The sequence below is a fragment of the Acinetobacter sp. 243_ASPC genome (genome assembly GCF_001054715.1).
In the GTDB taxonomy this organism is placed as follows: domain Bacteria; phylum Pseudomonadota; class Gammaproteobacteria; order Pseudomonadales; family Moraxellaceae; genus Acinetobacter; species Acinetobacter soli.
The window spans coordinates 1-50302 of record NZ_JVOR01000005.1 but is presented as its reverse complement, the minus strand read 5'-3'; the positions used below and the strand labels follow the sequence as shown (position 1 = coordinate 50302).

Genomic DNA, 50302 nt, shown 5'->3' with positions numbered 1-50302 from the left:
TTTGATGACCGTCCAAAGCGTAGCTTCGGTGGTGAAGATCGTCCGCGTCGCGAATTTAATTCAGATCGTCCACGCCGTGAAGGTGGCTTCAACGATAAACCGCGTTTCGATTCAAACGATGACAACCGTGGCAATCGCGTAGATTACAAGCCACGTCGTGAAGGCGGTTTTGGTGATCGTCCTAAGCGTGACTTTGGCGACCGTCCTGCACGTCGTGAAGGTGGTTTTGGTGATCGTCCACAGCGCTCTTTTGGTGATGACCGTCCAAAGCGTAGCTTCGGTGGTGAAGATCGTCCAAAACGTAGTTTTGGTGGCGAAGACCGTCCAAATCGTGGTACGAAAGAAGAATTTTTCAATCGTGAATCAGGTGATCGTCGTCGCAAAAACGACCGTTAATTCACAAAAGTAAATAAAAAGCTGGCTTCGGCCAGCTTTTTTATTGTGATAAAACTGTGTAAAATGATCAATATTGAGAATCATATCAAGAAATTTTATATAAATGCGTAATCAAAAACATCACCATAGCTCAGGTTTCATTAAGGCGCTTATGACACGCGCTTGGTGGTTGCCGTGCTTAAGTTTTGTCTTGATGTTATGTAATATTTTCTATTTCTCTTATTATTTTTACCAAGATTAGTACGCGTTTTGTCTGTGCTTTTTCAGCAACATCACCCGGATGAATGAAACGCTGCATTGTCAAAATAATAACAATCCTGAGCAGTTTCAGTGCTATATTATGCAAGCTTAAAAAAATGCAGGAATCTACTCTGCTATGAATAATTTAACGTCATCCTTTTCTGACGCTTTAATTGACGTCCAAAATCTAAGTTTCAATCGCGGCGATCGTATCATTTATGACAACATTAGTTTGTCTATTCGTCGTGGTCAGATTACAGCGATTATGGGGCCGTCAGGAACAGGTAAGACGACTTTGTTGCGTCTGATTGGTGGGCAGCTGAGTCCAGATCAAGGACAAGTTTTACTAGACGGTAAAAATATTGCCACCATGACACGTCACGAACTCTTTGCGGCGCGCGCCCGAATGGGAATGTTATTCCAAAGCGGTGCTTTATTTACCGATATGTCCGTCTATGAAAATGTTGCGTTCCCTATTCGAGCGCACACCAAACTGCCTGAGCATCTGATTGCCGAACTCGTGGGGCTAAAGCTGGAGTCGGTTGGGTTGCGTGGTGCAGAGCATTTGATGCCAACCGAGCTTTCTGGCGGGATGAATCGACGCGTTGCGCTGGCACGTGCAATTGCGCTCGATCCAGATCTGATTATGTACGATGAGCCTTTTGCAGGCCAAGATCCGATTGTCAAAGGTGTGTTAACCCGTTTAATCCGATCTTTGCGTGAAGCACTTGATCTGACCACCATTATTGTTTCGCATGATGTACCTGAAACTTTATCGATTGCAGACTATATTTACGTGGTTGCAGAAGGCAAGATTCAGGGTGAAGGCACACCCGAAGCATTGCAATCGAATGCTTCGGCCTATGTGAGACAGTTCCTGACAGGATCAGCTGAAGGGCCTGTCGAATATCAATTTAGTCAGCGCGCTTATTTAGATAAAGAGGTATCGCCATGAATGCGATCGCTTGGCTGGGCCGGCTTGTGATAGAGCGCGTTCGAGGGATTGGTGTTGCGGCCCTAATGCTATTGCAGATTTTATTTTCCATGCCATCTTCAGGCGGTTTTTCTCGGTTTATTTACCAGATGTACCGCGTTGGGGTTATGTCATTGTTGATCATTACCGTCTCGGGCTTGTTTATTGGCTTGGTTATCGGCTTACAAGGCTACTCAATTTTAGTAAATGTAGGCAGTGAAGCAATGCTGGGCACCATGGTGTCTTTGACCTTGCTGCGTGAACTGGCACCTGTTGTTGCTGCATTACTTTTTGCCGGTCGAGCAGGTTCTGCACTGACCGCGGAAATTGGCTCGATGAAACAGAGCGAGCAATTGGCCAGTATGGAAATGATCGGTGTCGATCCACTTAAGCAAATTGTCTCGCCACGTCTTTGGGCTGGAATTGTGAGTTTGCCGATGCTTACCGTGATTTTTGCTGCCATCGGAATTTTAGGCGGCAAAATGGTGGGGGTCGATTTTCTGGGCGTCGACGAAGGTTCTTTCTGGAGTGGTATGCAAAGCAATGTCCAGTTTGGTCACGATGTCGTCAATGGCATTATTAAAAGTATCGTATTTGCTCTGGTATGTACTTGGATTGCAGTCTATCAAGGCTATGCATGCGATCCAACGCCTGAGGGGATTGCTACCTCAATGACGCGAACGGTGGTGTATTCGTCATTGTGTGTACTGGGTTCAGATTTTGTTTTGACTGCGGTCATGTTCGGAGGTATTTAATGAAATCACGTACAAGTGAGCTGGCCGTCGGAATATTTGTGATTATTTTCGGTGTGGCATTGTTTTTTTTAGCCATGAAAGTGAGTGGCCTTGCTGGGACCAATCTTAGCGATCCGTATAAAATGACCGCACAGTTTGACAATGTCAACGGTTTAAAGCCGCGTGCCAAAGTCACCATGAGCGGCGTGACCATTGGGCGGGTTGAGTCTATTACGCTTGACCCAGTGACCCGCTTAGCTACTGTTTCGTTTGATTTAGATGGCAAACTCACCACATTTAATGCACAGCAACTTAAAACGGTTGAGAAAAATGCACTTGAGGAACTGCGTTACAGCGCAGACTATCAAGCTGCTGCTCCAGCACAACAAAAAACGATGGAACAGCAACTAATTAATAACATGAAATCCATCACCAGTATCGATGAAGATGCTTACATTATGGTATCGACAAATGGGTTATTGGGTGAGAAGTATCTCAAGATCGTGCCGGGTGGTGGTCTGAACTACCTCAAGCGTGGTGAAGCAATTTCAAATACCCAAGGTACAATGGATCTTGAAGATCTAATTAGCAAATTTATTACGGGTGGTGCCGGTAAATCATCAACAAACTCTACGGGCAATACGGTCGAGTCAGCTTCTTCTGAAGCACAGCCGTCATTTACCGAGTAATTATTAGGAAGCACGCACATGAATACATTATTTAAGCAAACGCTCACCGCAAGTGTTTTATCTTCAATGTTGATGGGAACAGCTTTTGCTGCACCCGCTGAAGCACCGCCAGCGTTTATTAAACGTGTTGCAGATGGCCTGATTACACGTTTGAAAACCGATCATGCCAAATTGCAAAACAATCCAGCTGCGGTCAAAGCGATCGTTCGTCAAAACCTTGATCCGTACATTGACTCACAAGCCTTTACCCGTATTGTTATGGGCACTTATGCAACCAATCAATACAGTAATGCGGCTCAGCGTGCGCAGTTTGAAAATAACTTCCGTGAAACACTGATTGAAAATTACGGTACGGCTTTTGCGAAGTACAGCAACCAGTCTTACACCATGCGTCCATACAAAGAAACCGGAAGTAAAAATCCTGTTGTGACGCTAGACTTCAATAACAACGGTGAAAAAATTCCAGTGTCGTTCCAGTTGGCAGACAAAGGGTCACAATGGAAAATTCGTAACATCAATGTTTCTGGTATCGATCTAGGCTTGCAGTTCCGTAACCAGTTTGCAGCAACCGTGAAGCGTAACGGTGGTGATCTTGATAAAGCCATTGCGAACTTCCAGCCAGATGCGGATGCCGCAGTCAAAAAGAAATAATGCAGGTTTAACGTGATTCAGTTTCTAGATCAGCAGTTGGTCGTTTCTGGGCAAATCGACTTTGACAATGCACAGGCCATGTGTGAGCAAGGGCATCAACTGATTGCCCAGCACTCGACTTTTCCTTTGGTGGTGAATCTGAGTCAGTTGAAAAATGGCAATACCTTGGCCTTGGCGGTGCTAATTCAGTGGCTTCGCTCGACACCTCAGGCACAGGGGCTGCATTTTCAAGATGTACCTGCAAAAATGCTCAAGATCATTCAAGCCTCGCATCTGGAAGATGATTTGGTACTGATCTGAGTCAGTTTCAAAAACAGAAAAAGCACTGCCATGGCAGTGCTTTTTTTAAATCCATTTTTTCCAGCGGAAATAAATCATTGGCCCAACAAATGACACCATAATGATCATGGCAACCACTAAAAAGCTCATGGCGCCATGTGCAAAGGGTAATTCTTGTGTATTCATGCCGTAGATACTCGCCACCAGCATCGGTGGCGCTAGCATACTTGGCAAGATCGAGAAGCGACGAATCGTATCGTTCTGTTCGGTGTTAATGAAACCAGACGTGGTGTCGAGTAAGAAACGCACCTTTTGAAACAAGAAGGCATCGTGTTCGACCAGCGAGCGAACATCTTCGCTGAGCTCGCGAATATCGGCATCATAAATATGACTGCCCAGCGCGCGCGGACGTGCTAAAAAGGTTAATACACGGCGTAAATCAATCAGACACAGCTGGGCTTTTCCCAACACGTCTTCTTGTTGAGCCAGACGGGTAATCATGTCGTCGAGATCCAGCATCTGTTCGCGATGATGATTATTCAGGACTTCTGTGGAGTATTTTTCGAGGTCCTTGTGGATATCTTCCAAGATATCCGCAAGCTCGTCTAGTTTGGCTTCGAGCAAACCCAGTAATATCCATGTCGGATCTTTATAATCCATATCATAGTCATTACGCCGCGCACGGGCACGAAAGGCCCGAAACGCCACCAGTTTTTCACCACGCAGAGTAAACAGGCGGTCTTTATGCAAAATAAATGCGACAGTTTGTACCATCGCCAAAATATTGCTGCTGTCTTCTGTATCACCGTCAACTTGATAGTTTTTATTTTTCGTTAAAAAATAAGTACTGATATGCAAAATTCCATCGTCATCGCGGTAGAATCGAGCAGATGAAGAAATGTCTTCGAGAGATTTCAGTGTAGGTAAATTGCGATCATATGCATCGAGTACCCATTGTTGTTCTTCTTGAGAGGGTGCAATGAGGTCAATCCAGACCAATTCTGGATGCAGATCGAATCCACCATTGATGGTGGCATCTTCCAGACTACCGCGCTCTGTGGCATAAAAGGCTTCAAGCATAATGTCTTTTCTCCCTTGCGCAGTACGGGGGTAAATGAATGCGTGTATTTTAGACAAGGATTAGGTCAAAAACACTCGTTGTTGCGTTAATTTTGAAAAAAATCTTTCTAAAGCTTACTTTGTAAGCATGACAACTTCACAACATGGTAAAAAATCTATGAATTCAGTTTGTATTTTTTGTGGTTCTGCTGTTGGTACTGATCCTGTGTTTATTCAAGCGGCGCAAGCGACTGGGCAACTAATTGCCCAGCAAGGCAAAACGCTGGTGTATGGTGGTGGTCGTTCGGGACTTATGGGTGTTGTTGCAGACTCGGCGTTGCAGGCTGGCGGGCGCGTAATTGGCGTGATTCCAACTGCATTGGTCGATCGTGAGTTGGCACATCCGCATTTAACCGAACTACATGTGGTAAAAAATATGCATGAGCGTAAAACCAAAATGGCCGAGCTTTCGGATGGTTTTATCGCTTTACCGGGTGGCGCAGGTACACTCGAAGAAATTTTTGAGCAATGGACATGGGCACAGCTGGGTATTCATCAAAAACCATGTGCCTTTTTAAATGTACGTGGCTTTTACGATGCACTTTTAAACATGATTCAGGGCACCGTCGATAACGGATTCACTCAATCACGTTTTGTCGAGAAGCTGATTGCATCAGATGATATTCAGAGTATTTTAGAACAGTTTGAACACTATCAACCCGCCATGCCAAAATGGGGCGAACATGCCAAGGTTCATCCGTGAGCGATAATCTGACTACGAAAACCATTCGGGTGGCTGCTGCGATTATTTTCAATGATGATCAGCAGCTTTTACTGGTACGAAAACGCAATACCACGTTTTTTATGCAAGTGGGTGGCAAGCTTGAAGCCAACGAATCCAGTGAAGCGGCGATTATACGTGAAACCTTTGAAGAAACCGGATGTCATAGCCACATTGTGCAGAGCTTGGGTCGTTTTGAAACTCAGGCAGCCAATGAGCCAGATCACAGCTTGATTGCAGATGTATACTTATTGCAGCTAGAAGGACAGCCACAGATTCAAGCCGAAATTGCTCAGATGAAGTGGATAAGTGTAGATGACCAGCACACGCCTCTTGCACCGCTAACCCGTGAAATAGTTTTACCGTGGTGTGTGAATTATCTGGCTTCACGTGAAACAGAGGCCGCAGCGACACAGATCGGATAAATGCGTTGGCATCCTAATGTGGTGAGTGCTTGAGACAAGGCGTAAATTGAGCTGCCTGTCGTGACTACATCATCGATAATCATGACCCGCCGAAAGCGAGTGCGCACACGCAAATCGGGTACGAATTGCTGCTCAATACCCGCGATGCGCTCTAATCGGCTTAAGCCCTTTTGTGTGTGTTCAGCCCGACGCAGCACGGGTTGCCATATGGGAAGGTTAAGCTGTTTGGCGACACCTTCAGCAATCAGCATCGCTTGATTATAACCACGTTCACAAAGCCGCGCTGTCGAAATCGGCATTGGCACAATGGCCTGAACCCGCGGTAAGGGAAGTTGCAAAATCAGTTGTGTGAGTAAGCGCTGATGATGCAGTTTTTCATGGTATTTAAATTGCTGCACAATCTGATTGATCGGGTCGGCATATTCACATGCCGCCTGAATGTTCAATTCATGGCGCAGCACCGAATCATTGAGCCACGGCAGATCTTGCCAGCAATCTGTGCAAATGACGTATGGACTGTGTGCGGCAGAATGACCGCACAGCGGACAATGTCGCGTGTGCTGCCAGAGCGTGTGTAATGAATGATACACTGCCTTAAACATAGGCATATCGCGGCGCTTCTGGCAACCAGCGTCTTAGTAGCGCATCAGCCTGTTCCGGATAATCACTGAGCATTTGTCCCGCGACATAATGCGCCTGCGTAAGAAGATGATCATCTCGCTCCAGTTTGGCCACACGAAAATTCATGTCACCGGTTTGTTTGGTGCCGAGAAGTTCTCCCGGACCACGCAGCTCAAGGTCTTTTTCGGCAATCACAAAGCCATCATTGCTTTCACGCAATATAGATAAACGCTCTTGACCATTTTGGGACAGTGGATGCTTATAAAGCAACACACAAAAACTCGCTTGAGCGCCGCGTCCTACTCGGCCACGTAACTGATGCAGCTGCGATAAGCCTAGCCGCTCTGCATTTTCAATCACCATAATGGAGGCATTCGGCACATCGACGCCCACTTCAATTACAGTGGTGGCGATCAGTAATTGCAATTCGTTGGCTTTAAATGCAGCCATGACCGCCTGCTTTTCATCTGCTTTCATTTTGCCATGTACCAATCCCACTTTGAGCTCGGGAAAGCGTGACAAAATTTCCTCATAGGTGGCTTGCGCTGCTTGCGCATCTAGTGTTTCAGATTGCTCTACCAGTGTGCACACCCAATAGGCCTGTTTGCCGTCTTTACAGTTATTGGCAATTCGATTGAGTACTTCTTCGCGTCGATCGAGTGGAATGGTCACGGTCTGAATCGGTGTTCGTCCCGGGGGAAGTTCATCAATCACCGAGGTATCCAGATCTCCATAAGCGCTCATGGCGAGAGTACGTGGAATTGGTGTGGCGGTCATCACTAACTGATGCGGGGTCAGATGATCGACACCTTTATTGCGCAGCGCCAAACGCTGATCGACTCCAAAGCGATGTTGTTCATCGATAATCACCAAGCCAAGTTTGGCAAATTCGACATTGTCTTGAAATAGCGCATGTGTTCCGACCACCAACTGCGCTTGACCAGTTTGAATCAATTGTTCTGCATGTGCGCGGGCTTTGCCCTTTTGTTTGCCAGATAACCATGCCACTTGAATATTTAAGGGTTCAAACCAGCGTTTAAAATTCAGATAATGCTGTTCGGCCAGAATTTCAGTGGGTGCCATCAGCGCAACTTGCCACTCTGCTTCCAGCGCATGGCAAGCAGCCACAGCAGCCACCAAGGTTTTACCTGCACCGACATCACCTTGTACCAGCCGCAGCATCGGCTCGGGGCGCTGCAAATCTTTGGCAATTTCATGAGATACCCGCTTTTGAGCTTGCGTCATATGAAAGGGTAGCTGTGCCAGTAAAGCTTTAGCCAAAACCTGACTGTAGGCAAAGGGTGGGGCGGCAATCTGGCGAATATAGGCACGGCGGGTCAGCAAACTGATTTGATGTGCCACCAGCTCTTCAAAGATCAAACGCTGCTGTGCAGGATGAGATCCTTGAGCTAGCTGTTGCATATTGGCATTGAGTGGTGGTTCATGAATGTAGTGCAATGCTTCTTTTAAAGCATAGCCATTGGTAAATTTCTCTGGCAAAAGCTCAGGCAGCTGGTCGCTAAACTGCGCCAAGGCCTGTTTAATATAGTCTCTTAACTTGGCCTGAGTTAGCCCTTCGGTGCTCGGATAAATGGCAGTCAGTTGAGTTTTCGGGAGCGGGGTATGCTCTCGAATAACTTGTATTTCAGGATGATACAGTTCTAACCCACGTGCACCAACGCGTACTTCACCAAATATTCGTAAGCGATTTCCCGGGGTGAGTTTATCGGTCAAACCTTTATATAGATAATAAAATCGTAAAGTCACTTTACCAAAATCATCTTGGACCAGTGCAGCCACGGACTTTCGTTTTCCTGGTGGAAAGTCAACTGATTTTACCCATCCCTCTAGCAGGTAGGTACGACCGACCACGAGTTGGTTCATCGCAATAACCGTGCTACGATCTTCGTAATCACGAGGCAAATGAAACAACAAATCGTCTGTATTAAACAGATGTAGTTTCTCAAGTAAACTGGCGGCTGCCGCTCCAACGCCTTGCAAATGATGGACTGAAGTCATGTCCCTCCAACTCAGGATGTCCGATGCATATTTTATTTATTGGCTATGGTAAAACATCTCAGCGCGTTGCTAAACAATTATTTATGCGCGGTCATCAAATTAGCGCCGTGAGTCGCCACCCCAAACCAGCGGATTTTGCAGATCATATGACCCAAGATATTCATACACTCGATTTATCGGGCTGTCGCCCTATAGATTGGGTGTATGTTTTACTTTCTCCTGAAAGTAGCGATCCAGCAAATTACCGTCATACTTATCTGGAGAGTGTCCAGCCAATTGCAGATGCCCTCAAATATCATCCAGTTCAGCGTGTGGTCGTGGTTTCCTCAACGCGGGTTTATGGCGCACAGCAATCGGGCGAATGGGTCGACGATCACACCATTCCCGAGCCTGCCGATGAACAGGCCAAGTATTTACTTGCCATGGAGCAGGCGTGGCATCAAGCCTATCCGCAACGTAGTATTGTAGTTCGACCAAGTGGAATTTACGGCAATTCAGTTGCACGGATGCGCAAGCTGGCTCAAAGTACCCAGACTTATCCTGCAGTTCATTATAGCAACCGGATTCATATTGATGATCTGGCTGGCTTTTTGGCTTATCTGACAACACTGGATTCGTTTAAACCCGTGTATCTGGTCAGTGATGGGCGGCCTTATCCATTGCATGAAATTATTCAGTGGTTTCAGTTACAACTTCACTTACCACAGCTCCAGCTTGAGCGTACGTGTCTGACTGGAAAACGAATTATGGCACGTGATTTTATTGCATCGGGCTATGAGTTGCAGTCACCCGACTGCTTTAGCGTGTATCGTGCTCAGCTCGATTCTACAGCACCGACTGCTCAAGATTAATCTGGCTTGACTGTGCTGACTTTTCATCATGTCACTTGGGGCATGGTGTTCAGTGCGCAAACACCGTAAGGTGAATGCTGAAACATATCAATGATTAAAATAAAAAAAGACGATGACATGATGCAATTAAAAGTTTTATTGGGAATTGGGCTTTACTTACTTGCTGTGCAAAGCTGGGCGCTTGAGACTACATGGTGTGTCTATGATCCGGTCGGTCCGCAAGGCGAGATTAGCCGCCGTGCTCAAGATATTGCGCAATACGCGCAGTCTCAGCAAGTGAAAATTACGCTGAAAAGTTATAAAAATGAGCAAGATGCACTAAAGCAATTTGATCAGGGCTATTGCTCAGGTGTGATGGCAACGAATTTTCATACCCGTCAGTACAACCAGTTTATGGGCGGTACGGCAGGTGTTGGCTTTGTTTCCAGTCATCAGGTTGCCAAAAGTTTTATGCAGATGCTGAGCAATCCGAGCCTTAAGCCGCACATGGTGCAAGGAGAGTTTGAAGCGCTGGGTATGATTCCGCTGGGTATGACCTACATGGTGCTTAAGCGTACCGACATTAACAGTGTCAGTGATTTAAAAAATAAGAAAATTGCAGTGTTAGCAGTAGATTTACCACAAATTGCGCTGGTACAGTCAGTTCGTGCCCAGCCAGTACCCGTGCAGCTTGAATCTTCGGTGGATGCTTTTAAACACAATCAGGTTGATATCTTGCCAGCGCCTATTTTTGCGCTACGACCTTACAATCTTGAACGAGAATTTGGTCCGTCCATTCGTGTGGTGAACTTTCCGTTGTCTTATGTGGCGATAAATGTGGTGATCCGGCACGCACAGTATCCAAAAGGCTTTGGTCAAAGTATGCGAAGTTGGTTTGCCTTGCATAGCGCCAGTTTGATTGCACAGACGATTCGTTGGGAAAATGGTATATCGTCGTATTATTGGATGGATGTATCTTATAGAGAGAAGCAGGCGTATGAATTGATTTTAGCCAGAGTACGTCAACAGTTTATTCGCTCGAAATATTACGATCCGGCCTTTGTGGCTTTAATTTTACGCTTGCGCTGTATGGATGATCCACGTTATTTCGAATGTCAATTTCGTTAAAGGTACAGCCTAGCGAACTAGACTGTACCATCAAAACGATTATTTCTTTTTACGTTTTAAACGACGCTTGGCTTGTTGAGATGCCATCGCTTCGAGCGCACTTTTTAGCTCTTCATCGCTAAACGTCGTAATGTGCTGCAGCATCTGCAGGGTGGCTTCATCGAGGACCAGTTTGGCGCCTTCAGCCATATTGCTAAAGTTGCGGTCAAACTCAATCGCACCTTCAGAATTGGTTTTGATATAACTTTGCTGGGTCAGTACTTTCAGGAAGCTTTGAAACAGTGCTTTATCAAAAAATTCTGGCGAGTTGAACTCATACAGCACCGATAAACGCTGTCCGAGCAAATGACTTAAGTCTTCCACTTGCTTGGCCGAAATATTGCCAGAGCCACGCTGAGCAATTAAAGCCAAAGTCATGTAATAGCGCTCTAGACTTTGCTTCACGGGTGCAGCCAGAATCACCAGCTGATTATGTTCTTCCGAGTTTGGTGCCAAGCTGACCAGATCACCGTCTTGATCGATTTCAATCACACCCGATGCGGTAAGCGCATCGACATAACGATCAATTTCTGTGATCAGTGCATCGCGAGACCATTTCAAAAATAGCTCGGCTTGTAAGAACGGATACAAGGTGCGAATGACATTGTGCAAATCTTTACGGCTGACTTTACCATTGTGTTCAACCAGTGAAGCCATCAGTGACGGCAACACAAACGCATGCAAAATATTGTTACGGAAGTAGGTCAGTAATACCGCCTGATTATCTTCAATCGCAATAATATCGCCTAGAGCATGCTGAACACGCTTGATCAACTTTAACTTCAAACCGTAGGCAATGATTTCTTTGCCCGACAACGAAGTTACTTGACTACGTTCATCGTAAGGCTGCTGAGCCATCAAGTTGCGATAAGCATCGAGCTGCTTAATACACAATTCTTCATCGAGCGTGTGCTTTGGTGTAGCCAGTAAAATCAGTGACAACAGCGACACCGGATTAATCACGACTGCACGGTTAATATTTTCTAAAATGGCGTGTGCTGAACTGTTAATGGCCTGCGAGACTTCATTTGGCAGCGGATCATCATTTTTCTCAATTTTGATCTGATCGGCATTGTGCGCTTTGAGCATATCATCGAGAAAAACTGGCTCACCAAAGTTGACATGAACCTTACCAAAAATTCGCTCGATTTTACGCAGGGTTTTTAAAATGCCCAGTACCGATTCCGCTTCTTTTGGATTTCCTTGCATTTCGCCTACATAGGTTGAGCCTTCCATCAGGCGCTCATAACCAATGTAAGTCGGTAAAAACACAATCGGCTTGGCACGGCCACGTAAATGGCCGTGAATGGTCATGGCCAGCATGCCGGTTTTAGGAGGCAATAAACGACCTGTACGTGAACGGCCCCCTTCAATGAAGTATTCCAGTGGCGTGTTGCGAGACAAAATGCTGTACAGATATTCTTTAAATACCGATGTATACAGGCCATTGCCACGGAAAGAGCGACGAATAAAGAATGCACCGCCACCACGCAGTAACTGCCCGACAAAAGGTAAGTTCAGGTTATCGCCTGCGGCAATGTACGGCACCATCAGACCACGTTTATAAATCACATACGACAGCAGCAGATAGTCGATATGACTGCGATGACAAGGGGTATAAATAATCTCGTAGTCTTTGGCAAGTTCGCGCACGGTGCTGAAGTTATGTACCTCAACGCCATCGTAAAGCTGTGTCCAGAGACGTGTCAGAGCCATATCGGCAAAACGCACGGCAGAATGCGAATAATCCGATACGATTTCATTGAGATAACCAATGGCACGACTCTCGGCTTCTAGCATGCTGATTTTAGAGCGAATACTTTCACGGCGAATTGCATCTTGCACATCGCGTGCCTTAATCAGCGATTCCATCACATTGCGTCGATCAGATAAATCCGGGCCAAGCACCACTTCACGCTGACGATCTAGAAAATCATTTAAGGTGCTGATGATATAGGTAGCCGGAGACAGATTCGGATAATGTGTCTTGGCATATTCCACCAACTGACGAAGCGATTGAGATTCATGAAACTCAAGATAAGACTGGCGTCCGTGTAAACCAATATTCACCAGTTGCTTGATTTTGCTTGGGGTTGCCCACGTGTCGGTAAACAACAGCTTCACCCATGAATCTTCTTTATCCGGTGCACGTCCCCACAAGACTGTAACAGGCACCAGTTCGATATCGGCATCTGGATATTTTTCCAATATCTCAATCAAACGCAATAATCGTGGCGGAAATGCATGTGGCGGTGGATTTAGCAGATTACGCTCATCATGATGCTGTAAAAACAGTACCGAAGCCTTTTCCTGATGCTCAGCCACATGTAAAGGATCGAGCGCAGGTTTTAAGTGCAGGCGTCGCGTTTCACTGTCGACCACCAAGGCATTACTACGTGAGTAGTTTTGCAGTACATAGCACACAATCTTAGGCGAAAGAGATGCTTCTGATGCTGCGGATGGAGTTGGTTCAGCAGGGACCTCCCCAAGAACATGTGGAGTGACCACAAGGTCTAGCAACTTACTGGAAAGCCGTCGATACATCTGACCGAAGCCATGCTTGGACATAAAATCTCCTACTCAAACAACCAAACCCCAGCCACGCAGACCGGGTACAATGTGATGAATTGATTTGCAAAAACAATGCGCTATTTTCTGCTAATTTGTATGCAGAGTGCTAGCGTTTATCGTTAAAAATCGTATTTATACTGACAATTGGTAATGTGAAGTGTGATCTGTGACGCATTTAATGCCAAAGCTGAAACGCTGGATTTATGGCAAAATAGTTCAAAGATCATTACGCATTCACTCTCGCGCTATTTTTAATTTTGACATAGAAAAGGCATTCCATGAATACATTGACCCAAGAACTGGTTGAACTTTTATCACTGGAAAAGCTCGAAGAAAATCTGTATCGCGGCATGAGTCGCAACTTGGTTGGCAAACGCGTGTTTGGCGGTCAGGTACTCGGCCAGGCACTTCGTGCTGCATCGTATACCACGGATCGTCCGGCTCATTCCTTGCATGCCTATTTTTTATATGGTGGCGATATCCACGCGCCGATCGTATACGAAGTGAATCCGCTACGCGATGGTAAAAGTTTTGTTAGCCGTGAAGTGCGTGCCATTCAGCATGGTCGTACCATTTTTTCTGCCATGGTGTCTTTTGTTGCACCCGAAGAAGGCCTCAACTATCAAAATGATGCGCCAGTTTATCCTGCACCTGAAGACGTAAAATCGGAAGCCGAACTCAAACAAGGCATGATTGATTTTATTCCCGAAAACGTCCGTGCCAGCTTCATGCGCGAGCGTCATGTCGAGATTCGTCCAATCGATCCCGTAAATCCATTTCAGCCACAGCCCCAAGCGCCCACTAATGCACATTACATTCGCACGCATGATCAAATTCGTGGTGAGATGGATCAAGTGGCCCTACATCAGGCAATCGTGGCATTTTATTCAGATTTTACCCTCATGACCACTGCACTCAAGCCGCATGGACTTAGCTATATTTCGCCAAGCCTACAGTGTGCCAGTATCGATCATACGATTTATTTCCATCGTCCAGTCCGTGCAGACGAATGGATGCTGTACGACATGGATGCCACTGTCAGCAGCAGCTCAAGAGGGTTGAACTTTGGACGCATGTGGCAAAACGGCATGTTGGTGTGTAGTACGGTTCAAGAAGGTTTAATCCGCTTGCGTGAAATTGAAACCCAATAATTTCAGATGTTAAAAAGCACTCGATTCTTCGAGCCGAGCGTGTCATATTGCGGCTAACGAATTAAAAAAATGATGCATTATGAGCTTAAACACGCAGATTTTTATTGCTGCGGTGATTGGGGTTGTATTCGGACTCGTACTGAGCCTAAATCCTGAAACCGCATTCTTTTCCAGCAGTTTATATATTTTAAGTCTGATCAGTAGTATCTTTATTGGCCTACTTAAAATGCTGCTGATTCCCCTGATTTTTACCTCAATTGTGGTGGGGGTGTCTAACCTGCAAGCCAGTGGGCAGTTCAATCGGGTGTGGAAAATTACGGCGTTATGCTGTTTTACCACCACCACTTTTGCGCTGATTTTGGGAATTGGCTGTGCACATTTGTTCTCTGTTGGGCAGGGCATGGATATTGGTATATTTGCAGACGCCATGCAAAATCATCAAACGCCAGATACCCTGACGCCTTCGAGTTTTCTCACCAACTTTATTCAAAATACTCTGATCAATCCTTTTAAAGCCTTTGCTGAAGGGAATGTGCTGGCAGTGGTGGTCTTTGCTTTACTATTGGGTGCCGCACTGATCAAAGGTGGTGATCGCTTTCAGTCGGTCCGTGTGCTCAGTGTACAACTCTTCGATATCATGATGATGCTGGTCGGCTGGGTGATGAAACTGGCACCCCTTGGAATCTTGGCATTGCTGGCCAAACTCATCGCCACTGAAGATTTAAAAGTGCTGGGGAGTCTGGCTGAATTTGCTTTAGTGGTGACAGGAACCACGATTTTTCATGGTGCAGTGGTCTTGCCACTGTTATTGTGGATCTTTGGCAAAATGAATCCAATCACCTTTTTCAAAGGCACGCGACTGGCTCTGATTACTGCATTTGCAACCAGTTCGAGCTCGGCTACCATGCCCTTAAGTATGAAATGTGCGCAGGAAAATCTGAAAGTTCGACCACAAACAGCCGGATTTGTGATTCCACTGGGAACCCAGTTAAATATGGATGGCACAGCACTTTATGAAGCGGCGGCGGCCTTATTTATTGCCAATCTAATCGGGATGGATTTGAGCTTGACCCAGCAATTGATTGTGTGTCTAACGGCCATGATTGCCTCGTTGGGTGCCCCAGGCATTCCAAGTGCAGGAGTGGTCACCATGATCATGGTATTGCAATCGGTCGGATTACCTGCTGAAGCGATTGCGATACTGCTACCGATTGATCGGATTCTGGATACCGTGAGGACAGTAGTGAATGTACAAGGCGATATGATGATCAGTGTTGTGGTCGATCGCTATGCCAAACAAGCCGAACCCCAATCCACTGAACTTTCCTAATGAAAAAAGCAGATCTTAAGATCTGCTTTTTTAAGCATCTGGTTTTTATGCGGCAGCTTGTAAGGCGCGTTTGGCAGCTGGAGAGCGGTTCAAATACGCGACCGCATCGTCTGTACTGCCTTCCTTTACAGGGTCATACCATGGCATTAAGTAGTCGATCTGCTGTGCAATCAACCAAATTGGACTAGGCAATAACTGTTGGTCTTGACGCGCTTGTTTATACCATTCTAACCAGATCCATGGACGGAACAGGCTCGGTTTATACTCGGCAAAGCGTGGGTCTTGCTTCATAATGTGCGCGGCACCATCTACCCAAAGTCCAAGCACACCAATAATCACGGCCACACTTAAATAATAGCGTGCAATATAGCCACCGCCTAAGTGTCGATACAAATCAAAAGCCACGGTACGGTGCTCGATTTCTTCTGCACCATGCCATTTCACTAAATCGAGCATTTCAGGATCGGCGCCCAACTGCTGCCATTTCTGGTTATAAAGCGCATATTTGCCCAATACGCAGGTCATGTGTTCGACGGTTGCGATTACACCTAAGCGAAATAGATCCCAGTGCTTTTCAAGTGCAGCCGGAACGGTCAAGTCAAAAGGCTTGTCTGCCAGTGCTTTGGTGAATACAACATTCATGATATCCAGATTGCGCTGAATATCAATGTGGCGTGCAGAGAGATATTCTTTATTGGCCGACTGGTGTGCATTGGCATGCATGGCTTCTTGGCGTATAAACGCCTGTACGTCGAGTTTGAGCTTTTCGTCGGTAATTTGCGGTAAAACTTTGTTATAAAGACGACAAAACCAGAATTCACCAGCGGGCAAAATATTATTGATTTCATTAATAAAGTAGCTTGCAAACGGCTGATTTGGAATCCAGTCAACGGGTGTGTTTTGCCAAACAAATTTTACTTTTCGCGGTTGAATACGATAATCAATAGACGATCCAGGAAGTTTCTTTTTTAAAAATGACAACATACTCATAATCATGTCCTAATCTGTTCTAAACAGAACAATGCATGCATTTGAGTATAAAAAAATGCCCCGATACATTGCTTTGCAATACGGGACATTCCATTGTCATTTGGTGATGACGTTAATCATTTTTTTGCGATTGTTCAGCATCATCTTCCGAATCTGTCTCGATATCCAAATCTGCATCGGAGACTTCAGGAATTGCGCTTAAATCAAAATGTTGTTCTTCGCTTAAGGTGAAGTTTAAACGACCAGCCATGACGCTGGCGAGCTCTTCAAGTCCTTGCTTGTTCAGTGATGAAAACAGCTGAATCGAGAAGTTAAGCTTCATTTTTTTCAAAGATTGCTTTACGTCCAAGAGCACGGTATTGGCAGGGCCACGATTTAATTTATCGGCTTTGGTCAGTAAAATATGTACAAATAATTTACGTGCATGCGCCCATTCCAGCATCATGGTGTCAAAGTGTTGCAGGGGATGGCGGATATCCATCAACAACACCAAGCCTTGTAAACTTTTACGATGGATCAAATAGTTTTCCAGCTCTTTTTGCCAGACACGTTTCATGTCTTCTGGAACTGCTGCGTAGCCGTAACCAGGTAAGTCGACGAGACGTTGATCTGGATTACCCAAGCTGAAAAAGTTGATCATCTGCGTGCGTCCAGGTCTTTTAGAGGCACGTGCGAGCTGTTTTTGATTGGTGAGTGTGTTAATTGCGCTCGATTTACCTGCATTTGATCGGCCTGCAAATGCAATTTCGTAACCAGTATCTTCTACACACAGCGAAAGTTTCGGTGCACTCATCAGAAATTCAGCTTTACGCAACCAATTCAGGGATTTAACTGAATACTCTGTAATCGCAGGATCGGCTTTACGCTCATAACTAATTTTTTCTTTAGGTGCGAGTTTGGCCTTGGTATCTTTGGATTTCGCATAGCGATGCATAGAGCTTAACTTTTTCAATGATAAATACACGAGCCATTATAAAGGAAGTCTCGACATCTAGCGAATCGAATACGCCGTGTTTTACGCTATAGTGCCACAAAGGCGATTGGCGAGTAGGTTGGTGGTGCGTTTAAAACGTCACGTAGCGTGTGCTGATCGAGTGACACATAAAACTGCTCAAGCGCTTGATCTAGAATACCTTTTAGACCGCAATGCGCACGCATGACGCAAGGTGGTTCATGGCATTCCACAATCTGGTGATCACCTTGAAGAATCCGCACAATATGCCCTAGTCGAATCTCTAGCGCTTTGGGATTTAAACGTAATCCTCCACCTTTGCCCCGTGTTGTAATGATCCACTCTTGTTTTCCCATAAAGTGAACCACTTTAACCAGATGATTTTGTGAGACATGCAAATCCTTTGCAATATCGGCAATGGTGTACGGGAATTCACTGGGGCGTGAAACATACATCAGAATCCTCAGTGCATAATCGGTAAATTTATTGAGCTGCATGATCCGCAAAGACAACAGATGAAAAAGCCCATCTTAGCCTGAAAGTCCTCAGAAAGAAACGTGGAGACGAAGACAGTATGGATTTCATCTGTGAATTTTAAACCCTTAAATAGGAGCACTCAGATGCAGTTCATCTCCAACCTGATAGGCATTTAAAAGACGATCTGCGACGTGATGATTTGCAGCGTCTTCTGGTGTTTTGACTTTAAATGCCCATACATGGCTTGCTGCTTGAATGCGATGCAATGGAAATTGTTCGGGTTGTTTTAAACCTAACTCTGGAACATTTACCCGAACAGTAACCGATGAAGGGATCTGAATGTCAGGAAGTGGATGGGTGTCGACTGCCGCGACACTAAAAATCTTGCCTTCATCGTCGGTGTGAATATCCACGATTTTGAACTCACGCCATCCGGCCCAGCCACCCGGTTGTGCGGCTAGCTGATGATATTTTTCTTGCTCAACACAAATCAAAAGATCTGCTAATTGTTGATAAGCCTGTTGCCACGCCAAGATCAGTTCAGATTCAAAGGGAACGTTCAATACCTCAGAAATCGAATGTAAAAGATGCTCACCTACAATTGCATAATGCTCAGGTTGAATGTCTAGACGAACATGGGTGCTGGTAATGTGCTCGACAGCTTTGGCTAATTTTTCCGGATGCTCAATGTGTTCGGCATAGGCCAGTACCGCAGCGGCCAAAGCACGGGGCTGACGTCCAGTTTGCTGATGATCTTGATTAAAAATATGCTTAAGTTCAGGATGTTGTTTTAACATGCGTGCGTAGAAATAACGGGTTAATGCAACACCGTGCTCACGTAAGACCGGGACTGTGGATTGAATGAGTTGAATGTGCTCAGGCGTCATGATGCGACCATTTGTAGTTTATAAGATGTATTTAAAATACATCTTATAAAGTGCATTTTCAATATACCTTTTAAAAATAGATAAAAATAAAGATCTATCGCTTTCCAAACAGTGAGCCGAGCAAGCCACGAACCAGTTTCTGGCCGGTTGGTCCGCCCAGAGTGCGTGCTGCACTTTTAGCAAATGTACCCAGCACATCTTGAGTCAGTTTGTCGCGGTCACGCTGAGCTTTTTCATCGGCTTTTTGCTGTTCACGCGCTAAGCGCTCTTGTTCTTTGGCCTGCTGTTTTGCTAAAGCTTCCTGCTGTTTGGCTTGCTGTGCAGCTTCAGCTTGCGCCTGCTCTTGCTCAAGCCGATCACTGACTTTTTGTTGCAGCATTTCATATGCACTATCGCGATCGACCATCTTTTCATACACACCCGCCACCAAACTCTGCGCCATCAGCGCCTGACGTTCTTCATCACTGAGTGGGCTAAACGATGAGTAGGGCGGCATAACCCAGCCACGTTGTACAATTTGAGGTGTGCCTTGTTCGTCGAGACAACTGATCAGGGCCTCTCCAACTGCCAGTTCTGTAATGGCCTGATCGACTTTAAAATCTGGATTGGCCCGAAAGGTATCGGCGGCTGTTTTTACCGCTTTTTGATCTTTAGGAGTAAAGGCGCGTAAGGCGTGCTGGACACGATTTCCCAGCTGGCCAAGTACGCTTTCTGGTAAATCCAGTGGATTTTGGGTAATAAAGTATATCCCAACCCCTTTAGAGCGAATCAGACTGACCACCTGCTCAATTTTCTGTTGTAGGGCAGGGCTGGCGTTGTCAAACAGCAAGTGGGCTTCATCAAAAAAGAACACCAGTTTAGGCTTGTCGGCATCGCCGACTTCAGGCAGTTGTTCAAACAGTTCGGACAACATCCACAGTAGGAAGGTGGCATAAAGTTTTGGTGAGTTCATGAGCTGATCCGCGGCAAGCAGATTGATGTAGCCATGGCCTTGAGCATCGGTTTGAATAAAATCCAAAATATTTAAGCTAGGTTCACCAAAAAATTGCTCAGCACCCTGATCGCCCAAGGCCAATAAATTGCGCTGAATTGCCCCTATACTGGCAGGCGATAAATTACCGTATTCGGCTTTTAAATCGGCAGCATTGTCACTGACATAACTGAGCATGGCTTTTAAATCTTTAAAATCGATGAGCAGCAATCCTTGATCATCGGCAATACGAAACACTGCCGATAACACGCCCTCTTGGGTGTCGTTCAGATTGAGCATTTGTGCTAAAAGCAGCGGCCCAATTTCGGAAATGGTGGTTCGAATAGGGTGCCCGTGCTGACCGAACACATCCCAAAATACAGTGGGAGAGGCAGCAAATGGAATTTGATCAAGGCCTAAGAGTTGTAAGCGCTGTTCAAATTTGGGGTTACTGCGACCAGCTTTGGCGATACTTGATACATCACCTTTGGCATCGGCCAAAAAAACCGGGACACCAATCCGTGAAAAATTTTCTGCCAATACTTTTAAAGTAACTGTTTTTCCTGTTCCGGTTGCGCCGGCAATCAAACCATGCCGATTGGCAAACTCGGAATGTAAAACAATCTCTTGTGAAGGATCACGGCTGTTTTTTGCAATGATAATTGGTGTTCCCATAGGTTGTCCTCTGGTGATTGTTATTCAAGTTGTTGTAGTGCGTTTTGGATATCTTGAATTAAATCTTGCGGATGTTCCAGTCCTATGCAAAAACGAACCAGTAAACCCTGTTGTAAATGTGTAGTATCTAACTGACGCATCTGTTTCAGATCATAAAGCATGACCAGACTCATTGGGCCTCCCCAGCTAAACCCCAGTTTGAAGAGTGTTAATGCATCACAAAAACGTCGAATCGCAGCCAAATCATATTCGGAGTCAAAAATTACACTGACCAGACCCGCACTTTGCCCTGTAGTACATACCTCTTTCCAGTAGATGTGTCCCGGACTGCTGGCAAGGCTAGGATGGAGCACTTGTGTAAATTGCGTTTGCTGTTGCAGCCACGTTAGTAAAGTGCGTGCGTGATCGGCCTGCTGTTGATAACGCAGCGCCATATGCGGCAAACTGCGTATAATCTGTGCTGTATCATCACCCGACACACAAATGCCCTGATTGGCATGAATTTTAAAAAGTCGATCATGCAAGGCTTTACTGCGGGTGATTACGCTACCCATTAAGATGTCGCCTCCACCACTGGGGTATTTGGTCAGGGCATGTACCGTTACATCGACCGAGAGATGTTCATCGCCAATATCAAAAGCGTTAAACGCCAAACCAGCTCCCCATGTATTGTCCAAAGCAGTGATAACCTGAGCAGCTTGGGCCTTTTTTAATAATGCTTTTAAATCTGGAAACTCAAGCGTAATCGAGCCTGCTGCTTCAAGCCAAAGGAGCTTGGTTGCTGCGCTGGGTACGAAGCTGTCTGCGTCAATCGGATTATAGATTCGCACATGAATACCGTAACGCTGTTGCAAATTTTTTAGGTGCTCTATGTTTGGTCCATAAACGTTATCTGGCACCCAAACCTCATCACCTTGGCTTAAAAATGTCGAATTGACTAAATTAATCGCCGAGAGACCACTCGGTGCCAGTAAGCAAAACTGTCCACCTTCAAGCTGTGCCAGTTGATCACCGAGCGTAAATGTAGTGGGTGTGCCATGAGTTCCATAACTATAGTCATAGGGATCGCTCCAATGGCGATCAAAAAGGTGCGCCGTACTTGGAAAAATAATGGTTGATGCACGAAACAGGGGAGGTTGGATGCTATGAATATACTGCGGTGCATTGCGTGGCGCATGAATCAGTGCAGTTTGCGTTTTTTTATTGTCAGACATGGTGCAAAATCGTAATGGAATTTGAACTAGAGTAAAAAAAATTAAGCAATTACGCCAGTTTTTGCGTGTTTTGTTGGTTTTTATTTGAAAGTGTCAATTTTCATTTAAGTTGGCTTCAATTTTGCAGAACCCTCTTTGATACTAACAACAATATAGGTTTGAATTGCGCATGAAGCCGTTTTTAAAAGTGCATTATTTTCAGCATATTGCTGGTGAAGGGTTCGGAAGTTGCTATGAATTTCTTAAGTCGAACCACGCCAAAATTACTGCAACCGAATTTTTTGCCTTGCCAGCCGATTCGGCGCTTGAAATTGAAGCGTTGCCACAAATAGAAGATGTCGACCTGCTCATTATTATGGGGGGAAATATTAGTGTGAATGACGAAGCCAATTATCCATGGCTCAAGCTTGAAAAACGTTGGCTCCGGCGCTATCTTGCGGCAGGAAAACCGGCTATCGGCTTGTGTTTGGGTGGGCAACTCATTGCCAGTGCCTTAGGCGCTGCGGTAAGTCACAGCGCCTATCATGAAGTCGGCTGGACCACAGTGCAGCGCGTGCATAATATTCCAGCAACGTGTTTTCAATTACCCGAGCGCGTCAATGTATTGCAGTGGCACAACGAATGCTTTGAAATTCCCAAAGGTGCAGTGCATTTGGCAGAAAATCAAATTTGTCGTAACCAAATGTACCAGATTGGCAAAAATGTTTTGGGCTTTCAGTTTCACCCCGAAATTACCCCACAGACACTTGAGTTGTTCCTAGAAGATGATGAGCATGTTGGTCACTTAACCGGCGATATTATCAGCAATCTGGCAGAGCTTAAGAATTCTCGGCGCGGGTATTTTCAAGAAGGTAATCAATTACTCAACCAAGCGATTGAATATGTATTAGAGGCATCTTGATTGCATCGGTAGGGGCATCAATAAAAACAAAAAAAGCCCAAATTTTATGAAAAAAACCAGAAATAGAATTGCATAAGACTTAAACAATCGTTATAATGAGCCACCCCAAATTATGGGGCATTTGCTGCGGAAAACGTAGTAAATGCATGACAGTCGCGGCATCGATCGTGACCTTAGTGATTTTCACTGCCTTTGACACTTACCATTAGGTGAGGTGCGTCAAGGGTGATTCTTTATATATTTTTGGCTTGGAGTTTACTGGTATGTCTAACCAGAGAATCCGTATCCGTCTTAAGTCTTTTGATCATCGTTTAATTGATCAATCTTCTCAAGAGATCGTAGAAACCGCTAAGCGTACTGGCGCACAAGTGTGTGGTCCAATCCCGATGCCTACTCGCATCGAACGCTTCAACGTTCTTACTTCACCGCACGTAAACAAAGACGCGCGTGATCAGTACGAAATCCGCACCTACAAACGTTTGATCGATATCGTTCAACCAACAGACAAAACTGTTGATGCATTGATGAAATTGGATCTTGCAGCTGGTGTTGATGTTCAGATCGCATTGGGTTAAGGCTTTCGGGTTAATTAGTGCCTGGCATTAATTAAGCTGCTTTTTTAGAGGTTACACACATGGCTATTGGTTTAGTCGGCCGCAAGTGCGGTATGACCCGTATCTTTACAGATGCCGGCGTCTCTGTGCCTGTTACAGTGATTGAGGTTGATCCTAACCGTATCACTCAAATTAAAACGCTTGAAACTGATGGTTATCAAGCGGTTCAAGTTACTACTGGCGAACGTCGTGAATCTCGCGTAACCAATGCTCAGAAAGGTCACTTCGCGAAAGCGGGTGTTGCTGCTGGTCGTTTGGTTAAAGAGTTTCGCGTAACTGAAGCTGAGCTTGAAGGCCGTGAAGTTGGCGGTACAATTGGTGTTGATTTGTTCGCAGTTGGTCAAGTTGTTGACGTAACTGGTCAATCAAAAGGTAAAGGTTTCCAAGGTGGTGTTAAGCGTTGGAACTTCCGTACCCAAGACGCGACTCACGGTAACTCAGTTTCTCACCGTGTTTTAGGTTCTACAGGTCAAAACCAAACTCCTGGACGCGTGTTCAAAGGCAAAAAAATGGCCGGTCACCTAGGTGACGAACGCGTAACAGTACAAGGTCTTGAAATTGTATCTATCGATGCAGAGCGTTCAGTTCTCGTTGTTAAAGGTGCGATTCCTGGTGCTACTGGTGGCGACGTTATCGTTCGTCCTACGATCAAGGCCTGAGGGGAAATAACGTGAATTTAAAAACTGTTTCCGGCTCTGCTGTTGAGTTGTCTGAAGTTGCTTTTGGACGTGAATTTAACGAAGCTCTTGTACACCAAGTTGTTACAGCTTACTTAGCTGGTGGTCGTCAAGGTACTCGTGCTCAAAAATCTCGTGCAGAAGTATCTGGTGGTGGTAAGAAGCCATTCCGTCAAAAAGGTACAGGCCGCGCACGTGCTGGTTCTATTCGTAGCCCAATCTGGGTTGGCGGCGGTAAAACATTTGCTGCTCGTCCACAAGACTGGTCTCAAAAAGTAAACCGTAAAATGTACCGCGGTGCAATGCAATGTATCTTAGCTGAACTTGTTCGCCAAGATCGTCTTGTATTGGTTGAAGAGTTTGCTGTTGCAGCTCCTAAAACTAAAGAATTGCTTGCTAAACTGAACGACTTGAATGCTGCTCGTGCATTAATCGTTACTGATGCTGTAGATGAGAATCTATATCTTGCAGCACGTAACCTTCCACATGTAGATGTGGTTGATGCAACTGCAATCGATCCTGTTAGCTTGATCGCGTTCGATAAAGTTGTGATGTCTGTAGCTGCTGCTAAGAAAATTGAGGTAGAACTCGGATGAACAACGAACGTATCTATCAAGTCCTAAAAGGACCAGTCTTCTCAGAAAAGGCACAAGTTTTAGGCGAAACTGCTGGTGTTCAAGTGTTCAAAGTTGATATCAATGCAACTAAACTTGAAATCAAAAAAGCAGTTGAAAAACTTTTTGGTGTAGACGTGCTTAAAGTAAACACGACGATCACTAAAGGTAAATCGAAGCGCTTTGGTAAAACATTAGGACGTCGTTCTGATGTTAAAAAAGCATACGTCACCCTGAAAGCTGGCCAAGATGTAGAAATGGCTGACTTGGGCGATACCGCTGAAAGCGCAGCGGAATAAGGACGAAAATTATGCCGATTCAAAAATGCAAACCAACGTCTCCAGGGCGTCGCTTTGTTGAAAAAGTGGTTCATAGCCACCTTCACAAAGGTAAGCCTTTTGCAGCGTTGGTTGAAGCTAAAAAACGTACTGGTGGTCGTAATAACAACGGTCACATTACCACTCGTCACGTTGGTGGTGGTCACAAGCAGCATTACCGTCTTGTAGACTTCAAACGTAACAAAGATGGTATTCCTGCAGTTGTAGAGCGTATTGAATACGATCCTAACCGTACCGCACACATCGCATTGTTGAAGTATGCTGACGGTGAACGTCGTTATATCATCGCACCTAAAGGCTTACGCGCTGGTGATAAAGTACAATCTGGTAACGATGCTCCAATTCGTCCAGGTAACTGCTTGCCACTTCGTAACATGCCAATCGGTTCTACACTTCACAACGTTGAACTTAAAATCGGTAAAGGTGCTCAATTAGCACGTTCTGCTGGTACTTCAGTTCAGTTGTTGGGTCGTGATGGTTCTTACGCAATCGTTCGTCTACGTTCAGGCGAAATGCGTAAAATCCATGTTGAATGCCGCGCTGTAATTGGTGAAGTTTCTAACCAAGAAAACAACCTTCGTTCATTGGGTAAAGCTGGTGCGTCGCGCTGGCGTGGTGTTCGTCCTACCGTTCGTGGTATGGCGATGAACCCAGTAGATCACCCGCACGGTGGTGGTGAAGGGCGTAACAAAGGTATTCAACCTGTAAGCCCGTGGGGTCAAAAAGCGAAAGGGTACAAGACACGTACCAATAAGCGTACGACTAAGATGATTATCCGCGATCGTCGCGTCAAGTAAAGGAATCTGACTAATGCCTCGTTCATTAAAAAAAGGTCCGTTCGTCGACGCGCATTTGTTCGCTAAAGTTGAAGCTGCTATTGCTGCAAACAACCGTAAGCCGATCAAAACGTGGTCTCGTCGTTCGATGATCCTTCCAGACTTTGTTGGTCTAACAATTTCTGTTCACAATGGCCGTAACCATGTTCCAGTAATCGTATCTGAACATATGGTTGGTCATAAACTCGGTGAATTCGCGCCAACTCGTACCTATCGTGGTCACGGCGTTGACAAGAAATCTAAACGTTAATAGGTGTCATGATGGAAGTAACTGCTAAATTACGCGGTGCCGCTATCTCGGCACAAAAGGCACGTTTGGTTGCAGACCTAATCCGTGGCAAATCTGTTGCTCACGCGCTTAACATTTTGAACTTCAGCAACAAAAAAGCTGCCGTTCTAGTGAAAAAAGCTTTGGAATCTGCAATTGCAAATGCTGAACACAATAACAGTTTAGATGTTGATGACCTTAAGGTGTCTACGATTTACGTTGATGAAGGCATGAGCCTTAAACGTATTATGCCACGTGCTAAAGGCCGTGCAGATCGTATCACTAAGCGTACTTGTCACATCACCGTTAAGGTAGGGGTTTGATATGGGTCAGAAGGTTCATCCAATCGGTATCCGCCTAGGTGTTGTGAAACGTCATAACGCTAACTGGTATGCGAATCCGAAACAATACGCTGAATACTTGCTTAAAGATCTTCAAGTTCGTGAGTTTTTGACTAAAAAACTTAAGAGCGCGATGATCAGCAATATTCTTATCGAACGTCCAACAGGCGCTGCTAAAGTAACGATTAGCACTGCTCGTCCTGGTATCGTCATCGGTAAAAAAGGCGAAGACATCGAGAAATTACAGCGCGAACTTACCACTATCATGGGTGTTCCTGCGCAAGTAAGCATCAATGAAATCGATCGTCCAGATTTAGACGCACGTCTTGTTGCTGAAGCAATCGCTTCTCAACTAGAAAAGCGTGTAATGTTCCGTCGCGCAATGAAGCGTGCGGTACAAAACAGCATGCGTGCTGGTGCGAAAGGTATCAAAGTTGAAGTTTCTGGCCGTCTAGGTGGTGCAGAGATCGCTCGTACAGAATGGTATCGTGAAGGTCGTGTACCTCTACATACGCTTCGTGCGGACATCGACTATGCAACTATGCGTGCTGAAACAACTTACGGTACGATTGGTGTTAAAGTCTGGATTTTCCGTGGTGAAATCTTGGGTGGCATGAAACAAGTCATGAACCCTGCACCACAAGAAGAGCGTCCAGCTAAACGCGGTCGTGGTCGTGGTGAAGGTCAAGAGCGTCGTGGTCGTCGTTCAGACCGTGCTGCTGACAAGGGAGAATAATCCATGTTGCAACCTAAACGTACCAAATTCCGTAAAGTGCAAAAAGGCCGTAACACTGGTCTTGCACATCGTGGTAGTACAGTATCATTTGGTTCGATTGCGATTAAAGCGACTGAACGTGGTCGTATGACTGCGCGTCAGATCGAAGCTGCGCGTCGTACTATTAGCCGTCGTATTAAACGTGGTGGTAAAATCTTCATCCGCGTATTCCCAGACAAGCCAATCACCGAAAAGCCATTAGAAGTTCGTATGGGTAACGGTAAAGGTAATGTGGAGTACTGGGTTTGTGAGATCAAACCAGGTAAGATCCTGTACGAAATTGAAGGTGTGAACGACGAGTTGGCAACTGAAGCATTCAAGCTTGCTGCTGCTAAACTTCCGTTTAAAACCACTATCGTGACTCGGACGGTAATGTAATGAAAACTAAAGATCTACGTGAAAAGTCGGTAGAAGAGTTGAAAGCTTTGCTTGATGAGCAACAGCTTAACCAATTCCGTCTTCGTATGGCAAAAGCGACTGGTCAATTGGGTAAATCGCACGAAGTGCAAGTTGCTCGTAAAACCGTTGCTCGTATCAAGACACTCCTTACCGAAAAACAGGGGAACGGACAATGAGTGAAAAAACAGTCCGCACGTTAACCGGCAAAGTAGTAAGCGACAAAATGGACAAGTCAATTGTTGTCCTTATCGAACGCCGCGTTCAACACCCGTTGTATGGCAAATCAATCCGCCGTTCAACAAAATTACACGCTCATGATGAGAACAACGTTGCTAAACTTGGCGACCTAGTGACCATCAAAGAAAGCCGCCCAATTTCTAAAACTAAAGCTTGGACTTTGGTTGAAGTTGTTGAAGCAGCTGCTGAGTAATTAGGTTCTTGTTGCATCATCGGTCAATTTCGAGTACTCTTTGAGCCTTTCGAAATTGTGACCGGTGTTGCTCGGTTTTGGAGTAGGGCAATGATTCAAACCGAAAGTATGCTCGACGTAGCAGACAATAGTGGTGCACGCCGCGTACAATGTATTAAAGTACTAGGTGGTTCACATCGTCGTTATGCTTCTGTTGGCGACATTATTAAAGTTACTGTAAAAGAAGCAATTCCACGTGGCCGTGTTAAAAAAGGTGACGTGATGAATGCTGTTGTAGTACGTACAAAGTTCGGTATTCGTCGTCCAGACGGTTCTGTAATCCGTTTTGATGACAATGCAGCTGTATTGTTAAACAACAACAAAGCTCCGATTGCCACCCGTATTTTCGGACCAGTGACTCGTGAACTTCGTACTGAACAGTTCATGAAAATTATTTCATTGGCTCCTGAAGTTCTATAAGAGGCAATCATGGCTAAGATTAAAAAAGGCGATCAGGTTATCGTGATCGCAGGTAAAGAAAAAGGCAAACAGGGTACTGTTTTGTCTGTTTCTGAAGACCGCGTTAAGGTTGAAGGCCTTAACTTAGTGAAGAAGCATCAAAAGCCGAACCGTGTAACTGGCGCTGAAGGCGGCATCGTTACTCAGGAAGCTTCGCTTCATATCTCAAACGTGGCAGTTTTTAATGCTACAACCCAAAAGGCTGACCGTGTTGGTTACCAAGTTGATGAAAATGGCGCGAAAACTCGCGTTTATAAATCAAATGGTGAATCAGTGGCGGTAGCGAAGTAATAGGTTGAAAAACGGCAATGGCCAGACTTAAAACACGTTACAACGAAGAACTTAAAGCTAAGTTATTAGAAGAACTTGGCGTTAAGAATGTGATGGAAATTCCTCGCATTACAAAAATCACTCTAAACATGGGTGTTGGTGCAGCTGCAACTGATAAGAAATTATTAGACGGCGCTGTAGCAGATATGCAGTCTATTGCTGGTCAAAAACCAGTAGTTACACTTGCACGTAAATCAATCGCTGGTTTCAAAATCCGTGATGGTTGGCCAATCGGTTGTAAAGTTACTTTACGTGGCGAACAAATGTACGAATTCTTGGACCGTTTGATCTCGATCGCAATCCCTCGTATCCGTGACTTCCGTGGTTTCTCAGCGAAATCATTCGACGGTCGTGGTAACTACTCGATGGGTTTGAAAGAGCAAATCGTTTTCCCTGAAATCGATTTTGACAAGATTGATCGTATTCGTGGTATGGATATTACTATTACTACCACTGCTCGCACCGATGACGAAGGCCGTGCGCTTATGCGTGCATTCGGCTTCCCGTTCAAATAAGAGGTCGATATGGCTAAGAAAGGTATGATTAATCGCGAATTAAAACGCGAACAAACTGTTGCTAAATACGCTGCAAAACGTGCTGAATTAAAAGCAACGATTGCAAACGTAAATGCAAGCGACGAAGAGCGTTTTGAAGCGATGTTAAAGTTACAGGCATTGCCACGTAATGCATCTCCTGTTCGTCTTCGTAACCGTTGTGGTTTAACTGGTCGTCCTCATGGTTACTTCCGTAAGTTCGGTTTAAGCCGTAACAAACTACGTGACACAGTAATGCAGGGTGATGTACCAGGCGTTGTTAAGGCAAGCTGGTAAGGGGCGACTATAGATGAGTATGCAAGATACCGTTGCCGACATGCTAACACGTGTTCGTAACGCACAAATGGCGAAGAAACAATCTGTTTCTATGCCAAGTTCTAAGTTAAAAGTTGCAATTGCAAACGTACTTCAACAAGAAGGTTATATTTCTAACGTTGAAGTTGCGCAAGAAGAAGCTAAAGCGACTTTAACTTTGACTTTAAAATATTTTGAAGGCAAACCAGTTATCGAAACTGTGAAGCGCGTAAGCCGTCCAGGTCTTCGCCAATATCGCGGTAAAGATAAACTACCGAGCGTTAAGCAAGGTTTGGGTATTGCAATTGTTTCTACAAGCAAAGGCATCATGACTGATCGCGCTGCACGTGCTGCAGGTATCGGTGGTGAAGTTATTGCTTTTGTTTCTTAATAGGTGATTCCTCATGTCTCGTGTGGCTAAAGCCCCAGTAACTGTACCTAACGGTGTTACAGTTACTCAGAACGGCCGGCAGGTCGAAGTGAAAGGCACTAAAGGTACATTGTCTTTCAACCTGCATGCGCTGGTCGAGCTAAAACAGGAAGAAGGTAAACTTCAACTTGCTCCAGTTAAAGAGTCTAAAGACGCTTGGATGCAAGCTGGTACTGCTCGCGCTGTGTTAAACAACCTTGTAAAAGGTGTTAACGAAGGCTTCGAACGTAAGTTACAACTGATTGGTGTTGGTTACAAAGCTGCGGTTAAAGGTGCAAGTATTAACCTTAACCTCGGTTTTTCTCACCCAATCGAGTATAGCCTTCCTGAAGGTGTAACTGCTGAAACTCCAACTGCGACTGAAATTATTTTGAAGTCTGCAGACAAGCAGTTACTAGGTCAAGTTGCTTCAGAAATCCGTGGTTACCGTCCACCAGAGCCGTATAAAGGTAAAGGTGTTCGTTATTCGGATGAAGTTGTTCTTCGTAAAGAAGCTAAGAAGAAATAAGGCGCGAGGTTCTTATGAACGAAAAGAAACAATCCCGTTTGCGTCGTGCGAAAAGCACACGCTTGCACATCCGTGCATTGGGTGCGACTCGTTTGTGTGTAAACCGCACGCCGCGTCACATCTACGCACAAGTTATTTCAGCAGATGGTGGCAAAGTTTTAGCGCAAGCTTCTACTTTGGATACATCATTGCGTAGTGGTACTACTGGTAACGTTGAAGCGGCTACTAAAGTAGGTGCTTTAATTGCTGAACGTGCTAAAGCAGCTGGTGTTACTAAAGTTGCGTTTGACCGTTCTGGTTTTAAATATCATGGTCGTATCAAAGCCTTGGCTGATGCTGCTCGTGAAGGCGGCTTGGAGTTCTAATCATGGCGAAAGTTGAACAAAACGAAGGTCTCGTTGAGAAGCTGGTTGCCGTTGATCGTGTAGCCAAGGTTGTTAAAGGTGGTCGTATTTTCTCTTTCACAGCATTGACTGTTGTGGGCGACGGAAATGGCCGTGTAGGTTTTGGTCGTGGTAAAGCACGTGAAGTTCCAGCTGCTATTTCTAAAGCACTTGAAGCTGCTCGTCGTAACATGATTACAGTTGACCTTGCGGGTACTACTCTACAACACCCTGTGAATGCTCGTCATGGCGCAAGCCGTGTGTACATGCAACCTGCTTCTGAAGGTACTGGCGTAATTGCTGGTGGTGCTATGCGTGCCGTTTTAGAAGCTGCTGGTGTACATAACGTACTTGCTAAATGTTATGGTTCTACGAATGCTGCGAATGTAGTAAACGCGACTTTTAAAGGTTTGCGTGATATGACTTCTCCTGAGAAAGTTGCTGCAAAACGTGGTCTTTCAGTAGAACAAATTCAAGGGTAATCAATCATGAAAACGATTAAAGTTACCCAGATCAAATCTGCTTCGCATCGTTTGAAAAATCACAAACTTTGCCTACAAGGTTTAGGTCTGCGTCGTATTGGTCATACGGTAGAAGTACAAGATACTCCTTCAAACCGCGGTATGATCAACAAAGTCTACTATATGGTTAGTGTAGAGGAGTAAACCATGACTCTGCGTTTAAATGAACTTGCACCTGCAGAAGGTGCAAAACGTGACAACCGTCGTTTAGGTCGTGGTATCGGCTCTGGCGTTGGTAAGACTGGTGGCCGTGGTGTCAAAGGTCAAAAATCACGTAAGAGCGGTGGTGTACGCCCAGGCTTTGAAGGCGGTCAAACAGCGATTTATCGTCGTTTGCCTAAATTCGGTTTCACTAGCCAAATCGCTTTGAAAACTGCTGAAGTGCGTTTATCTGAACTCAACAAAGTGGAAGGCGAAGTTGTTAGCCTTGAAACTTTGAAAGCTGCGAACGTTGTTCGTCGTGACCAAGTTCGTGCACGTGTTGTTCTTTCTGGTGAAGTAACTCGCGCGTTTACTGTGCAAGGTGTTGCTTTGACTAAAGGCGCTAAAGCTGCAATTGAAGCTGCTGGCGGTAAAGTCGAGGAGTAATGCCGAGTGTCTATGTCTCCTAGTTCTTCAGGTCATGTCAACATGATGAAAGGACAGCCGTTTCACGTGAAATACCGTGAAATTATTCGCCGATTAATGTTCTTGATTGGTGCATTGCTGGTCTTTCGACTAGGAGCGCATATTCCGTTGCCGGGTATTGATAATGTAGCGCTAGCACGTTTTTTTAAAGCCAATGAAGGAACCTTCTTGGGTTTATTTAATATGTTCTCTGGCGGTGCATTAGAACGTATGTCAATTCTCGCACTAGGGATCATGCCGTATATTTCAGCATCGATTATCGTGCAGTTAATGTCTACGGTCGTTCCTTCGCTAGAAGCTTTAAAGAAAGAAGGCGAGCAAGGCAAGCGCAAAATTAATCAATACACGCGTTATGGCACCTTATTTCTTGCACTCGTGCAAGGTGTAGGGATGTGTGCTGGTCTGATTAGTCAGGGAATTACGCTGACTTCCGGACTAGCATTTTATGTTCCTGCGGTAACCTCTTTGGTTGCTGGAACGATGTTCCTAATGTGGTTGGGAGAACAAATTACCGAACGTGGTATTGGTAATGGTATCTCGATGATCATTTTTGCAGGAATTGTTGCAGGGTTACCCAATCAGGTAATTCAGGCCTTTACTTCTGTCCAAAATGGGCAGGGCAGTTTAATTGGAATTGCCGTATTTGCCTTGTTATCTCTTGCTGTCCTTGCAGCAATTGTGTTTATCGAAAAAGCACAACGACGCATTCCTGTTAACTATGCACAAAAGCAACAAGGTCGCCGGATATTCACTGCACAGCAAACGCATTTGCCATTGAAAATTAATATGGCAGGTGTAATTCCAGCTATTTTTGCAAGCTCATTGTTATTATTTCCAGCGAGCTTGGGTCAATGGTTAGGTAGTGCAGATCCGAATGCGGGTATTGTAAAGCGTAGCTTGCAAGATTTGGCACTCGTGTTATCGCCTGGACAGCCGTTGTATTTAATGCTGTTCGGTACGTTAATTATTTTCTTCTGTTATTTCTACACGGCACTGGTTTTCAGTCCGAAAGAAGTGTCAGAAAACCTAAAACGTAGCGGCGCATATGTACCTGGTATACGCCCAGGTGAGCAAACGGCTCGTTATTTAGATCATATTCTTAATCGTTTGACGTTTATTGGTGCGATTTATATTACTGTGGTGTGTTTGATGCCAATGATCCTACAGAATTCATTCGGTATTCCGTTCCATTTGGGCGGTACATCGTTGCTGATCGTAGTGGTTGTGGTGATGGACTTTATGGCTCAATTGCAAGCACATCTCACGTCTCATCAATATGACAATCAAACGTTAATGAGAAAAACGACTGCTCATCCTAAGGGATAAGCGCACTTAGAGGTTTCATCATGAAAGTACAAGCTTCTGTAAAGAAAATTTGTGGTAGCTGTAAAGTTATCCGTCGTAATGGGGTAATTCGCGTAATTTGTAGCGCAGAACCTCGTCATAAGCAGCGTCAAGGTTAATCTGATCAAGACCTGTTGATTTCAGTAGGCTAATTAGGTTAATATCCGCCCCTCAAAGATTTTTTGTGGGGCGGTTGATTATCTACTGCCTTTTTGGAGAAAGTGAATGGCTCGTATTGCCGGTGTAAACATTCCGGATAACAAGCATGCTGTTATCTCCCTCACGTATATTTTTGGTATTGGTCGCCACACTGCTAAGAACATCTTAGCTGCTGCTGGTATTGGTCAAACCACTAAAATCCGTGAGTTGGATGATGCTCAGCTTGATGCGATTCGTGCAGAAGTTGCTAAGGTTCCAACCGAAGGTGACTTACGTCGCGAAATTTCCATGAACATTAAACGTTTAATGGATTTAGGTTGCTACCGTGGCCTTCGTCATCGTCGCAGCTTGCCTGTCCGCGGACAACGCACCAAAACTAACGCACGTACCCGTAAAGGTCCGCGCAAACCGATTAAAAAGTAAGATTTCTGGAAGCTAAAAGATGGCTAAAGATACTCGCACACGCAAGAAGGTCACCCGTACCGTCTCTGAAGGTGTTGCACACATTCACGCGTCTTTTAATAACACCATTGTTACGATTACCGATCGTCAAGGTAATGCATTGGCTTGGGCCACCTCAGGTGGACAAGGCTTCCGTGGTTCACGTAAATCAACTCCGTTTGCTGCTCAGGTAGCTGCTGAAGTTGCTGGTAAAGCAGCTTTGGATTACGGTTTGAAAAACCTAGACGTCCTTGTAAAAGGTCCTGGTCCAGGTCGTGAGTCTGCGGTTCGTGCATTAGGCGCAGTGGGTTATAAGATCAACAGCATTACCGATGTGACTCCAATCCCTCACAACGGTTGCCGTCCACCTAAAAAACGTCGCGTGTAAGGAGAAACATTCATGGCTCGTTATATTGGTCCAAAATGCAAACTCTCTCGTCGCGAAGGGACAGACCTGCAGCTTAAATCTGGCGTTAAACCATTTGACGTCAAAACTAAAAAACATGCGAAAGCGCCTGGTCAACATGGCCAAGCTCGCGGTAAGCAATCAGAGTATTCACTACAATTACGTGAAAAACAAAAAGTACGTCGTATGTACGGTGTGTTAGAGCGTCAATTTAGTAATTACTATAAAGAAGCAGCTCGTGTTAAAGGCGCAACAGGTGAAAACTTGTTGAAATTGCTTGAAAGCCGCCTCGATAACGTTGTTTATCGCATGGGTTTTGGTTCTACACGTGCAGAAGCTCGTCAGTTGGTAAGTCACCGTTCAATCACTTTAAATGGCCGTCGTGTAAACATCGCGTCTATTCAAGTGAAAGCGGGTGACGTGATTGCAGTGCATGAAGGTGCTAAACAACAATTACGTATCAAAAACGCAATTGAATTAGCTGCTCAACGTGGTATTCCTGCTTGGATGGAAGTTGATCATTCTAAGCTTGAAGGTACGTTCAAAGCTGCGCCAGATCGTTCTGATTTGCCTGCTGAAATCAACGAAAGCTTGATTGTAGAATTGTATTCTAAATAATCCTTGAGGTAGCAATAAATGACGCGTACTGCAAACGAGTTTCTAACTCCGCAAGCGATCAAGGTCGAAGCGGTGAGCGGGACCTCGGCAAAAGTGATTCTGGAACCTTTAGAGCGTGGCTTTGGTCACACTCTAGGTAATGCTTTACGTCGCATTCTATTGTCTTCTTTGCCTGGCGCTGCTGTGGTTGAAGTTGAAATAGAAGGCGTCGAGCACGAGTACAGTACTTTAGAAGGCTTGCAGCAGGACATCGTCGAGCTCTTGCTGAACCTTAAAGGATTGTCTATTAAGCTGTTCGATCAAAATGAAGCATATTTGACATTAGAGAAACAAGGACCAGGCGACATTACTGCCGCTGATCTACGTTTACCTCATAATGTTGAAGTGGTCAATCCAGAACATCTTATTGGTACTTTGAGTGCTTCAGGCTCAATCAAAATGCGCTTGAAAGTATCTCAAGGTCGTGGTTATGAAACTTCTGACTCGCGTTTCCCGGAAGGCGAAACTCGCCCGGTAGGTCGCCTACAGTTAGATGCGTCGTACAGCCCGATCAAACGTGTTTCTTACACCGTTGAAAATGCGCGTGTAGAACAACGTACCGATCTAGATAAACTGGTTATCGATCTTGAAACCAACGGAACTGTAGATCCTGAAGAAGCAATCCGCAAAGCGGCAACAATCTTGCAACAACAAATTGCAATTTTTGTTGATCTTCAGAAAGATCAAGCACCTGTTGCTCAAGAACCTCGTGAAGAAGTTGACCCAATCTTGCTTCGTCCAGTAGATGATCTAGAGCTTACTGTTCGTTCTGCTAACTGTTTGAAAGCAGAAAATATTTACTACATTGGTGATCTTGTTCAACGTACTGAAGTTGAGTTGTTAAAAACTCCTAACCTAGGTAAAAAATCGTTGACTGAGATTAAAGATGTTTTAGCTTCGAAAGGCTTGCAACTCGGCATGCGTTTAGAAAACTGGCCACCTGCTAGTTTACGCATGGACGATCGCTTTGCCTATCGCAGCCGTTAATTAAGTAGGACTATCACCATGCGTCATCGTAATAGTGGTGTGAAATTAGGCCGTACAAGCAGCCATCGTAAAGCGATGTTTCAAAACATGGCAAATTCATTGTTTGAGCACGAGTTAATCAAAACAACTGTGCCTAAAGCGAAAGAATTGCGTCGTGTTGCTGAGCCTTTAATCACTCTAGCGAAAAACGATACTGTAGCAAACCGTCGCTTAGCGTTTGCTCGTACTCGTAATGCTGCAACTGTAGGTAAATTATTTACCGTACTCGGCCCTCGTTACAAAGAACGTAACGGCGGTTATCTACGTGTTCTTAAAGCGGGCTTCCGTGCTGGTGATGCAGCGCCGATGGCTTACGTAGAGCTAGTAGATCGCGAAGTAAACACTTCAGCAGAATAAGTTTCTTATTCAAAAAAAGATCGGTTTTTACCGGTCTTTTTTTATGCCTGTATATTTTGTCCTGTATTGACATGAAAACCCGATAAATGGTTCAAACTTGACATTGTGTATTGTCAAATTTGTGCTTTAATAAAGTTGAACTGTTTTCAAGGTTATAAAAACAACATGGAAAAGCACATTGATATCTTGATTGTGGGTGCAGGTATTTCTGGCATTGGAATTGCCGCACACCTTTCAAAAAGTTCTCCTCAACGTCAGTTTGAGATCATTGAGCGTCGTGAGAGTATTGGCGGTACATGGGATTTATTCCGTTATCCAGGTATTCGATCAGATTCTGACATGTCAACTTTTGGTTTTAACTTCAAGCCATGGCAAAGTGCCAATGTGCTTGCTTCTGGTCCTGCCATTAAAAACTATCTGGCAGAAGTGGTCGATGAATATAAACTGGCTGAAAAAATTCATTTCAAACACCGCGTATTGTCTGCAAATTACGATTCTTTACAAAAAAAATGGTTTGTTGAAATAGAAGATGCGACACAAAAAAAACAGACGTGGATTGCGAATTTTATTGTGGGTTGCACGGGCTATTACAACTACGATCAAGGTTTTGCACCTGATTTCCCAAATAAGGAAGCCTTCAAAGGTCAGTTAATTCATCCACAACACTGGCCAGAAAATCTAGATTATGCTGGAAAGAAAGTGGTGATTATTGGAAGTGGTGCCACTGCGATTACACTAGTGCCAGCCATGGTGAAGGGTGGAGCTGGACATGTCACGATGTTGCAACGCTCACCGACTTATATCGCTTCAGTTCCAGCCATCGATATGATTTATGATCGCATGCGCAAGATTTTGCCCGAAGATGTCGCCTATAAACTGACCCGTGCACGTAATATTGGCGTACAGCGCGGCATTTATGCCTTGTCGCAAAAGCAGCCTAAGCTGGTGCGTCGACTATTACTGAAGTCGATCGAAATGCAGTTGAAGGGCAAAGTGGACATGAAACACTTTACACCTTCATATAATCCTTGGGATCAACGTTTGTGTGTCGTTCCTGATGGTGACCTATTTAAGATTTTGCGCTCTGGTCAAGCCAGTGTTGAAACCGATCAAATTCAACAGCTGACTGAAACTGGTATTTTGTTAAAATCTGGGCAACATCTAGACGCCGATATTATTGTGTCTGCCACTGGGCTTGAGATTCAGATTTTGGGTGGTATTAAAGGCTCAATCGATGGTCAGCCATTGAATACCTCTAAATGCATGTTGTATCAAGGCGTGATGGTGAGTGATGTGCCAAATATGGCCATGATTATTGGTTACATCAATGCATCTTGGACTTTAAAAGTCGACATTGCTGCCGATTATATTTGTCGCTTGCTCAATTATATGGATCAGCATCATTACGATGAAGTTATACCAAAGGGTGATCAGGCAGAGCTGCTTGATGATACTGTGATGGGAAGCCTAACTTCGGGGTATATTGCCCGTGCGGCCAATGTGATGCCAAAGCAAGGTAAACATGCGCCTTGGAAAGTCACCAATAATTATTTGGCCGATCGTAAAGCTTTAAAACAGGCGCGTTTTGATGATGGTGTCTTGCAATTCCATACGGCTACACCTGTGGCAGAGCGTAAGCCAAAACTGGTCTCGTAATAGAAGATGATCAAATTAAAAAAGGGGAGCACGTGTTTGCTCCCTTTTTTATTAATTTAAATCAATAAACTTAAAGCGTTCGGGCAATTAATTCTTTCATAATTTCATTTGTTCCCGCATAAATACGATTGGCCCGGTTATCGATGTAAGCGCGTGCAATTGGATACTCCATCATGTAGCCGTAGCCGCCATGCAATTGTAAGCAATCATCGACCACTTTGGAGAACAGATCTGAAATTTTGTATTTGGCTGCCGCAGCTGCATCAATGCCAAGTTGATCGTCAAGCTGTAATTGCATGCAACGATCGAGATAGGCACGTCCAAAATCAATTTCTGTGCGCAATTCGGCCAGTTTGAAGCGTGTATTTTGAAAGCTTGCAATGGCTTTACCAAAGGCTTTACGGTCTTTGGTATATTGAACCGTGTGGGCAAATGCAGCCTCAGCACCGGCTTGGCAGATAATCGCCACTAGCATACGTTCCCATGCCAGTTCTTTCATTAGCATGATAAAGCCCATACCTTCCATACCCAGCAGGTTTTCTTTGGGAACGCGGACGTTATCAAAAAATAGCTCACAGGTATCCTGACCTTTCATGCCAATCTTGTTTAACGGTTTGCCTTTACTAAATCCTGCACGGTTGGCTTCCACCATGATCAGCGATAAATTGGCAGAGCCTTTTTCGTTATGACCGGTTTTACACACCACAATGGCCATGTCACAAAGATAGCCGTTGGTAATAAAAATTTTAGAGCCATTGATTACATATTCATCACCATCGAGTACTGCACTGGTGCGCACGGCTTGTAAGTCCGAGCCTGTACCCGGCTCAGTCATGGCAATGGTCGTCACAACTTCACCGCTCGCCATACGTGGCAACCACTGCTGTTTTTGTGCTTCATTCCCAAAATTATTGATGTAATTGGCCACAATGTCGGAGTGTAAAGAAAAGCCGGTACTTGAATCCATGGCGTAGGCTTGTTCTTCAATCAAGATCATGCTGTAGAGTCGATCCACTCCAGATCCACCATACTCTTCAGGCATGGTGGTGCATAACAGGCCTAGAGCACCCGCTTTATTCCATAAATCCCGATCAACGTGTTGCTGTGCTTCATATTTTTCGATATTGGGAACCACTTCTTTTTCATAAAACTTGCGCACGGTTTCGCGAAATGCATTGTGTTCTTCATTAAACAATGCACGTGGTAGCATGGAGGGAATTGGACGAATGGCACCAGATTGCATGAGAAATCCTTTTTAAACTGTGTTGATTCTTTGTGCAGTAAATGCCAAATCGCTAGCTAGAGACAATGTGAAGAATGCTCAATCATGATCTGGAAATGATGAAATTGGTCAATCCATAAAAATCATTCCTCCATTGATAGATGCTTCGGGTAAACTATGAGGGCTTAATCAGAAAGGGGAAATATATGTCTGAAGATCTAACACTTGAAGAACGTAAAGTTATTTACCGTGCACGACGTGGCTTAAAAGAAATTGATGTGTACTTTGATCCGTATGTCAAACATCACTATCTGACAGCTGATCCGACAGAAAAAGCATTATTTGCCGAGCTGGTCGCGCAAGAAGATCCAGATTTACTCGACTGGTTTATGGAAGTGAGTGAACCACCTCAAGTTGAACTCAAGCATTTAATTGTAAAATTGAAACATTACGTGCATGGCTAAGCAGCCATATTTTGCGCTGAAACGAAGTAAGCTTGCCCTTTTGTTTCAGCTCATGATTTTCGGTTCAATCAGTGGATTGCTCTGGCAGATTTGTCCATTGTGGCTATGGTTGCTACTCAATATCCTTATGCTAATCAGCTTTGCGATGTTTTTACGTCGACCCAGAGTAATGGCGGTAGGGCAACTTGATCAGCAGTTATGGTCTTGCCACGCTTCAGATTCAGCGCAGCCTTATTCAATTGTGCTAGAGCGCGTGATTGATCATGAGTTGTATATGATCTTACGCACAGTTCCCTCTCGCGCCTCCATGGTGATCTGGCGAGATCAGGTGATACAGCAAGACTGGAAGCGTCTGAAACGTCTGGCAAAGTTAGGTTGATTGTTTAACAATCTTGCGTAGCGACTTATAATTTTTTTGATATAAATCATATAAATAAGATAATTTAAAATAAAATTGTTCGGTCATCTTACATAAAAAACTTAAAAAGTGTGAATTGTTAGACAATATCCTTCAATCTTCTTAAACCGATTCGCTAAAGTAGCCTTACCAACGCTCAATGTGAAGGAGGTCGAAATGATCGATATTCCAGCATGGTTGTTTCCAGTCATTGCCTTTGTTCTGGCGGTGATCGTAGGACGCGTGGGAACCGTAATCAAGGATTATTTACAACACCGATAGTCTCATTCTGGATTTGTCCAGTTTATAAGTAGCATGTGCTGAACCGTCGCAATGCTACTTTTTTTTGCCCAAAATTTATATATTTTTTGTCAAAATGCCAATTCATTCTACTTTAGATATGTCAAAGTATAGAAATGCAGCATCGCCTTTGACGCTTTGAAACGGATCATCCATCTGCTAATGTACGGCAAAAGCAAAACAATAAAATTACCTCGAGGAATGAGATATGTCGAATCTGCTTAAACTGGGTCGAGGACTGACCGCAGTGGTTGTTGCAACATCTGTACTCTCTGGATGTTCATATTTTATCAAATCGGGTGCGAACGTCGCCTTGAAGTTCGGTGAAAAACATATCGTACCGCCCATACTAAAGATGGATGATGTCGATATGGTTTGTAATGCTGGCAATAGCTTAACGCCTGTAGTGATGTCGACCAAAGACATGGGGGCAGATCCAACTCGCATGGCAGTGCTCCTTTATGCCGCTTCAGGCATGTGTGCAGAGCGTCAGGCATTAGAGCAAGAACTTCGCTATTTACGTGCATCCAAAGCAGGTCAGGTCTCTGAGGCTCAAGATGCCCGGATCGAACAAAAACGCTGGGCTGCCGTGGCAGCAGAAAGACAATATTCAGGATATCAACTGTTTGCAAAGCGCTGGGAGAGCAAGTACCACTACCATCTTGGCGAATCATGCCCAACCATGCGTAACGATCTAGATCAGACCATCTACTTATTAGGTTTGGTGAGTGGCTTGCAAGCCATTACCAATGACATCAACTCGGGTGGATCGGTAAATGTACCCAAAGATATCGCAGGTATTGTAGAGCGCAGCATGACCTGTTTGGACAATACCAAGTTTTGGGGCGCACCAAATGCAACCCGAGCCGTAATCTGGACGTTATTGCCAGGGGCGGGAGATGGCAAACCAGATCCTTATACCACACTCAAACAATCTGCACAGATCGGTGAGCAAAAAGGAGTGCGTTTATCGCATGCCCTGTATGCGGTTGCAGCACAGGCCAGCGGTGATGACAGCAAGATTCGAGATGCTTTAAAAACTTATGATGCCTCCCGTGCCGAAGATAAACCAGTGAATCCAGATTTCAAACTGATCGATGCCATGGCAGGTGTTATGGTCCAAAATATTTCGGATCGTTACTGGACCGAACATACAGGTATCCGTACCGATGACGGTGGTATGAGTACGTTCTGGGATGAGCAAAGTAAAGGATCATCTGACTTGGAAGATCTTTTTAATGCCGATGGTGCAGCTGCTGCCAGTCAACCTGCGACAACGCCGAAAGCAGTGTCGTCGAAATAAGCCAACGACTTCTGGCGATTCTGGACTGCGCATTGGGTACATGTCGGTTGGATTCATTTCATTTTAAATCTGCTGGCATTTGTGTGTTTACCCTTTATTTTTCCACATGTTAAGAATCGACAGTTGCTCATCTTGATTGTGACGATTTCACCCTGTATTAGCCTCGGATTTTATTATCTTATGCCCTATATCGAGGCCTATGCCGGTTTTTCGGGTGTACTGCATGGGCTCTATGTGGCCGTGGCATTGGTGTCGTTACGTTATCGCAAGGAGCGAAAATTTGCCGCATTGGTGTTGGCGCTGATTGTGCTCAAGGTGATCTGGGAAAATACATTTGGACAAACGGGTACGGCCCAATTGATTGGCAGTCCTGTTTTGATTGAATCACATTTGCTTGGAGCAATTGCTGGCGCTGCCGCAGGCGGACTTTATTTACTCTATACTCAATTTAAAGTAGCAAAGAGTTGACACAAAACGCCTTTAAAAAAATCATTTGAGTCATTCTTATCTTGAACGGAGTATTGCAAATTTAAACAAATATAACGTACGGCGGATGGGCGGATACCTACTGCCAAGGAACGCATGTTTATCGGTAGATAAACCTGACAATCAAAATAAAGTGGAATAGATATGCAAGAAAATCAACAACAAAGGTCTGGCCTAGGTCTGCTGGGTTATATCTGGAATGAATGGATTTCGACATTTGCCATCCTTATTTTGCTGTTACTGACCTTGATTGTCGGGACAGGAGAAATGATTCATGGGCAGCTATTGCGTATGGGTGAACGGCTCTATGGCGATCCGGCCACTGGAATGCAATATTCATTTTTACGTGCTGAACCACAAAAGCCGAGTTGCGATCGACATCCTAATATTGATGCGCAAGTTCAGGCGCAGATGAAAGCCAATAAAAATGATGAGTTTGCCGACTTCTTTGGTGCAGCATCTGAACAGGACGTTCGCGCATCACTTCTGGCAGCACAGCAGTTGTGTGAAGAAAAATATCAGTTTTATGACAAGGCAATCGCGCATTTGGACAAGCACCCAAGCTTACGGACTTATCGCGCACTTGAAACAGGATTTTTTGGGATATTTAAATTTGGCGTGGATAATCGTACGATTTTCCTTTTGATCATGGTGTTTTTTGCCGCGATTACAGCCAGTTTAAAAATTCATCATATTGGTTTGCGTAGCCCAAAATCAAAAATTGATTTTGTGGTGTACTCGATTGCAATGGTCATCGGGAATGCTTTGCTGACGCTATCGACCATCAGTCAGTATCATTCTTTAATCCAGTCCGGTGTGGCCATTACCCATGAAGCATTGGTGGTGTCTTGGCTATGGATTGGCTTATTTGGTATTTTGACATTGATCAGTGTATTTCAATTGTTTCGTATTCCTAAGCAGGCACAACCCGGAGGAAATATCGGCCTTGCCTTGCTCAGTGTACCGCTGTATGCCTATATGTCGATTTTGACGGGTCTAGCCTTTACCTTCTTTATGGATTACCCGATGGGGCAAGGGATTTACTTGGGAATTCTGGTCGAGTTTTCCGGGATTTTCCTAAATCTGGCGCTGTTTATCTGGGCGGGGATGCTACTGACCCAAACCCGAGTGATGGATCTGTTTCTGGATATTTTACGCCCGTGGAATCTAGCACCTGAAACCCTAACATGGCTAATTTTGCTGGCTGCTGCGATTCCAACTGCCTATACCGGAGCTTCTGGTATTTTCGTAATTGCAGCAGGGGCAATTATTTACAAAGAAGTCTGGAATTCGGGTGCACGCCGTCAATATGCGCTAGCTGTATCGGCAATGTCTGGCTCACTCGGGGTGGTGGTTCGACCATGTTTGCTGGTGGTTTTAATTGCCATGCTGGATAGCCGTCATGTCACCTCAGATGAATTATTCGATCATGGCTTTTATGTTTTCTGGTTGACTGCATTTATCTTTTTAGGCGTATCATTATTACTGGCCGATACAAAATTCCGCGTGAATTCGCCACGTGTAGCATTACCGAATATGCTGCGTGCTTGTATTCCGGTTATTCCATATATTGTGATTACGATTGTGGTACTGGCATTTTATAAATATGCACTCGATACCGGCATGAACGAATTTACCGCACCAGTGATTCTACCTTTGATCCTGATCGCGATTATTTTGTTTGATAAAATCCGTAAAGAGCCAAAATCTGTGCCTGTATTGGCTGAGCATGAATCTTTAATTAAGGAGCATGAAAAGAACTCGCCTTTTCTGCGTGAACATGGTGCGCAAAGCAGTCAGTATCGCCGTGGATTTGCCAGATCAATGCATTTCGCAACCGCTGAAACAGTAGGACACATTGGCGCCTTAATTATTCTGATGGCACTGTCTGCAAGTGTTGGTGGATTAATTGAACGTACCGAGATTGTCGAGTATTTACCGACTCACTTGGGCAGTATTACCATTTCATTGTTCTTTATTGCCATGTTGCTTGCGCTGATTGGAATGTGTACCGATCCATTTGGTGCAGTGATTTTGGTGGCAGCGACCATTGCGCCTGTGGCCTACGAAAATGGGATTCATCCTATTCATTTCTGGATGATTGTTTTGGTGGCTTTCGAGCTGGGCTATGTGACGCCTCCAGTGGCACTGAATCACTTACTGACGCGGCTGTCGGTGGGAGATGAAGAAGTCTCGGCAGCCGATAAGGAAGCCAAAGAAAAATACACCAGTTTTTATTATCGTTATGAACGCTGGTTGCTTCCGATTATGGTGTTGTTCCCCGCCTTAATGATTGTAACCTTTGCGCCTTATCTATTTAAAATGTTTGGCTGGTATTCATAAGTCCAATAAAAAAGCACCTTCGGGTGCTTTTTTATTGATTTAAGACTTAGTTCGTGGCTTGAACTGAATCACGCCCACTTCATCTGGCGCAGCCGGTTGTTCTGGCTCCTCCACATGAGTAGGACGATTTTCGGTGTAATCGCATTCGATACACTCGATCCATTCATGCTCATCTGTGGTTAACATGACCACGCGGTCCATTGCGCCACATTTGGGGCATTTTGCACCTGCAATGAATCGACGTTTCATGATTTACTCACCTTGCTTGATCTGGATGGATAAGTTTAAGCCGTTTGAGGGTCGTTCGTCCAACCTTGATGACGCAATAGCGCATCAATTTTGGGTTCACGACCACGGAAATTTACGAATGCATCCAGTGCGGTGTCTTTGCCACCAACGGCCAATATGGCCTTACGGAACTCTGCACCAGTTTGTGTATTGAAAATTCCTTCTTGCTCAAAGCGGTCAAATGCGTCGCTGGCCAGCACTTCTGCCCATTTATAGGAATAATAACCCGCTGCATAACCGCCAGCAAAAATATGGCTAAAACTGTGCTGGAAACGATTGTAAGCAGCAGTTGGCAGAACGGCAAATTCACGGCGAATCTGATCCAGCTCGGCTTGAATCTGACTGCTGGTTAATGCAGGTGTCTTGCGGTGAATCGTTAAGTCAAAGAGCGCAAATTCGATTTGACGTAAGGTTTGCATGCCAGACTGGAAAAAGCGTGCGCTGAGCAAGGCATTGAGTAACGCTTCTGGTAACTGGGCTTTGGTTTCGATATGTTCACTGAGCAGATTAAGACTTTGCTGATCCCATGTCCAAAACTCCATAAACTGGCTTGGCAGCTCGACGGCATCCCATGCCACCCCATGCGTGCCTGCAACTGAAATATTGTCGACTTCGGTCAGCATGTGGTGTAGGCCGTGACCAAACTCATGAAACAGCGTATTCACTTCATCATGTGTGAGCAGGGCAGGCTGTTTGCCAACTGGCGGCGTAAAATTACACACCATATAGCAGATTGGCTTTTGTAAGCCTTGCGCGCTTTGCATACGTGAGCGGAAACCACTCATCCATGCGCCACCACGTTTGCTGCTGCGCGCGTAGAGATCGAAATAAAAACCTGCCAGCACTTGACCTTGGTCTTCAAGTTCGTAATAACGCACATCCGGATGCCAGACTGGCGCTTCACGTTCTACAATATCGATGCCGTATAAACGCTGCACAATCTGAAACAGACCTTGAATGATTTTAGGTGCAGGGAAGTAAGGTTTGAGTGCTTCTTGCGATAAGTTAAACTGCTGCTGTTTCAGTTTTTCCGAGTAATAGCCGCTGTCCCACGGTTGTAGCTTATCGAGTCCGTCTTGACGTGCAATTGCAGTCAGTTCCTCAACTTCTTTTAGCGCAGGTGTGCGTGCATGCGCCGCCAGATCAACCAGAAAATCATGTACAGTGTCTACATCAGGTGCCATTTTACTGGCCAGTGAGTAAGCGGCAAAATTTTCAAAGCCCAAGAGCTGCGCCATTTCTTGGCGCAGTGCCAAAATCTCTTCCATTACCGCAGTATTATCGTACTCTGGATGATCGGCCTGATCCGAGGCGCGTGTCGTGTAAGCTTTATAGAGCGTTTCACGTAACTCACGATTTTCGGCATAGGTCATGATGGCCAGATAGGCAGGAAAATCTAGCGTCGCCACGGGCTGATTTAGTTCACGCTGTTGACCGTATTGTTTGAGCAATTCGATACTACTTTGCGGTAAACCTATAAGTTCCTCTTCAGACAGCGGTTTGAAATACGCTTGTGTGGCATCCAAAACATGATTGGAAAAGTCTGAAGACAATTGCGACAGGCGCGCCGAAATTTCTGCATGACGTGCTTTGTTGGCACCTTCTAATGCGACACCTGAAAGTTTAAAGTCTCGTAAGGCCAACCGAATCGCGCTTTGTTCGTCAGCACTTAAACTTGAAAATTGACTGCTGTCGTGAAGCTGTTGATAGCTTTGATACAGCGCTGTGTGTTGACCCAACTGCGTATAATATTCACTCAAGCTCGGTAAAAGCGCCTGATAGACTTCACGCGTCTGAGCATTGTTCATCACGGCATTTAAGTGTGATAACACGCCCCAAGATTCGCTCATGGCATTTTCGAGCTGATCAAGCTGTTGTACCAGCGCATGTTGTGCGGCAAAGTCTGAAGGTGGCGTATCTAATTGATCGAGAAAGCGTTGACCTGCCTGAATATTTTTTTCGATATCTTGTTTGAGGGTGTCCAGTTGAATCTGGTCAAATTGAGGAACAGGTAAATGTGCTTTTTCTAATTGCATTGTCTTCGCCGTATCGAGTGAACTTACTTATAGATGTAAGGCTTCGAGCGCTGGAAATCAAGGATGCTTTATTTCTTTTTTGCTGGGTTAAAATAATCTTTACCTTATTTTGACGGCCTAGCATGTCAATGAATGCTAGGCCATCGTTGCCATAGACCTAAAATTAATCTGCAATTAGATTAATCACTTTTAGGTTTGGCATTGGACTTTTTCTTTTTGACTTTAGACTTTTTCTTGTCCTTTTCCGCTTTCACTGCGGTTTTGGACGAGGTTTTTTTCTTGCCTGTCTTTTTGGTATAAGAGCTTGGCTTGCTTTTGTCTTTTTTCTCGGAGCGTTGCTGTTCACGTGGCTGTGTATCCGACGCACCATGAAACACCTGTTCAGTGGCTTGAGCTTTTGTAGTGCGCGGGGCACGGCTACGAATGATACGGCCGGCATGCGTGATTTGCTGCGTCAGTTCGAAATCGATTTTACGTTCATCAAGATTCACGCCTGCGACCTTGATTTTGACTTCGTCGCCCAAACCAAAGATTTGCCCACGATTTTGCCCCACAAGGCTCTGACTGGCTTGATCATAGATAAAGAAGTCATCGCCTAATTGGCTCACATGAATCATGCCATCGACATATAAATCTTTTAAGGTAACAAACAGCCCAAACTCGGTAACCGCGCTAATATTACCAATAAACTCTTCACCTAAATGTTGCTGCATATAATGACATTTAAGCCATGTGGTTACACTACGTGATGCCTCATCTGCACGACGCTCGGTACGTGAGAAATGCTCACCAGCTTCATCGAGCGCGGCACCCGAAAGTGGAGATGGTTTATGCTGTAAATGTGCTTTGAGTGCACGATGTAATAATAAATCCGGATAACGACGAATCGGTGAGGTGAAATGCGTATAGGCCTCATAAGCCAAACCAAAGTGTCCCGCATTTTTTGCACCGTAGTACGCCTGCATCATAGAGCGCAGCAACACGGAATGAATACTTGGCGCATCAATTCGGTCTTTAGTGGCTTCAATCACGCGCTGGTAATCGGCCTGTGTTGGCTGGTCTGGAAACGGAAGGCCGAGTAATTTAACAAAATCTTTAACCTTTTGAATGCGAGAGAACTCAGGTGGCTCATGTACACGATAAAGCATCGGAATATCATTGGCCAAGGCGTATTCAGCGGCTGCGACGTTGGCAAGCAACATGCATTCTTCAATCAGTTTATGTGCATCGTTCCGGGTACGTGGCAAAATTTCGTTAATACCACCTAGAGCATCAAAGGTCATGTAGGTTTCAACCGTTTCAAACTCCATCGCATGACGTTTGGCACGCAAGTCTTTTAAAGTTTGATAGAGCTGAAACAGTGTATTTAGTGATTTTTGCACACTTTTGTCATTTGGAATCGCATCGGTATGTCCCTCAAAATACCGCGCCACTTGGGTATAGGTGAGACGCGCTTTTGAATGCATGACGGATGGATAAAACTCATAGCTCATGACGCGTCCTGCACGCGATAGCTTGAGATCACACACCATACACAGACGATCGACATGCGGATTGAGCGAACATAAACCGTTCGAGAGTGCCTCTGGCAGCATCGGCAATACAAAATGCGGAAAATAGACCGATGTACCGCGTTCTTGTGCCTCATCATCAAGCGGTTTTCCAACACGCACATAATGGCTTACATCGGCAATTGCAACCACGACACGGTAGCCGCCACCTGCGCGTTTTTCGGCATAAACGGCATCATCAAAGTCGCGTGCGTCTTCGCCGTCAATGGTAACCAGCGGTAGATCGCGTAAATCGATTCGACCTTCAATATCTTTTTTCGAGGGTTCTTTAAAACTCTCAGCTTCCTGAATCACTTCATCTGAAAACTCATACGGCAGACCAAATTCTAAAATCGTTTGCGGAATGATAATTTCAGTATCGGCTTTATCCGACATCGACTGCACAATGTGCCCAGTTGCAAACTCTTCACGTGTTGGATAATCATCAATTGCAATACGTAGATGATCGCCAACATTGACCTTGGCGTGCTCGACCAATTCTTTTTCAAGCGGAATAGGCTGATGGGCATTTGGAGCACTTGGCTGTAAAAAATACTCGCCATCATGGACATTTAATTTACCAATCACCTGTTTCACACGGCGCTGCAATACTTCTGTGATAAAGCCCCATGCTTTGCCTTTACGATCGACAGAGCTTTGACGCACAGTCACGCGATCACCATTGAAAACCAAACGGAGTTCACGTTCAGGCAAGAGTAAATCGGTTTGTCCGTCGATATGCGCCGAACCTAAACCTTTGGCATTGATATATACGGTGGCATCAAACGTAGGTTGCTCACCAATGAGCTGGAATCTGAAACCATCTTTTGCCAGCTGACCATCACGCACCATGGCAATCAGACGATGGCTCAAGGCATCAATACTTTTTTGATCAAAAATATCAAAATGCTCGACCAGCTCGGCATGAGACTGCGGCGTATTCAATTGTTCTAATGTGCTAAGAATAAGGGTTCGGCTAGGAATAGGATTATCGTAACGTTCAGCTTCCGCTTTTGCTTCAGGATCGATCCAGTTTTTCATAATTTCGTTTGACTTCATAACAGAAGATAAGTTTAGCATACGTCATCGCATTACATACTGCACGTAATGGATTGCAAGATTGTGTGATGCCTGTTTGGGCCGAATACATTCGTGCTTATCGCTATAGTAGCAAGCCCAGTGCATGAAAATACTCAAATTAATGTGGTTTTTGTTTAAAAAATAGATGATTGGATAAAAAACTAAGAAAAATTAGAAGTGATGACTTGCAGTCATGGGCTTTAGTTTGTATTATGGCGGCTCGTTACGGTGAGATGGGTGAGTGGCTTAAACCACATCCCTGCTAAGGATGCGTACGGGTAACTGTACCGAGGGTTCGAATCCCTCTCTCACCGCCACTTTACTTAATGCGCTCATAGCTCAGCTGGATAGAGCACTTGGCTACGAAC

General features: G+C 44.9%; 58 protein-coding genes, 1 tRNA gene and 3 pseudogenes. 48 read left to right on the top strand and 14 right to left on the bottom strand.

All coding sequences use genetic code 11. From position 1 onward, the window contains the following. The 6 genes and pseudogenes from ADA42_RS00500 to ADA42_RS00475 form a co-directional block, all read left to right on the top strand. A pseudogene (locus ADA42_RS00500) lies at positions 1-396 on the top strand (DEAD/DEAH box helicase); the annotation flags it as partial. A gap of 376 nt (positions 397-772) precedes the next feature. Then, on the top strand, positions 773-1591 hold the full coding sequence (locus tag ADA42_RS00495; protein WP_048763053.1) for an ABC transporter ATP-binding protein: 819 nt from the start codon (positions 773-775) through the stop codon (positions 1589-1591). Next, positions 1588-2364 carry a lipid asymmetry maintenance ABC transporter permease subunit MlaE gene (gene mlaE / locus ADA42_RS00490; protein ID WP_004934483.1) on the top strand — a complete coding sequence of 259 codons (777 nt, stop codon included), beginning with the start codon at positions 1588-1590 and terminating at the stop codon, positions 2362-2364. Before ADA42_RS00495 ends, mlaE begins: the two co-directional genes overlap by 4 nt. Next, complete coding sequence (locus ADA42_RS00485; protein ID WP_048763052.1) at positions 2364-3032, top strand: outer membrane lipid asymmetry maintenance protein MlaD; 669 nt, start codon at positions 2364-2366, stop codon at positions 3030-3032. The genes mlaE and ADA42_RS00485 overlap by 1 nt, the downstream gene beginning before the upstream one ends. Before the next feature lie 18 nt (positions 3033-3050). Further along, positions 3051-3683, top strand: a complete 633-nt coding sequence (locus tag ADA42_RS00480) for an MlaC/ttg2D family ABC transporter substrate-binding protein (protein WP_004934488.1) — start codon at positions 3051-3053, stop codon at positions 3681-3683. Between the two features lie 12 nt (positions 3684-3695). Next, positions 3696-3983, top strand: coding sequence for an STAS domain-containing protein (locus ADA42_RS00475; protein ID WP_004945157.1), 288 nt, complete (start codon positions 3696-3698; stop codon positions 3981-3983). 45 nt (positions 3984-4028) lie between these two features. On the opposite strand, the gene ADA42_RS00470 is transcribed toward ADA42_RS00475, so the two are convergent. Beyond that, entirely contained in the window at positions 4029-5042 is a 1014-nt protein-coding gene (locus ADA42_RS00470) for a CorA family divalent cation transporter (protein WP_004934494.1), read from the bottom strand. A gap of 157 nt (positions 5043-5199) precedes the next feature. On the opposite strand from ADA42_RS00470, the gene ADA42_RS00465 reads away from it, so the two are divergent. Together ADA42_RS00465 and ADA42_RS00460 are read left to right on the top strand one after the other, a co-directional pair. Beyond that, the gene (locus ADA42_RS00465; RefSeq protein ID WP_025095676.1) at positions 5200-5784 is read left to right on the top strand and encodes a TIGR00730 family Rossman fold protein; all 585 of its coding nucleotides are present in this window, start codon (positions 5200-5202) and stop codon (positions 5782-5784) included. Next, positions 5781-6227, top strand: a complete 447-nt coding sequence (locus tag ADA42_RS00460; RefSeq protein WP_081407796.1) for an NUDIX hydrolase — start codon at positions 5781-5783, stop codon at positions 6225-6227. Before ADA42_RS00465 ends, ADA42_RS00460 begins: the two co-directional genes overlap by 4 nt. On the opposite strand, the gene ADA42_RS00455 is transcribed toward ADA42_RS00460, so the two are convergent. Next, positions 6179-6835, bottom strand: a complete 657-nt coding sequence (locus ADA42_RS00455) for a ComF family protein (protein ID WP_048763050.1) — start codon at positions 6833-6835, stop codon at positions 6179-6181. The genes ADA42_RS00460 and ADA42_RS00455 overlap by 49 nt on opposite strands. Next, the gene (gene recG, locus ADA42_RS00450; RefSeq protein ID WP_004934502.1) at positions 6822-8867 is read right to left on the bottom strand and encodes an ATP-dependent DNA helicase RecG; all 2046 of its coding nucleotides are present in this window, start codon (positions 8865-8867) and stop codon (positions 6822-6824) included. The genes ADA42_RS00455 and recG overlap by 14 nt, the downstream gene beginning before the upstream one ends. 23 nt (positions 8868-8890) lie before the next feature. Here recG and ADA42_RS00445 point away from each other — a divergent pair, with 23 nt between their 5' ends. Then, entirely contained in the window at positions 8891-9718 is an 828-nt protein-coding gene (locus tag ADA42_RS00445; protein WP_048763049.1) for an NAD(P)H-binding protein, read from the top strand. Positions 9719-9835: 117 nt separating this feature from the next. Next, complete coding sequence (locus ADA42_RS00440) at positions 9836-10825, top strand: putative solute-binding protein (protein WP_228137565.1); 990 nt, start codon at positions 9836-9838, stop codon at positions 10823-10825. Positions 10826-10864: 39 nt separating this feature from the next. Here the strand turns inward: ADA42_RS00440 and plsB are convergent, their stop codons facing one another. Next, the gene (gene plsB, locus ADA42_RS00435) at positions 10865-13432 is read right to left on the bottom strand and encodes a glycerol-3-phosphate 1-O-acyltransferase PlsB (RefSeq protein ID WP_048763047.1); all 2568 of its coding nucleotides are present in this window, start codon (positions 13430-13432) and stop codon (positions 10865-10867) included. A 281-nt stretch (positions 13433-13713) separates the two neighbouring features. Between plsB and ADA42_RS00430 the strand changes: the two genes are divergently transcribed. Continuing rightward, positions 13714-14586 carry an acyl-CoA thioesterase gene (locus ADA42_RS00430; RefSeq protein WP_004934510.1) on the top strand — a complete coding sequence of 291 codons (873 nt, stop codon included), beginning with the start codon at positions 13714-13716 and terminating at the stop codon, positions 14584-14586. A gap of 79 nt (positions 14587-14665) precedes the next feature. Next, positions 14666-15916 (top strand): dicarboxylate/amino acid:cation symporter, encoded by a 1251-nt coding sequence (locus tag ADA42_RS00425; RefSeq protein ID WP_048763046.1) that lies wholly within the window; start codon positions 14666-14668, stop codon positions 15914-15916. A gap of 45 nt (positions 15917-15961) precedes the next feature. On the opposite strand, the gene ADA42_RS00420 is transcribed toward ADA42_RS00425, so the two are convergent. From ADA42_RS00420 to ADA42_RS00395, 6 genes are all read right to left on the bottom strand, one after another. Continuing rightward, positions 15962-16909 (bottom strand): metal-dependent hydrolase, encoded by a 948-nt coding sequence (locus ADA42_RS00420; RefSeq protein WP_171076848.1) that lies wholly within the window; start codon positions 16907-16909, stop codon positions 15962-15964. Between the two features lie 109 nt (positions 16910-17018). Next, positions 17019-17840 carry a ribosome biogenesis GTP-binding protein YihA/YsxC gene (gene yihA / locus ADA42_RS00415; protein WP_025095667.1) on the bottom strand — a complete coding sequence of 274 codons (822 nt, stop codon included), beginning with the start codon at positions 17838-17840 and terminating at the stop codon, positions 17019-17021. A gap of 86 nt (positions 17841-17926) precedes the next feature. Next, complete coding sequence (locus tag ADA42_RS00410; protein ID WP_025095666.1) at positions 17927-18355, bottom strand: RrF2 family transcriptional regulator; 429 nt, start codon at positions 18353-18355, stop codon at positions 17927-17929. Between the two features lie 105 nt (positions 18356-18460). Next, the gene (locus ADA42_RS00405) at positions 18461-19222 is read right to left on the bottom strand and encodes a globin domain-containing protein (protein ID WP_048763045.1); all 762 of its coding nucleotides are present in this window, start codon (positions 19220-19222) and stop codon (positions 18461-18463) included. A gap of 94 nt (positions 19223-19316) precedes the next feature. After that, positions 19317-20867: a helicase HerA-like domain-containing protein gene (locus ADA42_RS00400; RefSeq protein WP_048763044.1), complete on the bottom strand. Its 1551-nt coding sequence runs from the start codon at positions 20865-20867 to the stop codon at positions 19317-19319. Positions 20868-20887: 20 nt separating this feature from the next. Continuing rightward, on the bottom strand, positions 20888-22081 hold the full coding sequence (locus ADA42_RS00395) for a PLP-dependent transferase (protein WP_025095664.1): 1194 nt from the start codon (positions 22079-22081) through the stop codon (positions 20888-20890). A gap of 169 nt (positions 22082-22250) precedes the next feature. Here ADA42_RS00395 and ADA42_RS00390 point away from each other — a divergent pair, with 169 nt between their 5' ends. From ADA42_RS00390 to ADA42_RS00250, 30 genes and pseudogenes are all read left to right on the top strand, one after another. After that, positions 22251-22982, top strand: a complete 732-nt coding sequence (locus ADA42_RS00390; protein ID WP_025095663.1) for a type 1 glutamine amidotransferase — start codon at positions 22251-22253, stop codon at positions 22980-22982. A 263-nt stretch (positions 22983-23245) separates the two neighbouring features. Beyond that, positions 23246-23557, top strand: a complete 312-nt coding sequence (rpsJ, locus tag ADA42_RS00385; RefSeq protein ID WP_004725677.1) for a 30S ribosomal protein S10 — start codon at positions 23246-23248, stop codon at positions 23555-23557. Between the two features lie 59 nt (positions 23558-23616). Next, positions 23617-24255, top strand: a complete 639-nt coding sequence (rplC, locus tag ADA42_RS00380) for a 50S ribosomal protein L3 (RefSeq protein WP_004934532.1) — start codon at positions 23617-23619, stop codon at positions 24253-24255. Between the two features lie 11 nt (positions 24256-24266). Next, positions 24267-24869 carry a 50S ribosomal protein L4 gene (gene rplD, locus ADA42_RS00375; RefSeq protein ID WP_004924100.1) on the top strand — a complete coding sequence of 201 codons (603 nt, stop codon included), beginning with the start codon at positions 24267-24269 and terminating at the stop codon, positions 24867-24869. Further along, positions 24866-25186, top strand: a complete 321-nt coding sequence (gene rplW / locus ADA42_RS00370) for a 50S ribosomal protein L23 (protein ID WP_004924102.1) — start codon at positions 24866-24868, stop codon at positions 25184-25186. The genes rplD and rplW overlap by 4 nt, the downstream gene beginning before the upstream one ends. Positions 25187-25197: 11 nt before the next feature. Then, a complete protein-coding gene (rplB, locus tag ADA42_RS00365; protein ID WP_004924105.1) occupies positions 25198-26022 on the top strand; it encodes a 50S ribosomal protein L2 in 825 nt (274 codons plus the stop codon). 13 nt (positions 26023-26035) lie between these two features. After that, the gene (gene rpsS / locus ADA42_RS00360) at positions 26036-26311 is read left to right on the top strand and encodes a 30S ribosomal protein S19 (protein WP_004281508.1); all 276 of its coding nucleotides are present in this window, start codon (positions 26036-26038) and stop codon (positions 26309-26311) included. Between the two features lie 11 nt (positions 26312-26322). Further along, on the top strand, positions 26323-26652 hold the full coding sequence (gene rplV, locus ADA42_RS00355; protein ID WP_001982638.1) for a 50S ribosomal protein L22: 330 nt from the start codon (positions 26323-26325) through the stop codon (positions 26650-26652). 1 nt (position 26653) lies between these two features. Further along, a pseudogene (gene rpsC / locus ADA42_RS00350) lies at positions 26654-27467 on the top strand (30S ribosomal protein S3); the annotation flags it as partial. After that, positions 27410-27823, top strand: coding sequence for a 50S ribosomal protein L16 (rplP, locus tag ADA42_RS00345; RefSeq protein WP_004934537.1), 414 nt, complete (start codon positions 27410-27412; stop codon positions 27821-27823). The pseudogene rpsC and the gene rplP, both read left to right, overlap by 58 nt. Beyond that, positions 27823-28020 (top strand): 50S ribosomal protein L29, encoded by a 198-nt coding sequence (rpmC, locus tag ADA42_RS00340; protein WP_004934539.1) that lies wholly within the window; start codon positions 27823-27825, stop codon positions 28018-28020. Before rplP ends, rpmC begins: the two co-directional genes overlap by 1 nt. Next, positions 28017-28274 carry a 30S ribosomal protein S17 gene (rpsQ, locus tag ADA42_RS00335; protein WP_004657679.1) on the top strand — a complete coding sequence of 86 codons (258 nt, stop codon included), beginning with the start codon at positions 28017-28019 and terminating at the stop codon, positions 28272-28274. The genes rpmC and rpsQ overlap by 4 nt, the downstream gene beginning before the upstream one ends. 90 nt (positions 28275-28364) lie before the next feature. Continuing rightward, a complete protein-coding gene (gene rplN, locus ADA42_RS00330) occupies positions 28365-28733 on the top strand; it encodes a 50S ribosomal protein L14 (RefSeq protein WP_004924120.1) in 369 nt (122 codons plus the stop codon). A 9-nt stretch (positions 28734-28742) separates the two neighbouring features. Next, complete coding sequence (gene rplX / locus ADA42_RS00325) at positions 28743-29063, top strand: 50S ribosomal protein L24 (protein ID WP_004924123.1); 321 nt, start codon at positions 28743-28745, stop codon at positions 29061-29063. Positions 29064-29080: 17 nt separating this feature from the next. Continuing rightward, positions 29081-29617 (top strand): 50S ribosomal protein L5, encoded by a 537-nt coding sequence (gene rplE, locus ADA42_RS00320; protein ID WP_004934541.1) that lies wholly within the window; start codon positions 29081-29083, stop codon positions 29615-29617. Positions 29618-29626: 9 nt separating this feature from the next. Next, positions 29627-29932 carry a 30S ribosomal protein S14 gene (gene rpsN, locus ADA42_RS00315; protein WP_004934544.1) on the top strand — a complete coding sequence of 102 codons (306 nt, stop codon included), beginning with the start codon at positions 29627-29629 and terminating at the stop codon, positions 29930-29932. 13 nt (positions 29933-29945) lie between these two features. Beyond that, positions 29946-30341 (top strand): 30S ribosomal protein S8, encoded by a 396-nt coding sequence (gene rpsH / locus ADA42_RS00310; protein WP_004934546.1) that lies wholly within the window; start codon positions 29946-29948, stop codon positions 30339-30341. A 13-nt stretch (positions 30342-30354) separates the two neighbouring features. Beyond that, positions 30355-30888 (top strand): 50S ribosomal protein L6, encoded by a 534-nt coding sequence (rplF, locus tag ADA42_RS00305; protein ID WP_004934548.1) that lies wholly within the window; start codon positions 30355-30357, stop codon positions 30886-30888. 14 nt (positions 30889-30902) lie between these two features. Further along, a complete protein-coding gene (rplR, locus tag ADA42_RS00300; protein WP_004924139.1) occupies positions 30903-31253 on the top strand; it encodes a 50S ribosomal protein L18 in 351 nt (116 codons plus the stop codon). 2 nt (positions 31254-31255) lie between these two features. Then, positions 31256-31753, top strand: coding sequence for a 30S ribosomal protein S5 (gene rpsE, locus ADA42_RS00295; RefSeq protein ID WP_004657688.1), 498 nt, complete (start codon positions 31256-31258; stop codon positions 31751-31753). Positions 31754-31759: 6 nt separating this feature from the next. Next, positions 31760-31936 (top strand): 50S ribosomal protein L30, encoded by a 177-nt coding sequence (gene rpmD, locus ADA42_RS00290; RefSeq protein ID WP_004924142.1) that lies wholly within the window; start codon positions 31760-31762, stop codon positions 31934-31936. Between the two features lie 3 nt (positions 31937-31939). Continuing rightward, positions 31940-32380 (top strand): 50S ribosomal protein L15, encoded by a 441-nt coding sequence (rplO, locus tag ADA42_RS00285; RefSeq protein WP_004934550.1) that lies wholly within the window; start codon positions 31940-31942, stop codon positions 32378-32380. Positions 32381-32425: 45 nt separating this feature from the next. Next, on the top strand, positions 32426-33745 hold the full coding sequence (gene secY / locus ADA42_RS00280; RefSeq protein WP_171063726.1) for a preprotein translocase subunit SecY: 1320 nt from the start codon (positions 32426-32428) through the stop codon (positions 33743-33745). A gap of 20 nt (positions 33746-33765) precedes the next feature. Next, positions 33766-33882 carry a 50S ribosomal protein L36 gene (gene rpmJ, locus ADA42_RS17925; RefSeq protein ID WP_000867907.1) on the top strand — a complete coding sequence of 39 codons (117 nt, stop codon included), beginning with the start codon at positions 33766-33768 and terminating at the stop codon, positions 33880-33882. A gap of 106 nt (positions 33883-33988) precedes the next feature. Continuing rightward, positions 33989-34345 carry a 30S ribosomal protein S13 gene (gene rpsM / locus ADA42_RS00275; RefSeq protein ID WP_004934556.1) on the top strand — a complete coding sequence of 119 codons (357 nt, stop codon included), beginning with the start codon at positions 33989-33991 and terminating at the stop codon, positions 34343-34345. 19 nt (positions 34346-34364) lie between these two features. Further along, positions 34365-34751 carry a 30S ribosomal protein S11 gene (gene rpsK, locus ADA42_RS00270; RefSeq protein WP_001040166.1) on the top strand — a complete coding sequence of 129 codons (387 nt, stop codon included), beginning with the start codon at positions 34365-34367 and terminating at the stop codon, positions 34749-34751. 12 nt (positions 34752-34763) lie between these two features. Continuing rightward, positions 34764-35387, top strand: coding sequence for a 30S ribosomal protein S4 (gene rpsD / locus ADA42_RS00265; RefSeq protein ID WP_004934559.1), 624 nt, complete (start codon positions 34764-34766; stop codon positions 35385-35387). 18 nt (positions 35388-35405) lie between these two features. Further along, positions 35406-36413 carry a DNA-directed RNA polymerase subunit alpha gene (locus ADA42_RS00260; RefSeq protein WP_004924164.1) on the top strand — a complete coding sequence of 336 codons (1008 nt, stop codon included), beginning with the start codon at positions 35406-35408 and terminating at the stop codon, positions 36411-36413. 18 nt (positions 36414-36431) lie between these two features. Then, a complete protein-coding gene (rplQ, locus tag ADA42_RS00255; protein ID WP_004934563.1) occupies positions 36432-36809 on the top strand; it encodes a 50S ribosomal protein L17 in 378 nt (125 codons plus the stop codon). Positions 36810-36974: 165 nt separating this feature from the next. Next, the gene (locus ADA42_RS00250; protein ID WP_025095662.1) at positions 36975-38465 is read left to right on the top strand and encodes a flavin-containing monooxygenase; all 1491 of its coding nucleotides are present in this window, start codon (positions 36975-36977) and stop codon (positions 38463-38465) included. 70 nt (positions 38466-38535) lie between these two features. Here ADA42_RS00250 and ADA42_RS00245 read toward each other — a convergent pair whose 3' ends face one another. Further along, complete coding sequence (locus tag ADA42_RS00245; protein ID WP_048763043.1) at positions 38536-39708, bottom strand: acyl-CoA dehydrogenase family protein; 1173 nt, start codon at positions 39706-39708, stop codon at positions 38536-38538. A 185-nt stretch (positions 39709-39893) separates the two neighbouring features. On the opposite strand from ADA42_RS00245, the gene ADA42_RS00240 reads away from it, so the two are divergent. The 5 genes and pseudogenes from ADA42_RS00240 to ADA42_RS00220 all read left to right on the top strand — a co-directional run bounded on the left by ADA42_RS00240 (position 39894) and on the right by ADA42_RS00220 (position 44980). Continuing rightward, positions 39894-40151: a succinate dehydrogenase assembly factor 2 gene (locus ADA42_RS00240; RefSeq protein WP_004934571.1), complete on the top strand. Its 258-nt coding sequence runs from the start codon at positions 39894-39896 to the stop codon at positions 40149-40151. Further along, complete coding sequence (locus ADA42_RS00235) at positions 40144-40530, top strand: hypothetical protein (RefSeq protein WP_004945199.1); 387 nt, start codon at positions 40144-40146, stop codon at positions 40528-40530. The genes ADA42_RS00240 and ADA42_RS00235 overlap by 8 nt, the downstream gene beginning before the upstream one ends. A 526-nt stretch (positions 40531-41056) precedes the next feature. Further along, entirely contained in the window at positions 41057-42151 is a 1095-nt protein-coding gene (locus ADA42_RS00230; protein WP_048763042.1) for a hypothetical protein, read from the top strand. Between the two features lie 6 nt (positions 42152-42157). Further along, positions 42158-42619: pseudogene (rrtA, locus tag ADA42_RS00225) on the top strand (rhombosortase); the annotation flags it as partial. Positions 42620-42781: 162 nt separating this feature from the next. Beyond that, entirely contained in the window at positions 42782-44980 is a 2199-nt protein-coding gene (locus ADA42_RS00220; protein ID WP_025095660.1) for a TRAP transporter large permease subunit, read from the top strand. Between the two features lie 39 nt (positions 44981-45019). On the opposite strand, the gene ADA42_RS00215 is transcribed toward ADA42_RS00220, so the two are convergent. The 3 genes from ADA42_RS00215 to rnr all read right to left on the bottom strand — a co-directional run bounded on the left by ADA42_RS00215 (position 45020) and on the right by rnr (position 49898). Then, positions 45020-45229, bottom strand: coding sequence for a YheV family putative zinc ribbon protein (locus ADA42_RS00215; protein ID WP_004934591.1), 210 nt, complete (start codon positions 45227-45229; stop codon positions 45020-45022). Positions 45230-45264: 35 nt separating this feature from the next. Further along, positions 45265-47304 carry a M3 family metallopeptidase gene (locus ADA42_RS00210; protein ID WP_048763041.1) on the bottom strand — a complete coding sequence of 680 codons (2040 nt, stop codon included), beginning with the start codon at positions 47302-47304 and terminating at the stop codon, positions 45265-45267. Between the two features lie 179 nt (positions 47305-47483). Further along, on the bottom strand, positions 47484-49898 hold the full coding sequence (gene rnr / locus ADA42_RS00205; protein ID WP_204367434.1) for a ribonuclease R: 2415 nt from the start codon (positions 49896-49898) through the stop codon (positions 47484-47486). Positions 49899-50161: 263 nt separating this feature from the next. Between rnr and ADA42_RS00200 the strand changes: the two genes are divergently transcribed. Beyond that, positions 50162-50251 (top strand) — tRNA-Ser (locus tag ADA42_RS00200). Positions 50252-50302 lie beyond the last annotated feature (51 nt).

What these genes read in the sequence shown, in the direction of transcription:
- ADA42_RS00495 (WP_048763053.1), top strand. Translation starts at nt 773, where the DNA reads ATGAATAATTTAACGTCATCCTTTTCTGACGCTTTAATTGACGTCCAA.
- rpsH (WP_004934546.1), top strand. Translation starts at nt 29,946, where the DNA reads ATGAGTATGCAAGATACCGTTGCCGACATGCTAACACGTGTTCGTAAC.
- rplR (WP_004924139.1), top strand. Translation starts at nt 30,903, where the DNA reads ATGAACGAAAAGAAACAATCCCGTTTGCGTCGTGCGAAAAGCACACGC.
- rplB (WP_004924105.1), top strand. Translation starts at nt 25,198, where the DNA reads ATGCCGATTCAAAAATGCAAACCAACGTCTCCAGGGCGTCGCTTTGTT.
- ADA42_RS00455 (WP_048763050.1), bottom strand. Translation starts at nt 6,835, where the DNA reads ATGCCTATGTTTAAGGCAGTGTATCATTCATTACACACGCTCTGGCAG.
- yihA (WP_025095667.1), bottom strand. Translation starts at nt 17,840, where the DNA reads ATGCATCGCTATGCGAAATCCAAAGATACCAAGGCCAAACTCGCACCT.
- ADA42_RS00240 (WP_004934571.1), top strand. Translation starts at nt 39,894, where the DNA reads ATGTCTGAAGATCTAACACTTGAAGAACGTAAAGTTATTTACCGTGCA.
- secY (WP_171063726.1), top strand. Translation starts at nt 32,426, where the DNA reads ATGAAAGGACAGCCGTTTCACGTGAAATACCGTGAAATTATTCGCCGA.
- ADA42_RS00245 (WP_048763043.1), bottom strand. Translation starts at nt 39,708, where the DNA reads ATGCAATCTGGTGCCATTCGTCCAATTCCCTCCATGCTACCACGTGCA.
- rplE (WP_004934541.1), top strand. Translation starts at nt 29,081, where the DNA reads ATGGCCAGACTTAAAACACGTTACAACGAAGAACTTAAAGCTAAGTTA.
- ADA42_RS00250 (WP_025095662.1), top strand. Translation starts at nt 36,975, where the DNA reads ATGGAAAAGCACATTGATATCTTGATTGTGGGTGCAGGTATTTCTGGC.
- ADA42_RS00230 (WP_048763042.1), top strand. Translation starts at nt 41,057, where the DNA reads ATGTCGAATCTGCTTAAACTGGGTCGAGGACTGACCGCAGTGGTTGTT.
- ADA42_RS00210 (WP_048763041.1), bottom strand. Translation starts at nt 47,304, where the DNA reads ATGCAATTAGAAAAAGCACATTTACCTGTTCCTCAATTTGACCAGATT.
- rpsN (WP_004934544.1), top strand. Translation starts at nt 29,627, where the DNA reads ATGGCTAAGAAAGGTATGATTAATCGCGAATTAAAACGCGAACAAACT.
- rplC (WP_004934532.1), top strand. Translation starts at nt 23,617, where the DNA reads ATGGCTATTGGTTTAGTCGGCCGCAAGTGCGGTATGACCCGTATCTTT.
- recG (WP_004934502.1), bottom strand. Translation starts at nt 8,867, where the DNA reads ATGACTTCAGTCCATCATTTGCAAGGCGTTGGAGCGGCAGCCGCCAGT.
- rplN (WP_004924120.1), top strand. Translation starts at nt 28,365, where the DNA reads ATGATTCAAACCGAAAGTATGCTCGACGTAGCAGACAATAGTGGTGCA.
- plsB (WP_048763047.1), bottom strand. Translation starts at nt 13,432, where the DNA reads ATGTCCAAGCATGGCTTCGGTCAGATGTATCGACGGCTTTCCAGTAAG.
- ADA42_RS00485 (WP_048763052.1), top strand. Translation starts at nt 2,364, where the DNA reads ATGAAATCACGTACAAGTGAGCTGGCCGTCGGAATATTTGTGATTATT.
- ADA42_RS00430 (WP_004934510.1), top strand. Translation starts at nt 13,714, where the DNA reads ATGAATACATTGACCCAAGAACTGGTTGAACTTTTATCACTGGAAAAG.
- ADA42_RS00465 (WP_025095676.1), top strand. Translation starts at nt 5,200, where the DNA reads ATGAATTCAGTTTGTATTTTTTGTGGTTCTGCTGTTGGTACTGATCCT.
- rpsD (WP_004934559.1), top strand. Translation starts at nt 34,764, where the DNA reads ATGGCTCGTTATATTGGTCCAAAATGCAAACTCTCTCGTCGCGAAGGG.
- rpsS (WP_004281508.1), top strand. Translation starts at nt 26,036, where the DNA reads ATGCCTCGTTCATTAAAAAAAGGTCCGTTCGTCGACGCGCATTTGTTC.
- ADA42_RS00215 (WP_004934591.1), bottom strand. Translation starts at nt 45,229, where the DNA reads ATGAAACGTCGATTCATTGCAGGTGCAAAATGCCCCAAATGTGGCGCA.
- ADA42_RS00445 (WP_048763049.1), top strand. Translation starts at nt 8,891, where the DNA reads ATGCATATTTTATTTATTGGCTATGGTAAAACATCTCAGCGCGTTGCT.
- rplF (WP_004934548.1), top strand. Translation starts at nt 30,355, where the DNA reads ATGTCTCGTGTGGCTAAAGCCCCAGTAACTGTACCTAACGGTGTTACA.
- ADA42_RS00405 (WP_048763045.1), bottom strand. Translation starts at nt 19,222, where the DNA reads ATGACGCCTGAGCACATTCAACTCATTCAATCCACAGTCCCGGTCTTA.
- rpmC (WP_004934539.1), top strand. Translation starts at nt 27,823, where the DNA reads ATGAAAACTAAAGATCTACGTGAAAAGTCGGTAGAAGAGTTGAAAGCT.
- rplP (WP_004934537.1), top strand. Translation starts at nt 27,410, where the DNA reads ATGTTGCAACCTAAACGTACCAAATTCCGTAAAGTGCAAAAAGGCCGT.
- rpmJ (WP_000867907.1), top strand. Translation starts at nt 33,766, where the DNA reads ATGAAAGTACAAGCTTCTGTAAAGAAAATTTGTGGTAGCTGTAAAGTT.
- rplQ (WP_004934563.1), top strand. Translation starts at nt 36,432, where the DNA reads ATGCGTCATCGTAATAGTGGTGTGAAATTAGGCCGTACAAGCAGCCAT.
- rplV (WP_001982638.1), top strand. Translation starts at nt 26,323, where the DNA reads ATGGAAGTAACTGCTAAATTACGCGGTGCCGCTATCTCGGCACAAAAG.
- rpsE (WP_004657688.1), top strand. Translation starts at nt 31,256, where the DNA reads ATGGCGAAAGTTGAACAAAACGAAGGTCTCGTTGAGAAGCTGGTTGCC.
- rplW (WP_004924102.1), top strand. Translation starts at nt 24,866, where the DNA reads ATGAACAACGAACGTATCTATCAAGTCCTAAAAGGACCAGTCTTCTCA.
- ADA42_RS00400 (WP_048763044.1), bottom strand. Translation starts at nt 20,867, where the DNA reads ATGGGAACACCAATTATCATTGCAAAAAACAGCCGTGATCCTTCACAA.
- ADA42_RS00410 (WP_025095666.1), bottom strand. Translation starts at nt 18,355, where the DNA reads ATGCAGCTCAATAAATTTACCGATTATGCACTGAGGATTCTGATGTAT.
- ADA42_RS00480 (WP_004934488.1), top strand. Translation starts at nt 3,051, where the DNA reads ATGAATACATTATTTAAGCAAACGCTCACCGCAAGTGTTTTATCTTCA.
- rplX (WP_004924123.1), top strand. Translation starts at nt 28,743, where the DNA reads ATGGCTAAGATTAAAAAAGGCGATCAGGTTATCGTGATCGCAGGTAAA.
- rpsQ (WP_004657679.1), top strand. Translation starts at nt 28,017, where the DNA reads ATGAGTGAAAAAACAGTCCGCACGTTAACCGGCAAAGTAGTAAGCGAC.
- ADA42_RS00235 (WP_004945199.1), top strand. Translation starts at nt 40,144, where the DNA reads ATGGCTAAGCAGCCATATTTTGCGCTGAAACGAAGTAAGCTTGCCCTT.
- ADA42_RS00395 (WP_025095664.1), bottom strand. Translation starts at nt 22,081, where the DNA reads ATGTCTGACAATAAAAAAACGCAAACTGCACTGATTCATGCGCCACGC.
- ADA42_RS00470 (WP_004934494.1), bottom strand. Translation starts at nt 5,042, where the DNA reads ATGCTTGAAGCCTTTTATGCCACAGAGCGCGGTAGTCTGGAAGATGCC.
- rpsJ (WP_004725677.1), top strand. Translation starts at nt 23,246, where the DNA reads ATGTCTAACCAGAGAATCCGTATCCGTCTTAAGTCTTTTGATCATCGT.
- ADA42_RS00260 (WP_004924164.1), top strand. Translation starts at nt 35,406, where the DNA reads ATGACGCGTACTGCAAACGAGTTTCTAACTCCGCAAGCGATCAAGGTC.
- rpsK (WP_001040166.1), top strand. Translation starts at nt 34,365, where the DNA reads ATGGCTAAAGATACTCGCACACGCAAGAAGGTCACCCGTACCGTCTCT.
- mlaE (WP_004934483.1), top strand. Translation starts at nt 1,588, where the DNA reads ATGAATGCGATCGCTTGGCTGGGCCGGCTTGTGATAGAGCGCGTTCGA.
- rpmD (WP_004924142.1), top strand. Translation starts at nt 31,760, where the DNA reads ATGAAAACGATTAAAGTTACCCAGATCAAATCTGCTTCGCATCGTTTG.
- ADA42_RS00440 (WP_228137565.1), top strand. Translation starts at nt 9,836, where the DNA reads ATGATGCAATTAAAAGTTTTATTGGGAATTGGGCTTTACTTACTTGCT.
- ADA42_RS00425 (WP_048763046.1), top strand. Translation starts at nt 14,666, where the DNA reads ATGAGCTTAAACACGCAGATTTTTATTGCTGCGGTGATTGGGGTTGTA.
- ADA42_RS00390 (WP_025095663.1), top strand. Translation starts at nt 22,251, where the DNA reads ATGAAGCCGTTTTTAAAAGTGCATTATTTTCAGCATATTGCTGGTGAA.
- rpsM (WP_004934556.1), top strand. Translation starts at nt 33,989, where the DNA reads ATGGCTCGTATTGCCGGTGTAAACATTCCGGATAACAAGCATGCTGTT.
- ADA42_RS00220 (WP_025095660.1), top strand. Translation starts at nt 42,782, where the DNA reads ATGCAAGAAAATCAACAACAAAGGTCTGGCCTAGGTCTGCTGGGTTAT.
- rplO (WP_004934550.1), top strand. Translation starts at nt 31,940, where the DNA reads ATGACTCTGCGTTTAAATGAACTTGCACCTGCAGAAGGTGCAAAACGT.